The 54,955-nt window shown below is 60.9% G+C and carries 61 protein-coding genes and 1 riboswitch (1 of these 62 cut by a window edge); of the genes, 28 read left to right on the top strand and 33 right to left on the bottom strand.

From position 1 onward, the window contains the following. The 5 genes from lepA to C5748_RS11225 all read left to right on the top strand — a co-directional run. On the top strand, nt 1–555 hold the 3' portion of the coding sequence (gene lepA / locus C5748_RS11240) for a translation elongation factor 4 (RefSeq protein WP_105742034.1). It extends 1,254 nt beyond the left edge of the window; 555 of the gene's 1,809 nt are visible here — the last part of the coding sequence; its start codon lies off the left edge, out of view; it ends in the stop codon at nt 553–555. A gap of 131 nt (nt 556–686) precedes the next feature. After that, entirely contained in the window at nt 687–866 is a 180-nt protein-coding gene (locus C5748_RS11235) for a hypothetical protein (RefSeq protein WP_105742205.1), read from the top strand. 19 nt (nt 867–885) lie between these two features. Continuing rightward, nucleotides 886–1,542: a Fic family protein gene (locus C5748_RS11230; RefSeq protein WP_105742033.1), complete on the top strand. Its 657-nt coding sequence runs from the start codon at nt 886–888 to the stop codon at nt 1,540–1,542. A gap of 28 nt (nt 1,543–1,570) precedes the next feature. Then, on the top strand, nt 1,571–1,789 hold the full coding sequence (locus C5748_RS27860; RefSeq protein ID WP_146119509.1) for a hypothetical protein: 219 nt from the start codon (nt 1,571–1,573) through the stop codon (nt 1,787–1,789). 437 nt (nt 1,790–2,226) lie between these two features. Continuing rightward, on the top strand, nt 2,227–2,517 hold the full coding sequence (locus C5748_RS11225) for an Rdx family protein (RefSeq protein ID WP_105742204.1): 291 nt from the start codon (nt 2,227–2,229) through the stop codon (nt 2,515–2,517). 193 nt (nt 2,518–2,710) lie between these two features. Here C5748_RS11225 and C5748_RS11220 read toward each other — a convergent pair whose 3' ends face one another. Further along, nucleotides 2,711–3,955 carry a DNA recombination protein RmuC gene (locus tag C5748_RS11220; protein WP_105742032.1) on the bottom strand — a complete coding sequence of 415 codons (1,245 nt, stop codon included), beginning with the start codon at nt 3,953–3,955 and terminating at the stop codon, nt 2,711–2,713. A gap of 203 nt (nt 3,956–4,158) precedes the next feature. Here C5748_RS11220 and def point away from each other — a divergent pair, with 203 nt between their 5' ends. The 3 genes from def (at nt 4,159) to truA (ending at nt 6,639) form a co-directional block, all read left to right on the top strand. Continuing rightward, nucleotides 4,159–4,689 carry a peptide deformylase gene (gene def / locus C5748_RS11215; RefSeq protein WP_105742031.1) on the top strand — a complete coding sequence of 177 codons (531 nt, stop codon included), beginning with the start codon at nt 4,159–4,161 and terminating at the stop codon, nt 4,687–4,689. A 3-nt stretch (nt 4,690–4,692) separates the two neighbouring features. Beyond that, nucleotides 4,693–5,664 carry a methionyl-tRNA formyltransferase gene (gene fmt, locus C5748_RS11210; protein WP_105742030.1) on the top strand — a complete coding sequence of 324 codons (972 nt, stop codon included), beginning with the start codon at nt 4,693–4,695 and terminating at the stop codon, nt 5,662–5,664. Nucleotides 5,665–5,886: 222 nt separating this feature from the next. Then, the gene (truA, locus tag C5748_RS11200; protein WP_105742028.1) at nt 5,887–6,639 is read left to right on the top strand and encodes a tRNA pseudouridine(38-40) synthase TruA; all 753 of its coding nucleotides are present in this window, start codon (nt 5,887–5,889) and stop codon (nt 6,637–6,639) included. Nucleotides 6,640–6,842: 203 nt separating this feature from the next. On the opposite strand, the gene C5748_RS11195 is transcribed toward truA, so the two are convergent. Continuing rightward, entirely contained in the window at nt 6,843–7,463 is a 621-nt protein-coding gene (locus C5748_RS11195) for a hypothetical protein (RefSeq protein ID WP_105742027.1), read from the bottom strand. 8 nt (nt 7,464–7,471) lie between these two features. Then, nucleotides 7,472–8,683: a succinyl-diaminopimelate desuccinylase gene (gene dapE / locus C5748_RS11190; RefSeq protein ID WP_105742026.1), complete on the bottom strand. Its 1,212-nt coding sequence runs from the start codon at nt 8,681–8,683 to the stop codon at nt 7,472–7,474. 231 nt (nt 8,684–8,914) lie between these two features. Between dapE and C5748_RS11185 the strand changes: the two genes are divergently transcribed. The 3 genes from C5748_RS11185 to C5748_RS11175 all read left to right on the top strand — a co-directional run bounded on the left by C5748_RS11185 (nt 8,915) and on the right by C5748_RS11175 (nt 10,646). Continuing rightward, the gene (locus C5748_RS11185; protein ID WP_245429008.1) at nt 8,915–9,499 is read left to right on the top strand and encodes a transglutaminase-like cysteine peptidase; all 585 of its coding nucleotides are present in this window, start codon (nt 8,915–8,917) and stop codon (nt 9,497–9,499) included. Between the two features lie 559 nt (nt 9,500–10,058). After that, nucleotides 10,059–10,289 (top strand): hypothetical protein, encoded by a 231-nt coding sequence (locus tag C5748_RS11180; RefSeq protein ID WP_105742025.1) that lies wholly within the window; start codon nt 10,059–10,061, stop codon nt 10,287–10,289. Nucleotides 10,290–10,403: 114 nt separating this feature from the next. After that, complete coding sequence (locus tag C5748_RS11175) at nt 10,404–10,646, top strand: hypothetical protein (RefSeq protein WP_105742024.1); 243 nt, start codon at nt 10,404–10,406, stop codon at nt 10,644–10,646. Nucleotides 10,647–10,993: 347 nt separating this feature from the next. Here C5748_RS11175 and dapD read toward each other — a convergent pair whose 3' ends face one another. Next, nucleotides 10,994–11,848 (bottom strand): 2,3,4,5-tetrahydropyridine-2,6-dicarboxylate N-succinyltransferase, encoded by an 855-nt coding sequence (dapD, locus tag C5748_RS11170; protein WP_105742023.1) that lies wholly within the window; start codon nt 11,846–11,848, stop codon nt 10,994–10,996. Nucleotides 11,849–12,005: 157 nt separating this feature from the next. Between dapD and C5748_RS11165 the strand changes: the two genes are divergently transcribed. Beyond that, on the top strand, nt 12,006–12,845 hold the full coding sequence (locus C5748_RS11165) for an LOG family protein (protein ID WP_105742022.1): 840 nt from the start codon (nt 12,006–12,008) through the stop codon (nt 12,843–12,845). Here the strand turns inward: C5748_RS11165 and C5748_RS11160 are convergent. Next, entirely contained in the window at nt 12,823–13,746 is a 924-nt protein-coding gene (locus C5748_RS11160) for a DUF817 domain-containing protein (RefSeq protein WP_245429005.1), read from the bottom strand. The genes C5748_RS11165 and C5748_RS11160 overlap by 23 nt on opposite strands. Continuing rightward, nucleotides 13,747–14,457, bottom strand: coding sequence for a pyrimidine 5'-nucleotidase (locus C5748_RS11155; RefSeq protein WP_105742201.1), 711 nt, complete (start codon nt 14,455–14,457; stop codon nt 13,747–13,749). It abuts the gene before it with no gap. 114 nt (nt 14,458–14,571) lie between these two features. Here C5748_RS11155 and C5748_RS11150 point away from each other — a divergent pair, with 114 nt between their 5' ends. Continuing rightward, the gene (locus C5748_RS11150; protein WP_105742021.1) at nt 14,572–15,477 is read left to right on the top strand and encodes a DMT family transporter; all 906 of its coding nucleotides are present in this window, start codon (nt 14,572–14,574) and stop codon (nt 15,475–15,477) included. Between the two features lie 154 nt (nt 15,478–15,631). Here the strand turns inward: C5748_RS11150 and argB are convergent, their stop codons facing one another. Then, the gene (argB, locus tag C5748_RS11145) at nt 15,632–16,525 is read right to left on the bottom strand and encodes an acetylglutamate kinase (RefSeq protein ID WP_105742020.1); all 894 of its coding nucleotides are present in this window, start codon (nt 16,523–16,525) and stop codon (nt 15,632–15,634) included. Nucleotides 16,526–16,763: 238 nt separating this feature from the next. Here argB and C5748_RS11140 point away from each other — a divergent pair, with 238 nt between their 5' ends. Together C5748_RS11140 and C5748_RS11135 are read left to right on the top strand one after the other, a co-directional pair. Further along, nucleotides 16,764–17,258: a sigma-70 family RNA polymerase sigma factor gene (locus C5748_RS11140; protein ID WP_245429043.1), complete on the top strand. Its 495-nt coding sequence runs from the start codon at nt 16,764–16,766 to the stop codon at nt 17,256–17,258. Beyond that, nucleotides 17,255–17,971, top strand: a complete 717-nt coding sequence (locus tag C5748_RS11135) for an anti-sigma factor (RefSeq protein ID WP_158259846.1) — start codon at nt 17,255–17,257, stop codon at nt 17,969–17,971. The genes C5748_RS11140 and C5748_RS11135 overlap by 4 nt, the downstream gene beginning before the upstream one ends. A 71-nt stretch (nt 17,972–18,042) precedes the next feature. Here the strand turns inward: C5748_RS11135 and yihA are convergent, their stop codons facing one another. From yihA to rpmH, 5 genes are all read right to left on the bottom strand, one after another. After that, nucleotides 18,043–18,666 (bottom strand): ribosome biogenesis GTP-binding protein YihA/YsxC, encoded by a 624-nt coding sequence (gene yihA / locus C5748_RS11130; RefSeq protein ID WP_245429040.1) that lies wholly within the window; start codon nt 18,664–18,666, stop codon nt 18,043–18,045. 44 nt (nt 18,667–18,710) lie between these two features. Beyond that, the gene (locus C5748_RS11125; protein ID WP_199194771.1) at nt 18,711–18,926 is read right to left on the bottom strand and encodes a hypothetical protein; all 216 of its coding nucleotides are present in this window, start codon (nt 18,924–18,926) and stop codon (nt 18,711–18,713) included. A 202-nt stretch (nt 18,927–19,128) separates the two neighbouring features. Then, the gene (gene yidC, locus C5748_RS11120; protein WP_105742016.1) at nt 19,129–21,018 is read right to left on the bottom strand and encodes a membrane protein insertase YidC; all 1,890 of its coding nucleotides are present in this window, start codon (nt 21,016–21,018) and stop codon (nt 19,129–19,131) included. 28 nt (nt 21,019–21,046) lie between these two features. Then, complete coding sequence (rnpA, locus tag C5748_RS11115) at nt 21,047–21,418, bottom strand: ribonuclease P protein component (protein WP_105742015.1); 372 nt, start codon at nt 21,416–21,418, stop codon at nt 21,047–21,049. A gap of 37 nt (nt 21,419–21,455) precedes the next feature. Then, a complete protein-coding gene (gene rpmH, locus C5748_RS11110) occupies nt 21,456–21,590 on the bottom strand; it encodes a 50S ribosomal protein L34 (RefSeq protein ID WP_068880068.1) in 135 nt (44 codons plus the stop codon). Between the two features lie 506 nt (nt 21,591–22,096). Here rpmH and C5748_RS11105 point away from each other — a divergent pair. Beyond that, complete coding sequence (locus C5748_RS11105; protein WP_146119508.1) at nt 22,097–22,366, top strand: hypothetical protein; 270 nt, start codon at nt 22,097–22,099, stop codon at nt 22,364–22,366. A gap of 175 nt (nt 22,367–22,541) precedes the next feature. Beyond that, entirely contained in the window at nt 22,542–22,889 is a 348-nt protein-coding gene (locus C5748_RS11100; protein ID WP_105742013.1) for a RidA family protein, read from the top strand. A gap of 9 nt (nt 22,890–22,898) precedes the next feature. Here C5748_RS11100 and C5748_RS11095 read toward each other — a convergent pair whose 3' ends face one another. Beyond that, nucleotides 22,899–23,891, bottom strand: a complete 993-nt coding sequence (locus tag C5748_RS11095; RefSeq protein WP_105742012.1) for an Lnb N-terminal periplasmic domain-containing protein — start codon at nt 23,889–23,891, stop codon at nt 22,899–22,901. Between the two features lie 117 nt (nt 23,892–24,008). Here C5748_RS11095 and C5748_RS11090 point away from each other — a divergent pair, with 117 nt between their 5' ends. Then, nucleotides 24,009–24,230 carry a hypothetical protein gene (locus tag C5748_RS11090; protein ID WP_105742011.1) on the top strand — a complete coding sequence of 74 codons (222 nt, stop codon included), beginning with the start codon at nt 24,009–24,011 and terminating at the stop codon, nt 24,228–24,230. 72 nt (nt 24,231–24,302) lie between these two features. Here the strand turns inward: C5748_RS11090 and msrQ are convergent, their stop codons facing one another. Further along, on the bottom strand, nt 24,303–24,980 hold the full coding sequence (msrQ, locus tag C5748_RS11085) for a protein-methionine-sulfoxide reductase heme-binding subunit MsrQ (protein WP_105742010.1): 678 nt from the start codon (nt 24,978–24,980) through the stop codon (nt 24,303–24,305). Nucleotide 24,981: 1 nt separating this feature from the next. Next, nucleotides 24,982–25,929, bottom strand: coding sequence for a protein-methionine-sulfoxide reductase catalytic subunit MsrP (gene msrP / locus C5748_RS11080; RefSeq protein WP_105742009.1), 948 nt, complete (start codon nt 25,927–25,929; stop codon nt 24,982–24,984). Between the two features lie 395 nt (nt 25,930–26,324). On the opposite strand from msrP, the gene C5748_RS11075 reads away from it, so the two are divergent. Both C5748_RS11075 and C5748_RS11070 read left to right on the top strand, forming a co-directional pair. Next, nucleotides 26,325–27,206, top strand: a complete 882-nt coding sequence (locus C5748_RS11075) for an alpha/beta hydrolase (RefSeq protein WP_105742008.1) — start codon at nt 26,325–26,327, stop codon at nt 27,204–27,206. 182 nt (nt 27,207–27,388) lie between these two features. Then, entirely contained in the window at nt 27,389–28,822 is a 1,434-nt protein-coding gene (locus C5748_RS11070; protein WP_105742007.1) for an aldehyde dehydrogenase family protein, read from the top strand. Nucleotides 28,823–28,992: 170 nt separating this feature from the next. On the opposite strand, the gene C5748_RS11065 is transcribed toward C5748_RS11070, so the two are convergent. The 16 genes from C5748_RS11065 to thiD form a co-directional block, all read right to left on the bottom strand. Continuing rightward, nucleotides 28,993–29,805 carry an IclR family transcriptional regulator gene (locus tag C5748_RS11065; protein WP_105742200.1) on the bottom strand — a complete coding sequence of 271 codons (813 nt, stop codon included), beginning with the start codon at nt 29,803–29,805 and terminating at the stop codon, nt 28,993–28,995. Nucleotides 29,806–29,867: 62 nt separating this feature from the next. Then, a complete protein-coding gene (locus tag C5748_RS11060) occupies nt 29,868–30,251 on the bottom strand; it encodes a RidA family protein (RefSeq protein ID WP_105742006.1) in 384 nt (127 codons plus the stop codon). Nucleotides 30,252–30,270: 19 nt separating this feature from the next. After that, on the bottom strand, nt 30,271–31,041 hold the full coding sequence (locus C5748_RS11055; protein WP_105742005.1) for an amino acid ABC transporter ATP-binding protein: 771 nt from the start codon (nt 31,039–31,041) through the stop codon (nt 30,271–30,273). Nucleotides 31,042–31,053: 12 nt separating this feature from the next. Beyond that, on the bottom strand, nt 31,054–31,716 hold the full coding sequence (locus tag C5748_RS11050) for an amino acid ABC transporter permease (RefSeq protein WP_105742004.1): 663 nt from the start codon (nt 31,714–31,716) through the stop codon (nt 31,054–31,056). Between the two features lie 4 nt (nt 31,717–31,720). Further along, the gene (locus C5748_RS11045; protein ID WP_105742003.1) at nt 31,721–32,383 is read right to left on the bottom strand and encodes an amino acid ABC transporter permease; all 663 of its coding nucleotides are present in this window, start codon (nt 32,381–32,383) and stop codon (nt 31,721–31,723) included. An 81-nt stretch (nt 32,384–32,464) separates the two neighbouring features. Beyond that, nucleotides 32,465–33,298 (bottom strand): transporter substrate-binding protein, encoded by an 834-nt coding sequence (locus tag C5748_RS11040; RefSeq protein WP_105742002.1) that lies wholly within the window; start codon nt 33,296–33,298, stop codon nt 32,465–32,467. A 405-nt stretch (nt 33,299–33,703) separates the two neighbouring features. Continuing rightward, nucleotides 33,704–34,465, bottom strand: coding sequence for an ABC transporter permease (locus C5748_RS11035; RefSeq protein ID WP_105742001.1), 762 nt, complete (start codon nt 34,463–34,465; stop codon nt 33,704–33,706). Continuing rightward, nucleotides 34,462–35,193, bottom strand: coding sequence for an ABC transporter ATP-binding protein (locus tag C5748_RS11030; protein ID WP_105742000.1), 732 nt, complete (start codon nt 35,191–35,193; stop codon nt 34,462–34,464). The genes C5748_RS11035 and C5748_RS11030 overlap by 4 nt, the downstream gene beginning before the upstream one ends. Next, the gene (tenA, locus tag C5748_RS11025; RefSeq protein ID WP_425350241.1) at nt 35,186–35,884 is read right to left on the bottom strand and encodes a thiaminase II; all 699 of its coding nucleotides are present in this window, start codon (nt 35,882–35,884) and stop codon (nt 35,186–35,188) included. Before tenA ends, C5748_RS11030 begins: the two co-directional genes overlap by 8 nt. A 2-nt stretch (nt 35,885–35,886) precedes the next feature. Beyond that, a complete protein-coding gene (locus C5748_RS11020) occupies nt 35,887–36,831 on the bottom strand; it encodes an ABC transporter substrate-binding protein (protein ID WP_425350240.1) in 945 nt (314 codons plus the stop codon). A 52-nt stretch (nt 36,832–36,883) separates the two neighbouring features. Next, on the bottom strand, nt 36,884–37,861 hold the full coding sequence (locus tag C5748_RS11015; RefSeq protein WP_105742199.1) for a HesA/MoeB/ThiF family protein: 978 nt from the start codon (nt 37,859–37,861) through the stop codon (nt 36,884–36,886). Beyond that, complete coding sequence (locus tag C5748_RS11010) at nt 37,858–38,469, bottom strand: thiamine phosphate synthase (protein WP_199194777.1); 612 nt, start codon at nt 38,467–38,469, stop codon at nt 37,858–37,860. The genes C5748_RS11015 and C5748_RS11010 overlap by 4 nt, the downstream gene beginning before the upstream one ends. Then, nucleotides 38,466–39,236, bottom strand: coding sequence for a thiazole synthase (locus C5748_RS11005; RefSeq protein WP_105741996.1), 771 nt, complete (start codon nt 39,234–39,236; stop codon nt 38,466–38,468). Before C5748_RS11005 ends, C5748_RS11010 begins: the two co-directional genes overlap by 4 nt. Nucleotide 39,237: 1 nt before the next feature. Next, nucleotides 39,238–39,435 carry a sulfur carrier protein ThiS gene (gene thiS, locus C5748_RS11000; RefSeq protein WP_105741995.1) on the bottom strand — a complete coding sequence of 66 codons (198 nt, stop codon included), beginning with the start codon at nt 39,433–39,435 and terminating at the stop codon, nt 39,238–39,240. After that, entirely contained in the window at nt 39,404–40,414 is a 1,011-nt protein-coding gene (thiO, locus tag C5748_RS10995; protein ID WP_105741994.1) for a glycine oxidase ThiO, read from the bottom strand. Before thiO ends, thiS begins: the two co-directional genes overlap by 32 nt. Nucleotides 40,415–40,419: 5 nt before the next feature. Next, nucleotides 40,420–41,259 (bottom strand): bifunctional hydroxymethylpyrimidine kinase/phosphomethylpyrimidine kinase, encoded by an 840-nt coding sequence (gene thiD / locus C5748_RS10990; RefSeq protein WP_105741993.1) that lies wholly within the window; start codon nt 41,257–41,259, stop codon nt 40,420–40,422. A gap of 83 nt (nt 41,260–41,342) precedes the next feature. Beyond that, nucleotides 41,343–41,444: riboswitch (TPP riboswitch) on the bottom strand. 293 nt (nt 41,445–41,737) lie between these two features. Here thiD and C5748_RS10985 point away from each other — a divergent pair. Next, entirely contained in the window at nt 41,738–43,873 is a 2,136-nt protein-coding gene (locus C5748_RS10985) for a putative bifunctional diguanylate cyclase/phosphodiesterase (protein WP_105741992.1), read from the top strand. 30 nt (nt 43,874–43,903) lie between these two features. Further along, nucleotides 43,904–45,064, top strand: a complete 1,161-nt coding sequence (locus C5748_RS10980) for a fumarylacetoacetate hydrolase family protein (RefSeq protein WP_105741991.1) — start codon at nt 43,904–43,906, stop codon at nt 45,062–45,064. Nucleotides 45,065–45,148: 84 nt separating this feature from the next. Here the strand turns inward: C5748_RS10980 and C5748_RS10975 are convergent, their stop codons facing one another. Further along, complete coding sequence (locus tag C5748_RS10975) at nt 45,149–47,461, bottom strand: glucose/quinate/shikimate family membrane-bound PQQ-dependent dehydrogenase (RefSeq protein WP_105741990.1); 2,313 nt, start codon at nt 47,459–47,461, stop codon at nt 45,149–45,151. A gap of 333 nt (nt 47,462–47,794) precedes the next feature. Continuing rightward, nucleotides 47,795–48,529, bottom strand: coding sequence for a histidine utilization transcriptional repressor HutC (hutC, locus tag C5748_RS10970; protein WP_105741989.1), 735 nt, complete (start codon nt 48,527–48,529; stop codon nt 47,795–47,797). 347 nt (nt 48,530–48,876) lie between these two features. Here hutC and C5748_RS10965 point away from each other — a divergent pair, with 347 nt between their 5' ends. From C5748_RS10965 to solA, 6 genes are all read left to right on the top strand, one after another. Continuing rightward, nucleotides 48,877–49,719, top strand: a complete 843-nt coding sequence (locus C5748_RS10965; protein ID WP_105741988.1) for a transporter substrate-binding domain-containing protein — start codon at nt 48,877–48,879, stop codon at nt 49,717–49,719. 117 nt (nt 49,720–49,836) lie between these two features. Further along, nucleotides 49,837–50,559, top strand: coding sequence for an ABC transporter permease (locus C5748_RS10960; RefSeq protein ID WP_105741987.1), 723 nt, complete (start codon nt 49,837–49,839; stop codon nt 50,557–50,559). Nucleotides 50,560–50,571: 12 nt separating this feature from the next. After that, nucleotides 50,572–51,294 carry an ABC transporter permease gene (locus tag C5748_RS10955; RefSeq protein WP_105741986.1) on the top strand — a complete coding sequence of 241 codons (723 nt, stop codon included), beginning with the start codon at nt 50,572–50,574 and terminating at the stop codon, nt 51,292–51,294. A gap of 29 nt (nt 51,295–51,323) precedes the next feature. After that, on the top strand, nt 51,324–52,094 hold the full coding sequence (locus tag C5748_RS10950; RefSeq protein ID WP_105741985.1) for an ABC transporter ATP-binding protein: 771 nt from the start codon (nt 51,324–51,326) through the stop codon (nt 52,092–52,094). Between the two features lie 14 nt (nt 52,095–52,108). Further along, on the top strand, nt 52,109–53,593 hold the full coding sequence (locus C5748_RS10945) for an HAL/PAL/TAL family ammonia-lyase (protein WP_105741984.1): 1,485 nt from the start codon (nt 52,109–52,111) through the stop codon (nt 53,591–53,593). A gap of 31 nt (nt 53,594–53,624) precedes the next feature. Then, complete coding sequence (gene solA / locus C5748_RS10940; RefSeq protein ID WP_105742198.1) at nt 53,625–54,782, top strand: N-methyl-L-tryptophan oxidase; 1,158 nt, start codon at nt 53,625–53,627, stop codon at nt 54,780–54,782. The last annotated feature ends 173 nt before the right edge of the window (nt 54,783–54,955 follow it).

Here is a 54,955-nt window from a genome sequence, read left to right as displayed (position 1 = left end):
TACCTCGGCTCGATCCTCAAGCTCTGCCAGGAGCGCCGCGGCATTCAGGTCGACCTCTCCTATGTCGGCCCGCGCGCCATGGTCACCTATGATCTGCCGCTCAACGAGGTGGTGTTCGATTTCTACGACCGGCTGAAATCGATCTCCAAGGGCTACGCCTCCTTCGACTACAACCTGTCGGATTATCGCGAGGGCGATCTGGTCAAGCTGTCGATCCTCGTCAATGACGAGCCGGTCGATGCCCTGTCGATGCTGGTCCACCGCACGGTGGCGGAAAAGCGCGGCCGCGTGCTCTGCGAGAAGCTGAAGGAACTGATCCCGCAGCACATGTTCAAGATCCCCATCCAGGCGGCAATAGGCGGCCGCATCGTCGCCCGCGAGACGATCTCGGCGCTGCGCAAGGACGTGACCGCCAAATGCTACGGCGGCGACGTCTCCCGCAAGCGCAAGCTTCTGGAAAAGCAGAAGGAAGGCAAGAAGAAGATGCGCCAGTTCGGCAAGGTGGAAATCCCGCAGGAGGCGTTTATCCAGGCGCTGAAGATGGGGGATAATTGAGGGCGCGCAATCAGCGAGCGCGGTCCTCGAACTTATGAGTGGAATTTAACGCCTTTTTCGCCCATCTATATATAGGGTGTGATTTGGGGGCGGGATGCAGATGCTGTCGCAAAGACATGCAGGAGGTGATTATGACCGACGCTTTGAAACAGCTGATAGAGGCTGCCAAAACGATTGAGCAGACGAAGCAGGATTTGGAGCAGCAGCGCCGTAGCTTTGCGTATGGGAATACCAAATTCGAAAATGAAATGATCACTCGCGCAATGATTGATGATCAGGCGGAGAAGCTGCGGTCAGTGAATCTGAAGTAAATTCGTTAGAGAAAGTGCTATGACGGACGAAGCACAGCGCCATAGCGTAGCATTTGAAGCCGAGATCATTAAAGATCCGCTGAAAAAAGCAGAGGCTGAGGCGAGAAATGGTCTCAAGCAGTATGACTATGGGATGCAGGTCGTTCAGCAGGCTTTGGATCGTGGCACATTCAAGCTACGAGTCTCGGTCGTCTTGGCGTTACAGCGGGAAGCCTTGGCAGGCATAAGCGCATATGCGGGAAATTTCAGGCCCGCTGGTGTTGAAATATTAGGAAGCAAACATAAGCCGGTTGAGGCACATCTTGTCGCTGAACGCGTTGAGGAGATGTGTGATTACGTCAACGACAACTGGAGTGATGCCACAGCAATTCATTTAGCATCATACATAATGTGGCGACTGAATTGGATTCACCCCTTCTCGGATGGGAATGGTCGAACCTCCCGAATCTTGTCTTATGTGGTTTTGTGCATAAAGACAGGGAGTATTCTACCGGGAACGCCCGCAATTCCGGAACAAATCGTTGAAAATAGAAATCCTTATTTTGCCGCATTGGATGCAGCCGATGCCGCATTCGCCAACGGAAAGATTGATTTGTCAGTAATGGAAGAGTTGCTTTCCGGTATGCTGGCTGTCCAGCTTCGAAACGCTTATGAAAAGGCGGGAGGCAGATTATAGCCGACCCCGATATGGCCTGGATGCCCGCGTGGCCGGCATACTCTTTTCTATTGCCGCGATTGTGCCACATCGTCTTCCTGTCGCCCCGGTGATGAAACTCCTCTCCACGCTGATTCTTGTCTCCCTTCTCTCCGCCTGTGCGTTATCTCGGCCGGTGAAGCCTACCGCCCCATATCCAGTCGCAGAACCATTGCCGCCTGAGATCAAACCTTTGACGCAGGAGCAGGAAGAGCAGATCGCGCAATAGGCAGCAGGCAGCGGAGGCAGTCTCTACGGCTCACTCCAGAAACTTATCCCCCATCTCCACTCTGCCATTACTCTGATCGACAGTTCTTCCTGGCGGGAACGCGGCTCGCGACGGCGGGTCTCGCGGGAGGAACCGGCGCCTCCGCCTCGCCGCTGACGTAGCGGCGGGCCCGGGGAGGCTCGCGTCCTGGTTCACCCTGCCGAGACTACGCTCGGTATGTGCCGAAAGAGCACTTAAGGCAACGGACGGAGACAGAAATCGCCGGACGGGCGGTCTTGTGATCGCAGTCAAATTATTTCATACGAGCGTTCGCAAGACCGCCCGTCTTCCCACTCCCGGATCGGGGCGTTCTTTCTCAATGGCCAGACGCGACAAGCGGGCGTGGCAACCACCTTCCATTGCGATAAGGATGTGATATCAGGTGGCGCATGATCGATATGACCGACAAACCCCGCATCACCATCACCTATTGCACCCAATGCAGCTGGCTTCTGCGTGCCGCATGGATGGCGCAGGAGCTGCTCTCGACCTTCGGCCAGGATATCGGCGAAGTGGCGCTCATCCCCGGTACCGGCGGGATATTCGAGATACGCGTCGGCGAAGAGCTGATCTGGGAACGCAAGCGCGACGGCGGCTTTCCCGAGGCGAAGGTCTTGAAGCAGCTGGTGCGCAATATCGTCTGGCCGGAGCGCGATCTCGGCCATTCCGACCGGAAGAAGGACGACTAAAACCGTTCTTTGCTGGATGGGATTCGCCAAGCGCCCTCGTCCTTCGAGGCTTCGTTCCGCTTCGCTCTACTCCGCACCTCAGGATGAGGGCTATTGCAGCATTACCGACCCTTCACCCTCATGGTGAGGTGCGAGCGGAGCGAGCCTCGAACCACGAGGGGGAAGGACCGTGCCTCTGTTTCCATTCACCTGTCTACTCGTCCTCGACGACGCGCAGCCGCAATTGTCCGGTTGCGCTGCTGGCCGGCGTGCCATCGGCGGGTTTGGCCGGTGCGTGCGGTGCATCCTCTTCCGGCTTTTCGCCGAATTCCAGCGCCTCGATCTTCTCGCCGCGCTTGGTCACCTTGTTCGACGAGACGAGAATGTCGTCGATATCCTTGTTGGCCTGCAGGAAATGGCCCTGCAGTTTGCGCACCCGCTCGTCGAGGCGCGAGACGTCCTCCATCAGCCGGATCACCTCGCCCTGGATCAGATGCGCCTGCTCGCGCATCCGCGCATCCTTCAGCACCGCCTGGATCACCTGGATCGACAGCATCAGGAGCGACGGCGAGACGATGACGATGCGCGCGCGGTGCGCCTTTTGCACCAGCCCCTCGAAATTCTCGTGGATCTCGGCGAAGATCGATTCCGACGGCACGAACAGGAAGGCGGTCTCCTGCGTTTCGCCCTGGATCAGATATTTCTCCGATATGTCGCGGATATGCACCTCGATATCCCGGCGGAACTGGGCGATGGCGAGCTTTTTCGCCTCCGGCGTTTCCGCGTCGCGGATCGCGCTCCAGGCTTCGAGCGGAAACTTGGCGTCGACGACCAGCGACGGCATGCCGTTGGGCATCCGCACCACGCAGTCGGGCCGGTTGCCGTTGGAAAGCGTCGCCTGGAATTCATAAGCGCCCTGCGGCAGGCCGTCGGCAATGATCGCTTCCATGCGCGACTGGCCGAAGGCGCCGCGCGTCTGCTTGTTGGCAAGGATCGCCTGCAACTGCACCACCTGGCCGGCCAGCGCCTGGATGTTGTTCTGCGCCGTATCGATCACCGCCAGCCGCTCCTGCAGCCTGGCGAGGTTCTCGTGGGTGGATTTGCTCTGCTCGGTCATCGTCTGGCCGATGCGGCTGGTCATGCCGTCGAGGCGCTCGCGGATCGACTGGTTGAGTTCGGCCTGCCTGGCGCCGAAAACCTCGGCCATGGTCTGCATCCGGCCCTGCATCTCGGCCTGGCTCTTGAGAATTTCCGCCATCCGCATCTCCGCGTCGCGGGCGCGCTCCGCCGCCTGCGCCTCGGCAATGGCGCGCGAACGCGCCGAGCGCCATGCCGCGATGAGAAAGAACAGCGCGAAGAACACGACGACGCCCAAGCCGGAAAGCAGCGCTTCGCCGACGGAAATCACATGTACGCCGAGCTGGAACAGCGGCGCTGCAAGAAGATTGGCGGTGTCCATGGCCGGAGCCTAGCCGATTCGCGTGGGAGATGTGAGATCAAAAGGAGAACGGGAATATGGGAATAGGGCAGTAGGGGAATAGGGGAATAGGGATGGAAACCGGCCAGACTGGATGGACTGTATTTTTCTTCTGCCCTACTCCCCTATCCCTTACTCCCCTCTCTTCCATTGACGCCCGCCATCCGAGCGATTAGGTGAAAACCATGTCTATAAAGCCGCTTGTCATCCTTCCCGATCCCATCCTGCGCCAGGTGTCGAAGCCTGTGGAGCGCATCGACGACCAGTTGCGCTCACTTGCCGACGACATGCTGGAAACGATGTATGACGCGCCGGGCATCGGCCTTGCCGCCATCCAGGTGGGCGAGCCCTTGCGCATGCTCGTCATCGACCTGTCGAAGGAAGATGAGGAAAAGGCGCCGCATGTCTTCATCAATCCCGAGATCGTCTCGTCCGCCGACGAGCGTAGCGTCTATGAGGAAGGCTGCCTGTCGATCCCCGATTATTATGCCGAGGTCGAACGGCCGGCGAGCGCGCGCGTGACTTATCTCGACCGCGAAGGCAAGCACCAGGAAATCGCCGCGGAGGGATTGATGGCGACCTGCCTGCAGCACGAGATCGATCATCTGAACGGTGTGCTCTTCATCGACCACATCTCCAAGCTCAAGCGCGACATGGTGGTGAAGCGGTTCAAGAAGCTCGCCAGGGACCGTCCGCCAAGCCGGCTTGCGGTCTGAGCCATGTCGCTTCGCATCATTTTCATGGGCACCCCGGAATTCTCCGTTCCGGTGCTGACTGCATTGATCGGCCAGGGCCACGAGATCGCCGCGGTCTATAGCCAGCCGCCGCGCCCCGCCGGACGTCGCGGGCTGGAACTGACGAAATCGCCGGTACATGAGAAGGCCGAGCAGTTCGGCTTCGAGGTGCGCACGCCGAAAAGCCTGAAAAGTGCTGAGGAGCAGGAGAGGTTCCGCGCGCTTGAAGCCGATGTGGCGGTGGTGGTTGCCTATGGCCTGCTGTTGCCGCGACCGATCCTCGAAGGCACCAGGCTCGGCTGTTATAATGGCCACGCATCGCTTCTGCCGCGCTGGCGCGGCGCCGCCCCGATCCAGCGCGCGATCATGGCCGGCGACCGCGAAACCGGCATGATGATCATGAAGATGGACGAGGGGCTCGATACCGGGCCGGTCGCCATGGTCGAGAAAGTGGCGATCACGCCTGACATGACGTCGGGCGAATTGCATGACCGCCTGAGCATGATCGGCGCCGACCTGATGGTCCGGGCTGTGGCCGCACTTGAGCGTGACAGCCTGACGCTGAAGCCCCAGGCGGAAGAGGGCGTCACCTATGCCGCCAAGATCGACAAGGCGGAAACCCGCATCGACTGGTCGCATGATGCGCGCGACATTCACAATCGCATTCGCGGCCTTTCGCCTTTCCCGGGCGCATGGTGCGAAATGGAGATCGGTGGGGTCCCCGCCAGCGACCGAAGAGAGCTTAAGGGCGGGGCAGACAAACCGGAGCGGGTCAAGCTGCTGAAATCGATGCTGGCGGAAGGAAATAGTGCACCGGGCACGATCCTCCCCAGCGACGGGCTGACGATCGCCTGCGGCGAAGGCGCGGTGCGGCTCACGCTCTTGCAAAAGGCTGGCGGCAAGCCGCTTGGCGCCGCGGAGTTCCTGCGCGGAGCGCCGATCACGCGGGTTTTCTGATGCTCGCGGCTTTCCGACGTGTCACCCCCCTCTGCCCTGCCGGGCATCTCCCCCACAAGGGGGGAGATTACACCTTCATGGGCGTTCGGCACCAATCGCCGACGTTGCAGAACGAGCGCCGTGCACCATGTCAGCCAATCTCCCCCCTTGTGGGGGAGATGGCCGGCAGGCCAGAGGGGGGTGTGAGCGCGGCGTTCCCGTTAAAACCGGGACGGCTTTAACATGCCGCGCTACAAGCTCACCATCGAATATGACGGAACGCCCTATGCCGGCTGGCAGCGGCAGGAGAACGGCCACGCGGTTCAGGCCGCGATCGAACAGGCTACGGCCAAATTCTGCGGCGAGGCCGTGACGCTCGGCGCCGCCGGGCGGACGGACGCCGGCGTGCATGCCTTAGCGCAGGTGGCGCATGCCGACCTGAGCAAGGATTGGGGCGCGGCGAAGGTGCGCGATGCGCTGAATGCGCATCTGGTAGCAGCCGACGAGCGCGTCGTCATCTTGAATGTCGAGCGTGTGCCGGAGAGTTTCGACGCGCGGTTCTCGGCCACTGCCCGTCATTACCTCTACCGCATCGTCAATCGCCGCCCGCCCATTGCCGTCGAGGTCAATCGCGCCTGGTGGGTGTCGAAGCCGCTCGATGCCGATGCGATGCATAGGGCCGCCCAGCGTCTTCTCGGCAATCATGATTTCACCACCTTCCGCGCCGCGCAATGCCAGGCGAAGAGCCCGGTCAAGACGCTCGACCGGCTGGATGTCGTGCGCAGGGGCGAACTTATCGAAATTCGCGCTTCGGCCCGTTCCTTCTTGCACAATCAGGTGCGCTCGCTCGCCGGCAGCCTGATGGAGGTCGGCGTCGGCCGCTGGACGGACGATGATCTGGTCGCAGCGCTCGAAGCGCGCGACCGCAGCGCCTGCGGACAGGTCGCGCCGCCTTATGGGCTCTATCTTATCAAGGTCGATTACGAACGGGTCTGATAGAGGGTGTCATGGTTTAAATTGAAACACTGGCAGGATAGGGCCCCTTGTTCTGCCGTCATTCTCGGGCTTGTCCCGAGAATCTGCCATAAGAAGAAGAAGAAAAGTGATTACCGTCCTGACAGGCCATAGGTCGTAGATTCTCGGGACAAGCCCGAGAATGACGGCGAGGGGGAGGCTATTTTCAAGCTAGCCCTGACAGACTAATGCAACAATGTACTGTCGGCGGCGGCGGGATAATCGATGCCGAGCAGGTGCTGGAGCATGATGGTGATGAAGATCGATCCGATGAAAAGCACGGCATAGAAGGGCAGCGCGAAGGCATGCGGCCTTTGCAGTGCCACCTGCGTCAGGCGGTAGGAAAAAACGATCGACACGCCGAACAGCATGATCGAGATCAGCGCCATGATTTCGTTCGACATCGGGAAGAACAGCCGCAGCAGCGTCACGGGAACGAACAGCCAGGCGATCAGTGCCGTTCCCCAGTTGGACGCGATGACGTAGGGCGCGAAGCGCCGCGAGATGCCGATGCGCTTGGCGAGAAGGCCGATCGCCACGATCGGCAGCACCCAGGAGATCATATCGACGGTCGCGGTGCGCAGCACGATGCTGAGCCGCAGGGCGGCCTCGTCATCGCCCCTGGCGAGATCGGCGGCATAGGCGACCCATCCGGCGAAAAGCGGCGGTACCGCGACCAGCATCGCATAAAAGGACTGCCAGAATCCCTCCGCCGATATGTCGAGATGGACAAGACCATCCGGCCGGCCGCGCATCATGCGCCAGCTTCCGTAGAGATAGCGATGGATATCGTCGAGCGTCGGCATGGAATGGCTCACGCAAAGAAATCCGCTAGGAAACGTTGATAGATTCTGGTCAGCATTTCCAGATCGGACAATGCAGCACGTTCGTCGATCATGTGCATGGTCTGTCCGACCAGGCCGAATTCCACGACCGGACAGTAATTCTTGATGAAGCGGGCGTCGGATGTACCGCCGGAGGTGGAAAGCTGCGGCTTGCGCCCGGTAACGGCCTCGATCGACGCGCTGAGGGTGCCGATCAGCCTGTCGTCGCGTGTCAGAAACACCGGGCTCGGCCGGTCGCGCCATAAAAGCTCGTAGGCGATCGGCGTTTCGCGTCCGGGCCGCAGCCTGTTGCTCGCCGCCGCGTGATCGAGACGGTTATGGATCTCGGCCATGATCGTCTCCCCCGTCCAACTGTCGTTGAAGCGGATGTTGAACGACGCCGTCGCCTTCCCTGGAATGACATTGGTCGCCGGATTGCCGACATCGATGGTCGTGACCTCGAGATTGCTCGGCTGGAAATCCCGGGTGCCTTCGTCCAGAACCGGATCGAGCAATGCTTCGACCAAAGTGACGAGGCCGCGCACCGGATTTTCGGCGAGATGCGGATAGGCGGCGTGCCCCTGCACCCCTCGGACGACGATGGTGCCGGAGACCGAGCCGCGCCGGCCGATCTTGATCATGTCGCCCAGTCGGTCCGGATTGGTCGGCTCGCCGACAACAGCGGCATCCCAGCGCTCGCCCCTGGCCTTGGCCCAATCGAGCAGTTTCGCCGTCCCGTTGATCGCCGGGCCTTCCTCGTCGCCGGTGATGAGGAAGGAGATGCTGCCCTTCAACGGGCCGTTTTCCTCCACATGGCGGGCGACGGCCGCGGCAAAGCAGGCGATGCCGCCCTTCATGTCGACGGCGCCGCGCCCGTAGATTTCGCCATTGTCGATCGCCGCCGAGAAAGGCGGATGCTTCCAGGCGCTCTCGTCGCCCGGAGGCACGACATCCGTATGGCCGGCAAACATTAGATGCGGCCCATTGCCGGGCCCGTCACCGGCCCCATCGCCGGAAAGCCGGGCATAGAGATTGTCGATATCAGGCGTGCCGCTTTCCGAGAACACCGGTTGGTCTATGGAAAAGCCGAGCGGTTTCAGCATGTTGGCGAGCGCAGTCAGCGCGCCGCCTTCGGCTGGCGTTACCGAGGGACAGCGGATGAGGACCGCGAGGTTTTCGACGGGATCAACAGGCAATGTCATGGTCCGATTGTCATTACAGGAGTCGTGGCAAGGCTGCACCAGCTATTTTCATCGGGCCGCGCCATTGCCGCTCGATAGGCCGTTTGCCGGGTTGTATGGGCCATTATGATATGAACTGACATATAAATTTAACTTGACCTCACTGTGACAGCCATCGTTAGTTAACGGAACTTTACCAAAGAAGCCCGGCAAACGGGCCACGTTGTAACGACGATAAAAGGGGAACGATCGATGCGCAAATATGCGGTCGTGGTGTGTACGGCAGCAATGCTTGCCGGTTCAGTGGGAATTGTCGAAGCGGCACAGCGGCTTTCCGCCGGCGGCGCGACCAGCATCCCCTACGGTCATATGGAGTTCTGTCAGCGCAACCCCGGCCAGTGCGGAGCGCACCGCGTTCTGCACCCCGTCGCGATGACGAGCGCGCGCTGGAAGAAGCTTCAGCGGGTCAACCGGTCGGTCAATGCCGCAATCAAGCCGAAATCGGATTTCGACATCTACGGAAAACGCGATTACTGGACGCTGCCGACCAAAGGAATGGGTGATTGCGAGGATTATGTGTTGCTGAAGCGGGCGAAGCTGCTGGCCTCCGGCTTTAGCGCATCGCAATTGCTGATCACCATGGTCCGAAACGGTGGCGAGGCCCATATCGTCCTCACCGTCAGGACGGCCAATGGCGATTTCATCCTCGACAATTTGCGCAATGAAATCCTCCCGGTCGAGAAGACCGGCTATCACTATGTGAAGATGCAGGCGGAGAACAATTCCGGCCGGTGGGTCGCCATATCAGGCCGCGCCGCCAAGATCGCGTCGAACTAAAGCAAGTCCAGGAAAAGTGCAAAGCGGTTTTCCGTCCGGACCTTGCGTCGGCAAAAAGGTCAAGTCCAGGAAAAGTGCAAAGCGGTTTTCCGTCCGGACCTTGCGTCGGCAAAAAGGTCAAGTCCAGGAAAAGTGCAAAGCGGTTTTCCGTTGCTTGTCACAGGATCCATGCCTCAGCGCTGCCGCTGCCACTACAATTGTCATGCTGCTGTCATGGAAATGGGGCATGTCGGCGCATCGTTTCCAACTGGATTCGCCCAGCGCAAGGCGATCGTTCTCGATTATTGAACGCTCCATTAGAACACACTGTTCAGAACATCTGAACAATGATAGCCGAGTAACGATCCTGTGAGAGCTGAACTATTCAGTAACTAATTGATTTCATACATGAAAATTTATGATTAGTAAGCCGGTAGCGGAATTTCAAGCGCACAAAAGCGTGAGCGATTGAACATTTTCGTTATTGGAATTCCCAACCATTGTCTCCCATCTGCGCTTTATCGGAACGGCGTCCTCCCCAACGCAGCCGTTTTCGAGAAAAGTTCAATGGAGATAGAATATGAAGAAGATTGCTTTTGCTGCTGCTGCCCTCGTTCTGAGCGCCGGCGCCGCCTTTGCCGAAAATCCTGCCGTCAGCACGCCTGCCGATCTCTATGCCAATGACAGCACGCCTGCCGTTACGCAGAAGGTCGATTATGCCGCTCCGGCTTCGATCGGCAAGTCCGTCGTCGATCAGACCAATCCGGCCGCAAATCGTTTCGGCGATGCGTCCCCTGCCAACCAGCAGTAATCCACACCGATAACCGATCTCCCCGGCGGATGGCGGGTAACGCCTCCGGCGCGTCAGGTTTGCCTGGATGCGGCCCGCCATCCAATGGGGCGATACGTCGAAAGGAAGACTAAAATGAAGAAGATCGTTCTTGCCGCTGCCGCCCTCGCTCTGAGCGCCGGTGCAGCTTTTGCAGAAAACCCGAATTTCGGCATCCCTGCCGACCTCTATGCCAATGACCATACGCCGTCAGCGCATAGCCGCGTCGACTACACGCCGACCGCGAGCATCCACAGGAAGGCTCCGGAGACCACGGTCAACGCGACCAATCCCGCAGCCAACCGTTTCAGCGACGCGTCTCCCGCAGTCGGTGAATAAGGAACTGAGACGGTAGGCATGTCGTCCTCCAGTCCGGCTGCCTGATAACCGTCTTGGGGCTGGTATTGAAAAGCGGCGAAGCCTGGCTTCGCCGCTTTGTTTTTGTCGGGAGCCTAGAGTTTGGATCGTTCCGGAATGGTCCTCGGGTCAAGCCCGAGGATGACGATTGCAGGGATGTTTTCCGCCAATCGCCAACGTTGGAGACAGGCGGAAACCTCTCCGGTTCGTCATCCTCGGGCTTGACCCGAGGACCCATTCCGGAACATCGCCATCCCGCCAGCGGTCAGACACTAATGCCATTGCTATCTAAAGCGACCCGATTCCATCAAAACAGGAACTGCTCTAAATCAGTCCCGCAGCAATTCGTTGATCGAAGTCTTGGAGCGGGTCTTTTGATCGACGCGCTTGACGATGACGGCGCAATAGAGGCTCGGGCCCGGCTCGCCATTCGGCAGGTTCTTGCCGGGCATCGTGCCTGCGACGACGACGGAATAGGGCGGCACCTCGCCATAGAAGATTTCACCCGTGGCGCGGTCGACGATCTTGGTCGATTTGCCGATGAACACGCCCATGCCGAGGACGGCGCCTTCGCGCACGATGCAGCCCTCGACCACTTCCGAACGCGCGCCGATGAAGCAATTGTCCTCGATGATCGTCGGTCCGGCCTGCATCGGCTCCAGCACACCGCCGATGCCGACGCCGCCGGAGAGATGCACATGCTTGCCGATCTGGGCGCAGGAGCCGACGGTTGCCCAGGTGTCGACCATGGTGCCTTCTCCGACATAGGCGCCGAGATTGACGAAAGAGGGCATCAGGATGGCGGAGGGGGCGATATAGGCCGAGCGGCGCACCACGCAACTGGGCACGGCGCGGAAGCCGGCCTTTTCGAATTCATGCGCGCTCCAGCCGTCGAATTTCGAGGGAACCTTGTCCCACCATACGGATTGACCCGGACCACCTCCGATGATCTCCATCGGATTGAGGCGGAAGGAGAGGAGCACGGCCTTCTTCAGCCATTGCTGGACGTGCCAGTTACCGTCCGCGCCTTTTTCTGCAACACGGGCTTCGCCGCGGTCGAGTGCGGTCAACGCATGTTCGACGGCATCGCGGACTTCGCCGCGGGTATGGGTGTTGATACCGTCGCGTTCTTCGAAGGCCTTGTCGATGATCTTTTCAAGGCTGGCAAGGTCTGGCTTGGACATTGGGAAGTCGCTCCTAAACGGACTGTTGACGATCCGCGGGCTAGGCTCCGTATCTTGGGCCGGCAGCCGGGCTTTCGCAGAAAATAGCTTAAGGCTGATAAGCGAAGGCGGCATGGGGGTCAATCGCCGGAGCGATTGCAATGGAGAAAGAAAAAGCATGAATCCGATGGAAAAGAACGGCTGGACGCCATTCACGCATTCAGGCGATGACGTCCGACATGCCGAGACGGTGCCCGATACGCCGCAGACCCGTGCGCCCGCCTACAAGCTTGCCTATGCCGACCAGGATTTTCTCACCCGCCGCGAACTGCGCCCGGTGCGGCTGCAGCTCGAGCTTCTGAAGCCGGAGATGATCTTCGAGGAGCGCGGCATCAAATCGACCGTCGTGCTCTTCGGCGGCGCCCGCATCCCGGAGCCGGGCGGCGAGGCATGGGCCGCCAAGAACGAGACGCAGAAGAAGAATCTCGAGGCCAATTCACGCTATTACGAGGAAGCGCGCAGCTTCGCGCGCCTGTGCTCGCAATATTCAGCCTCGACCTATTATCGCGAATTCGTCATCGTCACTGGCGGTGGTCCGGGCGTCATGGAGGCGGGAAACCGTGGCGCGACGGATGTCGGCGCGCCGACCATCGGCCTCAACATCGTCCTGCCGCATGAGCAGGCGCCCAACCAATATGTGACGCCGGATCTCTGTTTCAACTTCCACTATTTCGCCATCCGCAAGATGCATTTCCTGATGCGTGCCAAGGCTTTCGCGGTTTTCCCCGGCGGCTTCGGCACCATGGACGAACTCTTCGAAACGATGACGCTGATCCAGACCGGCCGCATGGAGCGCGTGCCGCTCCTGCTTTTCGGCAAGGAATTCTGGTCGAAGGCGATCAATATCGAATATCTGGCCGAGCAGGGCACGATCTCGCCCGCCGATGTCGAGCTGCTCACCTTTGTCGATACCGCCGAAGAGGCATGGGGCAAGATCAAGACGTTTTACGAACTTTGACCTTTCCCGCCCTGGGCCGGATATCCGCGCCGGCCTCGTCTTCGAGCGGACGCGGCGGGTGCACCCATGTCACCAGCACGACGGAGATGATCATCAGGAGATACCAGGAGCCGAGTTTCGACAGCGAGACCGGCACCCATTGCGCCTTCTGTCCGGGATAGAGCCAGGCCTGGGACCAGGTGCCGATATTCTCGGCAAACCAGATGAACAGCGCCACCAGCAGGAACGCCAGCAGCAGCGGCATGCGGTGGCGGAAGCGGAAGACGCGGTAGTGCATCACCGTCGGCCAATAGAGCAGCGCGGTGAAGGCGAACAGCGCCAGCCGCACATCCGGCAGATAGTGATGCGCAAAGAAATTGACGTAGATCGCTACGGCGAGGAGCGCGGTCGCCGCGAAGGGCGGATAGCGGTTGAGGCGGATGTCGAAGATGCGGTTGATCCGCGCCATATAGGAGCCGATCGCCGCATACATGAAGCCTGAAAACAGCGGCACCCCGCCTATGCGCAACAGATTGTGCTCGGGATAGACCCATGATCCGGCATGGGTCTTGAAGATTTCCATGATGGTGCCGACGACATGGAAGATCAGGATGACCTTGGCTTCCCCGATCGTTTCGAGCTTGAAGATCAGCATGCCGAGCTGGATGACCAGTGCCGCGATGAACAGGAAGTCGTAGCGCGACAGAAGCATATTGTCGGCATCGCTCCAGATGAATTTCGTCGCGATGATGAGGCCCAGCATCGCGCCGCCGAAGAGGCATGCCCATGCCTGCTTGAGCCCGAACACCAGAAACTCGACCAGCGCCCCGGAAATCCCGTGGCGCGGCATCCGGTCGAGCAATAGGTGCGCCGCCGCATCGATGCGCGCTTCGACCGATGTAAACCGTTTTGCGGCCTGCAATTACGCCGCCTTTTCCGACAGGATGTTTTCCAGGAATTCCGCCAGACTGTCTGTGACGTAGTCCACCTGGTCGGTATATTCAGGGTCGCTTTCCCATATTTCCGAGAAGGTCGGCTCGAAATTCTTCGGCACGATCAGCACGGTCTTCATACCGAGCGCCTTCGGCACGACGAGGTTGCGCGCGAGGTCTTCGAACATCACCGCGTGGCGGCTGTCGACACGGTGCAGGCCGAGGAACTTGTCATAGGTCTCGCGTGCCGGCTTCGGCGTCAGGTCCGCCGCGACGATATCGAAAATATCGTCGAAATCGTCGAGGATGCCCAATTGCCGCGCCGAGCGTTCGGCGTGCCCGCGATTGCCGTTGGTGAAGATGAATTTGCGGCCGGGGAGTTGCCGGATCGCAGCACCCAGCGCCGGGTCGGGCGCAAGCCAGGAATAATCGATATCGTGCACCTTCTCCAGGAAATCGTCCGTATCGATTTCGTAGCGCTCCATCAGGCCTTTCAGTGTCGTGCCATACTCATGATAGAACTGCTTCTGCACCATGCGCGCTTCCTCGCGCGGCAATTGCAGAAGCTGCGCGACATAGCTCGTCATCTTCACGTCGATCTGCGAGAACAGGTTCGAGGCGTGCGGATAAAGCGTATTGTCGAGATCGAAAACCCAGTCTGTGATGTGGGCGAATGTGTGGGCATCGGGTGTGTTGATCATGATATCCTTATGCCATGAATCGCTGGAAATGCCAGCCGTCCCACTCTTGCCTTCGCCGGCGTGGGGGTGCACAAGGTGGCGGCTTTTCCCTCCATTCTTTCGACTGTAAATCCCATGGAACTCTGGATTCCCGTCACCATCGCGGCGGCTTTTCTGCAAAATCTGCGCTCCGCCCTGCAAAAGCACCTGCGCACCTCGCTTGGGCTCACAGGCGCGAGTTTCGTGCGCTTCGGTTACGGCTTTCCTGTGGCGCTCGCCTATGTCTTCGCGCTCAATCATTTCGCAGGCTACGCCTTTCCCTCGTTCAACCGGACATTCCTCATCTGGTCGGTGATCGGCGGGCTGGCGCAGATCTTCGCGACGATCCTGCTCGTCCACCTCTTCTCGCTGCGCAATTTCGCGGTCGGCACGGCCTATTCCAAGACCGAACCGGTACAGGCGGCGGTGTTCGGGCTGATCATTCTCGGTGAGCGGATCACGGCAGGCGCCGTCGCGGCCATCATCGTCGGCATTACGGGTGTAATGATGATATCCGTGGCGCGCGTGCCGCTCTCCTGGCATAATCTCGGTGCGGCGTTGGTCAGCCGGACAGCGCTGATCGGCATCGCGTCAGGCGCGATCTTCGGCATTTCCGCCGTCGCCTACCGCACCGCATCCCTTGCTCTCGACAGCCCGCATCCGGTCATGCAGGCGGCGGCGACGCTTGCCTTCGTCACGGTGTTCCAGACGGTGTTCATGCTGATCTGGATGGCCGTCAAGGATCCGGCGGAAATCGGCCGCGTCATCCGTTCATGGCGCTCGTCGTCGCTGGTCGGGCTTGCCGGCGTGCTCGGTTCCGCCTGCTGGTTCACCGCCATGACGCTCCAGCCGGTCGCCTATGTGCGCGGGCTTGGCCAGATCGAGCTGGTTTTCACCTTCATGGCGTCGGTGTTCTTCTTCCACGAGCGCATCAACCGCATGGAGATGGCCGGTTGCCTGCTGATCGTCACAGGCATCCTGCTGCTATTGATGTGGTATTAGCAGTGTCAGAACTAACTTGAAACAACGTCCCCTGGCCGTCATTCTCGGGCTTGTCCCGAGAATCTACGACGCATGGTCTGTCAGAACGGTAATCACCTAATCTTCTTCTTATGGCAGATTCTCGGGACAAGCCCGAGAATGACGACCGGGGAAGTTAAGGCACGATCAGCGTACCCGCGCCATGCTCGGTGAAGAGTTCGAGCAGCACCGCGTGCGGGGTCTTGCCGTTGAGGATGACCACGCCCTCGACGCCGCGTTTGATGGCGTCGATGCAGGTTTCGACCTTGGGGATCATGCCGCCTGAAATCGTGCCGTCGCGGATCAGCGCCTGCGCATCGGTAACCGACAATTTCTTGATCAGTTGCTTGTTCTTGTCGAGCACGCCGGGCACATCGGTCAGGAAGAGCAGGCGCGAGGCGGCGAGTGCGCCGGCGATCGCGCCGGCGAAGGTATCGGCGTTGATGTTGTAGGTATGCCCGTCGCGGCCCGGCGCCACGGGTGCGATGACCGGGATCATCTCGGAACGCGCCAGAAGGTCGAGCAGCGTGCGGTCCACCTCGACCGGCTCGCCGACGAAGCCCAGATCAAGCACTTTCTCGATATTGGAATCGGGATCGATGATCGTCTTTTTGGCCTTTTCGGCAAACACCATGTTGCCGTCCTTGCCGCAAAGGCCGATGGCCCATTCGCCCTCGGCATTGATGAGGGCTACGATCTCCTTGTTGATCGAACCGGCCAGCACCATCTCGACCACTTCCACCGTCTTTTCATCGGTGACGCGCAAGCCGCCCTCGAAACGGGATTCGATACCGAGCTTGGCGAGCATGGCCGCGATCTGCGGTCCGCCGCCATGCACGACGATCGGGTTGATGCCGGATTGCTTCAGGAGCGCGATATCCCTGGCAAAGGCTTTCCCGAGTTCCGGATTGCCCATCGCGTGGCCGCCATATTTCACCACGACCGTCTTGTTCTCGTAGCGCTGCATGAAAGGCAGAGCGGCGGAAAGCAGTTGCGCCTGGATTTCCGCAGTTTCGGAAGCGTTGGCCATGGTGATCGCGGGCTCCGCAGGAAGAGAGGGGCGAGTATGGAGTTGCGCGGTCTCATAGCGCATGTTGCCGCCGGGGGAAACATCTGATTGAACCCCCGGTAGGCAATTGCAAATATTTTAAATTCCGGAGGGGAGTTGTACTCCGCTCGATGCGCGATATCGTGATGCACGAATCTAGGGAGGCAAAATCCTGGAGAGGACGCCAGAAGACCTGTCCAAGCTGATTTCCCGTGTGGCCATGCGCGACCGGGCGGCTTTCGATGCACTTTATCGTGCCACGAGCGCGAAACTTTTTGGCGTCTGCCTGCGTGTCTTGAAGGATCGCGGTGAGGCGGAAGATGCGCTTCAGGATATCTATGTGAAGATCTGGAACAGGGCCGACCGTTTCGCGATCACGGATTCGAGCCCGATTTCATGGCTGGTGGCGATCGCCAGGAACCATGCGATCGACCTGTTGCGCGCCCGGCGCCCGGTGGGTGATCTCGAGACGGCCGGTGAGATAGCCGAGCCGTCGCCTGGGCCGGAACGCAATGCGGTGGCGGCGAGCGAAGCCCGCCAGATCGATCGCTGCCTGGGAGAACTCGATCCGCCACGGGCGGATGCGGTGCGCGGTGCCTATATGAATGGAGAAACTTACGAGGAACTGGCGAAACGGCATGGCGTGCCGCTCAATACCATGCGCACCTGGCTGCGCCGCAGCCTCATCAAACTGAGAGAATGCCTGCAGAGATGACGACGAAACCAGAAGGACAGGAAGGCATGCCGGAAGGCGACGATCTCGTCGCCGCCGAATATGTGCTCGGCGTTCTGGCGCATCGCGAACGTCTGCTGGCCGGCAACCGGATCGAGACCGAGAAGGCTTTCGCCGTTCAGGTGGCCCGATGGCAGGAGCATTTCGATTGCCTGTCCGACGATTATCAGGCCGTCGAACCGCCGGTAGCGCTGAAATCGGCTATCGACCGGCGCTTGTTCGGCGAAGCTCGGGCGGTATCCATGCTATCGCTGTGGTCGAGCCTCGGCTTCTGGCGTGGATTGGCCGCAGCCTCGGTTCTTCTAGCGGCGATCGCAATTGGGCGCGAATTCATTCCCCTTTCGCCGCAATCATCATCCGGCCAGATGGTGGCGTCGATGGAAGCCGCGGGCAGTCCGTACAAGACCATGGCCGTTTTCGATCCCAGCACCGACATGTTGCGGCTGAAGATGATGGAGGGTGACATGCCCACTGATCATTCGATGGAGATCTGGCTGATCGCCGACAATGGCGAACCGGTTTCGCTCGGGCTGATGAAGCGGGATGGTCCGACCGAGATGCCGGTGAAGCCCGCCATGGCCACCAGGATACGCGACGGCATCCGCCTCGCCATCACCGCCGAGCCGATGGGCGGCTCGCCGACCGGCAAGGCGACCGGCCCGGTCATCGCCTCAGGCGTCGTGCGGGCGATTTAGCGCGGTTTCCATTTGACGGATTGGCGCTTCTTCACCTGAAATGGAACTGCTCTGGCACCGCCCTCCCACCCTCACTCCCGCGTCAGAAGCACGATCGCCGCACGCAACTCGTCAAGCCCGACGCCTTTTTCCGACGAGGTCGCCATAATCACAGGGAAGGCGGCGGCCCGCTTGGCGATCGCCTTGGCGGTCTCCTCCATCAGGCGCGGCACGCCGGCGGCCTTGATCTTGTCGATCTTGGTCAGCACGATCTGGTAGGAGACGGCGGCCTTGTCGAGAAGGTCCAGAACCTCGGCGTCGTTCTTCTTGATGCCGTGGCGCGCATCGATCAGCACGTAGACGCGTTTCAGCGTCGAGCGGCCGCGCAGATAATCGAAGACGAGCCTGGTCCACGCGTCGACCTGGGCTTTCGGCGCTTCCGCGAAGCCGTAGCCCGGCATATCCACCAGCGCCAGCGGCGGCAGGTCGCCCTTTTCGCCGGAATAGCCCTCGGGCACGAAATAATTCAGCTCCTGCGTGCGGCCCGGCGTGTTCGAGGTGCGCGCTAAGGCCTTCTGCCCGACGATCGCATTGATCAGCGATGACTTGCCGACATTGGAACGCCCCGCGAAAGCGATTTCCGGCGGGCCCTCCGGCGGCAGGAATTTCATCGCCGGCACGCCGCGAATGAATATCCAGCCCTTGGCGAACAGCATCCGCCCCGCCTCGATCAGTTCCGCCTGCTTCTCGTCCGCTTTGCTCACGTCGCCTGTTCCAGTCTTGTTATGTCGGCTCCGCCGATGAAGTCATAGTGATAAGGGACGCAATGCTCCTCGAAACGCTCCGGGCCTTCCGGGTCGTCATAATAGCTGTAATCGCCGACGATGATCGTCGGCCGCGTCACGATGTTCTTGATGAAGGCGCAGCGCGTATGGCCGGGCATCGGATGGATGGCATCGGGATCTGGGGCGTGCATGAGGGGCTCCGGCAAGTTTGAAGCGGCTTTCGGATGAAGCGGAAAGCGGTCTGTTCGTCATCGGGACATGACGTTGCGGACCGGCTTACTTGCGCATTGGAGTTCTCCCGTTTCAAAGAGGCCTTTTAGCGTGCTTGCGCGCATAAAAAAAGCCCCCGCCAGTGTGTGAACTGACGGGGGCTTTCAGATCAGACAGGCAGGCCTATTTCGCCGGTTTGGGTTTCGACTTGAAGAGCCCCCTCAGATTGTCCCAAAGCTCGACCTTGGCGCCCTGCCGCTTCATGATGACGCCCTGCTGGATGATCGAAAGCGTGTTGTTCCAGGCCCAGTAGATGACGAGACCGGCCGGGAATGTCGCCAGCATGAAGGTGAAGATGATGGGCATCCAGGTGAAGATCATGGCCTGCGTCGGATCGGGCGGCGTCGGGTTCATGCGCATCTGCAGGAACATGGTGATGCCCATGATGATCGGCCATACACCGATCATCAGGAATGGCGGCACCGCATAGGGCAGGAGCCCGAACAGGTTGAACAGCGATGTCGGATCCGGCGCGGCAAGATCGTGAATCCAGCCGAAGAATGGCGCATGGCGCATTTCAATGGTGACGTAGAGTACCTTGTAGAGCGCGAAGAACACCGGAATCTGCACCAGCACCGGCCAGCAGCCCGCGAGCGGGTTGATCTTCTCGGTCTTGTACAACTCCATCATCGCCTGTTGCTGCTTGACCTTGTCATCCGCAAATTTCTCGCGGATTTCCAGCATCTTCGGCTGCACCATCTTCATCCGCGCCATGGAGGCGTAGGACTTGTTGGCGAGCGGGAAGAACAGCCCCTTCAGGAGGACGGTGACGAGCAGGATCGCCACGCCGAAATTGCCGGAGAATTTGTAGAGCCAGTCGATGACGTAGAACATCGGCTTGGTGATGAAATAGAACCAGCCCCAGTCGATCAGAAGCTCGAACTGGCGGATGCCGAGATCCTTTTCATAGGCGTTGATCTTGGCCACTTCCTTGGCGCCGGCGAAGATATGGTTCTCGATCGTGGTCGACTGGCCAGGCGCAATGGTCACCGGATCAGCGAGGAAATCGGACTGGAAGCGGGTACGGTTGTCGGTGAAATAGGAGAAGCGCGCCTGATAGGTCTCGTTCTGCGGAGGGATCAGCGTCGCCGCCCAATATTTGTCGGTGATGCCGAGCCAGCCGCCCGTCGATTTCGGCGGCGCGATTTCCTTGTCATCCTCAATCGTGGAATATTTGATCTCCTGCAGGCCATCGTCGCCGATGACGCCGATCAGGCCTTCATGCAGGACATAGGTCGCACTCGGATGTTCCGGCGGCGAAAAGCGTGTCACGCGGCCATAGGAGGCAAGCGAGATCGGCGCTCCGGTGGTGTTGGTCACCGTGTCGTCGACCTTGAACATATAGTCGTTGTCGACGGAAATGACGCGCTTGAAGGTGAGGCCCTTCTCGTTGGTGTAGGTCAGCGTCACCGGTGTCGAGGGCGTCAATGTGTCATTGCCCTCGACCGTCCACACCGTCGAGGGACCGGGCACCGCGCCCGTCTGGGCGTTGCCGGTGAAGCCGAGCTCGACGAAATAGCCCTGCTTGAGCTGGGACGGCGCCAGAAGCTCGATGCTGGGCGAGCTGTCGTCGACCGTCTCGTGATAATCCTTGAGATAGAGATCGTCGAGCCGCGCGCCGGTCAGGTTGATCGAGCCCCTGAGACTCGGCGTGTCGATCTTGATACGGCCGGACTGCGCAAGTGCTGCCTCCCGTGTCAGCGTGCCGTTTGCCGGGCTGGCCGCCGTCTGGCCGGGGATGCCGTCCTGTCCGGTGGTGCCGGGCGAGGGGATATTGTCCGCATGGCCTTCGCCGCTCGGCGCGGTCTGGGACTGACCCGTAGCCTGGCCCGTAGCTTGGCCTTGTCCGGCTGGAGCCTGCGTCTGTTGCTGGCTTTGCCCCTGGCGTTGCGCCTCGATCCGAGCCTGTTCCTTTTGCGCTTCGACCTTGGGGTTCATGTAGAACACCTGCCAGAGCGTCAGGATCAGAATGGACAGGGCAATGGTGATGAAGAAATTACGGTTGTTTTCCATTGACGGTCCCAGGTCCGGTCAGACCGGATCAACGTTTCAGTTCAGCTTTTTTGGCAACCCGCTTCGCGAGTTCTCTACCAAGTTCGGTAAACGGCGCGTCCAGCGCGTCACGTCGTGCAACGATCACATAGTCGGTCCCGTCCGCCATGTCACCTGCGGCGTGGGTGCGCACCGCTTCGCGCAGGCGTCTGCGGATGCGGTTGCGGATGACGGCATTGCCGTTCTTCTTGGTGACGGTGATGCCGACGCGCGGCCTGTTGCCGGCCTTGGCCGCGGCGAATCCCGCCTCACTGCGCGTCTTGACTTCAAGCAGGAAGAACGGCCCGCGCCGCTTTTCTCCTGTCCGCACAGTCAAAAACTCCGCTCTCTTGCGAAGGCGGAGTGGCTTTTGATCATTCATCGTATCTTTGTCACCGCGCCGATCGCGCGGAGCCAGCTTAAGCGGAAAGCCGCTTGCGGCCGCGTGCGCGGCGTGCTGCGATGACTTTGCGTCCGCCTGGCGTCGCCATGCGGGAGCGGAAACCGTGGCGGCGCTTGCGGACAAGCTTGGACGGCTGATAGGTGCGCTTCATTTTTTTAAATACCGCGGCGTGCGGCCCTTCTTAATTCTGCTTTTGACAGGAGCTGGTTCGGCTGGCTTTCAGGCAACGCAAACTGCCGTCTGACCAATAGGGTCCGAACGTGGGGCGGCTTATAGATGCAACCCTCGAATAAGTCAATTCCGATGCACCCGAAAACCGCGCAGAATGGCGATTTCGAAAAAATACGAATGATCGGTTTAACACGATATGATTGTATTCCTCTCTCTATAGTTGTGTATTTAGACTTTACAACCATGTTTAAGAATGAGTTAATTGACCAATCAAAGGTTGATTCGTCTGCCAGTCACTGAGGAACCGCCTTTGAATGTTTGGCCAATTCCGAAGGACCTCCCATGCCGGAGGAGTGGTCCGAACAGACAGATAGAGCTTGCAGGGCACTCGTCCCCGTGTGGTTAACCCATCCCTCCATGCGGCATGGTGTTTTCTGCAACGCTTGCCACGGCCTGGCTCTGCGGAGCCAGGCCGTGGGGGCATAAATGATCCTTGGGATCTTTGTTGTTTTGTCATTCAGTCAAGCGTCTCAGGTCAGTTTCTATCCAACGAGCTTTGGGAGAAATCGGATGAAGGACGGAATGCCTTTTCAGTCCATCACGTGGACCCGGCAGCCGGGCAACGACAATCATGGAATTGCATCCAACGCCGTTGCTGGCGTCTGCACGAAAAAATCTTCGCGCGGGAGAGAGCTTCCGGCTCTCGTGCTGGTCGAACTGGGGCTTGTCGTTCTCGCGTTGGTCTGGTGGTTCTGACACACGGCACGATGCGCGGATGCGGAAATGGGCATCTCGTTCATACGGCTCGCGCGCACTTCCCGTGGATATATCCTCTCAAATTTTGGCACGGCCATTGTCATCGTCCGGCGTCGGGCTATTAAGGAGCCGCCGGTCGATCCGATCGGGCCAAACCAGGAAGAGGAATTCGCCAATGACCATCCGCCGCATCGAACCGGGCCCGCGCATGAGCCAGGCCGTCATTCACGGCAATACCGTTTATCTCGCCGGACAGGTCGGTGCGCCGGGCGAAAGCGTCGCCGCTCAGACGAAAGCCATTCTGGCTTCCGTCGACAAGCTCTTGCAGGATGTCGGCAGCAGCAAGTCGAAGCTGCTCCAGGTGATCATCTGGCTCGACGACATGGCTGATTTCGCCGAGATGAATTCCGTCTGGGACGCATGGGTCGATCCGGCGAACACGCCTGCGCGCGCCGCCGGTGAAGCCAAGCTCGCCGGCCCGGAATACAAGGTGGAGATCATCGTCACCGCCGCTCTTGATTGATCGAATGCCTCACCGGCCGCGGATGCGTGCGGAATAACCGTCCGCGCCGCCAAGCGCCCGGGCGCCGATGGCCGCTTGCCTTTCCACCTCGGCAAGCGGCGAGCCATTGGCGATCAGCCCTTCATCATAGAGATATCCCGGCAGATAACCCGATAGCAGGACACGGTAATCCAGGGGAAAGCCTGGATTGATCGTGCGCGCCATGTCGAACACGACCGTGGTGCAATTGGCGGTGATGGTGTTGTAGAAGGCGGGTTTTTTCGCCAGTCTGTTGGCGGTGTCGAGATAAAGCAGGAAAAGTTGCCTGCGCGGGGCGGCATCGATCTTGATCGGATAGCGGTAGACGTGCTCCCCGCGGATATTGCTGCGCACACGGATGATGTCGCTTTCATCGGCGGCGATCATCGCCAGTTCGAATTCCTTGAAAAAGCCGCCGATCTCCGAAAATGCCTCATTGCGCGTCTTGCGGATTTCAGCCGAGAAGACGAGGTGCCGCCCATCGGCAAAGCCGAAGCTGACGAGCGTATGGGCGATGGCCGGGCCCGCCCAATAGGACAGGAAAAGATCGACCGTTTCGATTGTATCGAGATCGTAGGTATCGGTTTCCCAACGCGGCGTGAAATCGCTGGCTGTGCGCCAGTCGAAATGCCGTACATTATGGAGTGTGGCGCGATTGCCGTCGACTGTGCCCGTCACCGTGTGTTCCACATCCGGCGCCCAGTCGCGCGTCAGCGATGGCTTGATTGTCGACCACCAGCCGAACAGGGTTAGCATCGCCAGGCCGACCGCAAACAGCGACAGCCGCCGCCTCGACGTGAATTGCGCCGCCAGGATGACCAGCGACAATCCACCCCAGACGATAAGCGCGGCGATGCGCCCGCTTTCGCCGAACGGCAATTGATACCACAGGGCGAAGCCACCCCAGAGAAAGCAGCAGGCGATCAGCAGAAAGAGGAGGGCGCGGCCGGCAAGGCGCAGCGCCGAGGCGAATATGGTCGTCATGGTTCTCCGGTATTATCCCCTCTTGACGAGCCGATGGCCCCGTTTCGGTTGCAAATGCATTATTGGACTCCTACCTCAAAAGGTGCGAAGATTTCATTTCAAAGGAGGATGACGCCGATGACCGCTATGGTTCATACGCATGCCTCGAAAGCGATAGTCAACGAGGTCAAGGACTACCTCAAGGCGATAAGTCCCGAGCAGGATGTCGTTTCCACATCGGCGGTTCGGTCGCGCTTGCGAAAGAAATTCCCGCATTGCGGCCTGTCGGATTCAGGACTGGCCGAAGTGATCGGCCGCGAAGCGGTCGAACAGGGCTTCAGCATTCACTTCGACAGCTAGAGCAAGTCCAGGAAAAGTGGGAGCCGGTTTTCCCGGGAAAAAGCAGGAACTGCTTTTTTCATCGGACTTGCGTCAAAACAAAGATCGACTTGACGAAGCGCTGCCGGCTGGGCGGGGGGCGTTCGTTCGTGTCGACCGGCGCCATCTGAGGAAGAACGGGCGCACGACCCTCCATGCAAGGAGGACGGCCACGATCGAGGCATAGATGATCGGTTCGGCTGGCCAGCTTTTCACCGACAAGATGAAATGGATCGCGCCGCCGGCGGCCGCCACATAGATCAGGCGATGCAGCTTGGTCCAGTTGGCGCCTAAGCGCCGGATCGACCAGGAATTGGAGGTGACGGCGAGCGGAACCAGAATGAGGAGGCTCGCCATCCCGATGGTGATGAATGGCCGTTTGATGATATCGGCGATGACGGTGTTGAGATCGAGCGCCTGGTCGAGGATCATATAGACGCTGAAATGCATCAGGCCATAGTAGAAGGCGAGCAAGCCGAGCGCTCTGCGGTAGCGCAGCAGATTGATCGAGAAGATCTCGCGCAGCGGCGAAACCATAAGTGTCAGGATCAGGAAACGCAGCGTCCATAGCCCGAGACGATGCTCGAATTCCTTGACCGGGTCGGCGCCGAGCCCGCCGGTGCTGCCGAGATAGAAGCTCCATAGCGCCGGCAGAAGCCCCACACCATAAAGCGCCCATATCAGTGCATCGCTGCGCCGTTTGACGCGCCGCGCAATATCGATGACGGCCATGTCAGTAATAGACCTTCAGATCCATATCTTTATAGAGCGATGCCACCTGTTCGCCATAGCCGTTGAAGGGCAGGGTCTTGCGCCGCCCGGAGCCGAAAAAGCCGTCTTCGCCGATCCGGCGTTCCGTCGCCTGGCTCCAGCGTGGATGATCGACCTCCGGATTGACGTTGGCGTAGAAGCCATATTCCCGCGCGTTCTGCAGGTTCCACGAAGTCGGCGGCTGCTTGTCGACAAGGCTGATGCGCACGATCGACTTGATCCCCTTGAAGCCGTATTTCCACGGCACGACCAGCCGGATCGGCGCGCCGTTCTGGTTTGGCAGCGTCTCGCCGTAAAGCCCGACCGCCAGGATGGTCAGCGGATGCATCGCCTCGTCGAGGCGCAGCCCCTCGACATAGGGCCAGTCCAGCGGCTGGAACAAGCCCTGCTGCCCCGGCATTTCGTCCGGCCGCGTGACGGTTTCGAAGGCGACATATTTTGCCGATGAAAGCGGTTCGACCTTTTTCAGAAGCTCGGAAAGCTGGAAGCCGGTCCACGGGATGACCATCGACCAGGCCTCGACGCAGCGCATCCGGTAGATCCGTTCTTCCAGCGGCATCGTTGCGATCAGATCGTCGATATCGAACTCGGCCGGTTTCGAAACGAGGCCGTCCACTTTCACAACCCAGGGCTTGGGCTTGAAATTGCCGGAATTGGCGGCCGGATCGGCCTTGTCGGTGCCGAATTCATAAAAATTATTGTAGGTCGTCACATCCTTGAGCGGCGTCAGTTCCTCGTCCGTGGCGTATGGGCCCGGCTTTGCCTTGAGAGGCTCCGCTTGTGCCGCGGTTTCTGAAACGCCGATCAGGCCCGCCGCGACCGCGCCGGTAAGAAACTCCCGGCGGCGCAGATAGACGCCCTTTGGCGTGATCTCCGAAGCCGGAACGAATGGGGTGCGGTAGCTGGTCATGACGTTTTTCTCCAATTCGCCGTTTCTGCATGGAAACCGGTATCCTGCATAGGAACGAAACGACCGCGCCAAAGAGTTTCAATTTCACGAAACTGTGAAGCCTGTGAAAACGCGTCCTGACGGACGCGCGGCGCTGCGAATATCCGGTGGAGCATAGTCCCGTTGTGGCCGAGATGCATCAGTTCTCTTTCAAAAGGCATCGCTGAAGCATGCGCGCTGGAGATACACGATGTGTTACACTAGATTATATTCCGTGATGAGAATTTCGCAGACGGGCCAACGAACAAAGGCTTGGCATGGGCCCCGGGGGGGTGGGGCTTGGGAATACGGATTTGGAAAGTGGCTGGGCACAAGGTCCTAAAGCTTAGTTAACCTCTCACTGTCAGGATATGCTCATGGTGAAGAACTATCTTACCGGCGTATTGTCTGCCCTTGTTTTTCTGGCCGCCGCGCTGCCTGCTGTCGCGTTCGAGTCCACGAAGCCTGCGCCGATAGAGGTGGCCGCTAATGAAATTTCCGGTATTAATTCCGACATGAAGAAGAGTCTTGCCGGCGTCAGGCTCGGCAAAGGTGTGACGATGAGAAAGAAGAACGAAGCGGCTGAGCCGGATGCCGGCCACAAGGTCATTCGAAATCCGCAATTCCTCTATCGCTTCTATCGCACCGAAAACCCGAGCGGCAAGACGGTGGTTCTCCTGCACGGCTCGGGCGGCGATGAAGCGAGCCTCGTGCCGCTTGCCTCGAAGATATGGCCGAATGCCGTGCTGCTCGGCGTGCGTGGGCGGGTGCTTCAGGAGGGCCGCACGCGTTGGTACCGCAGCATCACGCCCGTCAAATTCGATCAGAAGGATGTGCGCGCCGAGGCCAATGCCTTCGTCGGCTTCCTGACGAGACTGGCGAATAGCCATGATCTCGACCTGAGCCGCGCCACCTTCGTCGGTTATTCCAACGGCGCCAACCTTCTCGCCGCGACCATGCTGTTGCACCCGGATCTGGTCAAGCGCGCGGTGCTGATGCGCCCAATGCCCGTGCTCGACGAAACGCCGGCCGCCAATTTGAAGGCCAATGTGCTGACGGTCGCCGGTGCACAGGATGAACTCTACGCGCCCTATGCGCCGGCGCTTTCGGCGATACTGCGTTCAAATGGCGCGCGCGTCGACGCTCGCACCGTCGAGACCGGGCATCTTCTCGGCGACGAGGACGTGCGCATCGTCAGCCGGTGGCTGGCGGGGCAGGCGCCGGACGGCGCCCCTGCCGTGTCGATGCAGACAGAATAGAAGCAGCTCTCTTATATCATCAAAACGTGAAGTGCGCTCTGAACGCCGATGGAGCGCTGCCGCATGCTTTCTTCTATTCTGCCCTATGGTCTTGAAAGGACGCCTGCCTGCGCGTAGGAAACAGCAGCAATTTGCATGGGCCGCCCATTACGGGAATCGGCCGTGAACGGAAGGATAGGGATATGACACTTCACAAGAACCTGATTGGCGGAGAATGGATCGGTGAGAGCGGCGTGCCCAACATCAATCCGTCCGATACCAACGATGTCGTCGGCGAATATGCGCGTGCCGGCCTAGAAGAGGCCAAGTCCGCCATCGCGGCCGCCAAGGCTGCGGCTCCCGCGTGGTCGCGTTCGGGCATCCTGGAGCGCCACACCATCCTGCGCAAGACGGCGGACGAGATCATGGCGCGCAAGGAGGAACTGGGCAGGCTCCTGTCGCGTGAGGAAGGCAAGACGCTTGCCGAGGGCATCGGCGAGACCATCCGCGCCGGCCAGATCTTCGATTTCTTCGCCGGCGAGGCGCTGCGCCTTGCAGGCGAGGTCATCCCTTCGGTGCGTCCGGGCATCGGTGTCGAGATCACCCGCGAGCCGGTCGGCGTCGTCGGCATCATCACGCCGTGGAATTTCCCCATCGCCATCCCCGCCTGGAAGATCGCGCCGGCGCTCTGCTACGGCAACACCATTGTGTTCAAGCCGGCCGAACTGGTGCCGGGCTGCTCATGGGCGATCGTCGATATTCTCTATCGCGCCGGCCTGCCGAAGGGCGTGCTCAACCTCGTCATGGGCAAGGGCTCGGTGGTCGGCCAGGCGATGCTCGACAGTCCCGATATCGATGCCATCACCTTTACCGGGTCGGTGGCGACGGGCAAGCGGGTCGCGACGGCTTCGGTCGAGCATGGCCGCAAGTTCCAGCTCGAGATGGGCGGCAAGAACCCCTTCGTCGTGCTCGATGACGCCGATCTCTCGGTCGCCGTCGAAGCCGCCGTCAATTCGGCCTTCTTCTCGACCGGCCAGCGCTGCACGGCCTCCTCGCGCATCATCGTCACCGAGGGCATCCACGACAAATTCGTCGCCGCCACGACGGAGCGGCTGAAGAGTCTCGTCGTCGACAATGCGCTCAACCCCGGCACCCATATCGGCCCGGTGGTCGACGAGACGCAGTTGAAGCAGGATATCGACTATATCGAGATCGGCAGGAGCGAGGGCGCCAAGCTCGCCTTCGGCGGCGAACGGCTCAACCGCGAGACGCCGGGCTTCTACCTGCAGCCGGCGCTCTTCACCGAGGCGACCAACGACATGCGCATCAGCCGCGAGGAGATCTTCGGCCCGGTGGCGTCGGTCATCCGCGTCAAGGATTACGAGGAAGCGCTTGATGTCGCCAACGATACGCCGTTCGGCCTGTCGTCGGGCATCGCCACGACGAGCCTGAAGCACGCCACGCATTTCAAGCGTAACGCCGAAGCCGGCATGGTGATGGTCAATCTGCCGACCGCCGGCGTCGATTTCCACGTCCCGTTCGGCGGCTGCAAGGGCTCTTCATACGGCCCCAAGGAACAGGGCACATATGCCGCCGAGTTCTACACCACCGTCAAAACGGCCTATACGCTGGCTTGATCTCCAGCGATTGCGGTAATTTCCGAAGGGGTCCGGTTTTCCGGACCCTTTTTTCGTAGACTGCGCTAAAGCGGTTCTTGTTTTGACGGAATCGTTTGCGATCTCACCCCCCTCTGGCTTGCCAGAGGGGGGTGAGATCGCAGCGCGCTTCCATCTGAAAGTGAAACGCTCTAAAGCCGCTTGCGGGCGCGTTCCATACCCTCGGTGCCGGCAAAGCCGAGCGTGGCGGACAGATCCTCGGCCGCCGCCGTGAGGCTCTTCAGGTAATCCGCATGGTTCTTCAGCCCGTCTTCCTTCGGCGCCACCAGGCAGAGCGTGGCGACGCAGATCTTGCCGCTCTGGTAGACCGGCACGGCAAAGCAATGGGTGAAGGTCTCGATTGTGCTGTTGAAGGTGAAATAGCCGACCCGCGCCGCCTCTCTCACCTGTGCGATGAATTGGGCGGGATCGAGCCGGGCGCCATCAGGCAGGCGGAAATCCTCCTGCGGGATGAAGTCCAGGATTTCCGCGTCGCTCATATGCGAAACCAGGAGACGCCCCGACGCCGTCCACGGTATCGGCACCGGCTCGCCGATGCTCGATGAGATGCGGAACGGCCTTATACCCTCGCGCATCAGCGCCACGGTATATTTGTTGCCTTCGAGCATACACATCTGCGCGGTTTCGCGGGTCTCCTCGGTGATCTTGGTGAGGAGCCGGTCGCATTCGCGCATCAGGTCGAACTGTTCCGCATAGGCGGTCCCGAGGAAATAGAGCTTGCGGCCGAGAAACACCCGGCCGTCCTCACCTTGATATTCGAGCACGCCCTGCCGCATCAGGAGATTGACCAGCTCATAGACCGACGAGCGCGGCGCGCCGATATGCTGCGCGATCTCGTTGGGTCGCATCGGCTGACGGCGATGCCGCAGGAAATCGAGGATCTCGAACGCACGGTCGAGCCCTCTTGCCCTGCGATTGATCGTGTCCACCGTCATATCGTCCATATCAGTCTTTCCCGATGCGAGGCGGGTTTCGTCCCGCCTCCATTCGTCCATTACCTGGGCCTTTATCCGGCCTTATAGGCCACGCAATCCACTTCCACCTTGCAATCGACCATCATCCGCGACTGGACACAAGCGCGCGCCGGCGGGTTCTCGCCGAAATATTCCGCATAGACGCCGTTGAATGTCCAGAAGTCGCGCGGATCATCGAGCCAGACGCCGATCCTTACCACATCTTCGACTCCATATCCGGCCTCATGAAGAATGGCGATCATGTTTTCGATGGCCTTGCGGGTCTCGGCGATGATGCCGCCGCCGACGATTTCGCCGTTCTCCATGGCGACCTGGCCCGAAACATAGAGCCAGCCATTGGCCTCGACCGCGCGGGCAAAGGGGAGAGCCTGCTTACCTGCTCCGGTCTCGCCGGCGCCATAACGCTTGATGGTCACGATATCATTCTCCGATTTTTCAGTTGAAAGTGGATGATTTGAGGAATTCCGCGAGGCGTTCCGTCCCGGGTTTGTGGAACATTTCGCGTGGATTGCCTTCCTCGCCGATGCGTCCCTGGTTCATGAAGATCACACGGTTCGAAACCTCATAGGCGAACCGCATCTCATGCGTGACGAGCAGCATGCTCATGCCGTCCTGCGCCAGGTTCTTGATGACCTGCAGCACCTCGTTGACGAGTTCGGGATCGAGCGCCGACGTCACCTCGTCGAACAGCATCAGCTTCGGGTTCATGGCGATGGCCCTGGCGATGGCGACGCGCTGCTGCTGCCCGCCGGAAAGCTGGCCCGGATAATGTTCGGCCCGCTCGCGCAAGCCGACACGGTCGAGCCATGTCTCGGCGACTGCGCGTGCCTCGTCGCGGCCGATCTTCTTCACCTTGACGAGCCCCAGCATGACATTGCCGACCGCCGACATATGCGGAAACAGATTGAATTGCTGGAACGCCATGCCGGTCAGCGCCCGCTGCCGGGCAATTTCCCTTTCGCTCTTGCGGCGGCGCTGGCCGTTGACGATCTCATAGCCGATCGCCTGGCCGTCGATGCTGATCGTGCCGCCTTCGAATTCCTCCAGCATGTTGATGCAGCGCAGCATCGTCGTCTTGCCGGAGCCGCTGGAGCCGATGATACTGACGACATCGCCCTGCCGCATGGTGCAGTCGACGCCCTTGAGCACCTCGACCGCGCCATAGCTTTTGTGCAGGTCGCGGATTTCGAGAAGATTGTTCGTCATCCCCAGAGCCTTTTATGTTGGAACGGCGGTCTTGCGTTCGACATAGCGGCCGAAACGCTCGATGGCGTAATTGATGGTGAAATAGAGGAAGCCCGCGAAGAAATAGAATTCGAGGCTCATGAAGCTGCGCGAGATGAGTTCCTGCGTGCGCAGCAGCAGTTCCGCGACGCCGATGATCGAAAGCAGCGTCGACGCCTTGACCATTTCCGCCGCCGTGTTGACCCAGGCCGGCAGCACCTGGCGCAGCGCCTGCGGCCCCAGCACATAGGCGAATGTCTGCGGGAAGGTGAGGCCGATCGCCTTGGCGGCTTCCGTTTGCCCCCTGGGGATCGATTGCAGCGCGCCGCGCACGATCTCGCCGACATGCGACGAGCAGAAGACGGCAAGCGCCAGGACGCCGGCCTGGAACGGCCCGAGATCGAGCCCCACCGTGCTCAGCACGTAATAGCTCGCCAGCACCAGCACGAGGACCGGCGTGCCGCGGATGAAATCCGTATAGCCGCGCACGATCCAGCGCAGCGGCCGCACACCATAGGTGAGCGCCAGCCCGACGAACACGCCGAGGACCGTACCGGCGCAGATCGCCAGAAACGAAATCGAAATGGTGACGCCGAGGCCCTTGAGGATCGGCATCCGCGCCAGCCACACCACATCGAGGAAATGCATGATATCCATGGGACTACCTCGCTATGGCCAGACGGCGCTCGACCGCGCGCATCAGGGCGGCGAGGATCGAGCAGGTGGCGACATAAAGACAGCTGGCGACCATCCATGTCTCGATGACGCGGAACGTCTCGACATTGATCTTGCGCGCTTCGAAGGTGAGTTCGGGCACGGCGATCGCCGCGGCGAGCGATGTGTCCTTGAAGAGCGAGATGATGGTGCTGCCGAGCGACGGCAGGACGTTGCGCAGCATCAGCGGCGTGATGATCGACGTGCGGATCTGCATGTTCGTCAGGCCGATGGCGAGACCGGCCTCGCGCAGCCCCGGCGGAATGGCGAGCAATCCGCCGCGGAAGACCTCGGCGAGATAGGCGCCGGAATAGATGGCAAGCGTGAAGACGAAGCTTTCGATCTTGCCGAGCCGCACGCCCAGCTGCGGGAGCGCGAAATAGGTGAAGAGGATGAGGACGAGGATCGGCGTGTTGCGGATGATCGTGACGTAGATGCCGGCGGGGCGCCTGAGGAAGCCGCTTTTGGAGATCAGTCCGAAGGCCGTGCAAAGGCCGATCACGCAGCCGATCAGGATCGCGCCGAAGGCAAGCGCAAGACTGAGCGCCAGCCCCTCCAGCAGCAGATCGAAGCTGCGCCAGACCGCCGAGAAATTCAGCGTATAGTTCATGGTCGATAGCTCATGGTTCACCGCCACGCGCAGGATAGGGAGAAGGCGGCTCCGGGCATCCCCGGAACCGCGTGAGCCGGCTTACTTGTATTCCACCGGGAAGCCGATCTGCGGCGGCGTCAGATCCTTGCCGAACCAGGTCTTGAACGATTTGGCGTAGAAATCGAACTCCACGCCGGTCATCGCCTCATGCAGGGCGGTGTTGACGAAGTTCAGCCAATCCTGGTCGCCGCGCTTGACGCCGCAGGCATAGGTCTGCGGGTTCCAGCCATAGCCTGCATCCTTGTAGCGATCTGGGTTCTGCGTCATGTACCAGGCGAGCGACGACTGGTCGGTCGCCGCCGCATCGGAGCGGCCCGACTCCAGCGCCTGATAGATCAGGTCGACCGAGTCATACTGGTCGACCTTGGCGTCGGGCAGGGCGGCATGCACCATATCCTCGGCATAGACGTTCTGCAGGACCGAGATGGTCACGGACGAACCGGCGTCCTTCAGCGCGGCATAATCGGCATATTGGCTGTCCGCCTTCAGCATCAGCCCGACGCCTTCGCGGTAATAGGGGATGGTGAAGGCGATCTGCTGCGCGCGCTCGCCGGTCACCGTCATGAACTGGCAGGTGATGTCCACCTTGTTGGTGGTGATGTTTGGAATGCGGGCGTCCGAGGACTGGTTGACGAATTCGATCTTGTCAGGGTCGCTGAAAAGCGCCTTGGCGACGATGCGGCCCATATCGACGTCGAAGCCCTGCAGCTTGTCGTCCACGCTCTTGAAATGCCACGGCGCATTGGTGCTGCCGGTCCCCATGATGAGATGTCCGCGTGCGAGTACCTCGTCGATCTTGCTTCTGGTTTCCTGAGCCTCGGCCGTCATCGGCAGCACGGCGATCATCGCCGCAATGAATAGTTTGCTGGTCATGACATCATCCCTTTCGCTTAGCGAATGTTCCCTTTTTGTAATCCAATATACAGGACATCGGTCTTTAATACCGGATTACCTATAGAATGCCTGAGACCATGGCTTGTCAAGACCGCGGGGTGGATTTGAGGGCGCGTCAGCTTGTCAGGGGGGAAATAGAATGATGCGGATTGAAAATGGAGTGCAGTTCAGTTCAGGTGGAGCGATCCGCTGGAACACCCCCCCTCTGGCCTGCCGGCCATCTCCCCCACAAGGGTGGAGATTGGCTGTCATTGAAGTTGGCCACTAACCATTTACGGTGAAGAATAAATACTGCCGCCTATGTCAGCTAATCTCCCTCCTTGTGGGGGAGATGGCCGGCAGGCCAGAGGGGGGTGTGACGGAACGCCAACCCGTCAGATCTGCCTAAACGCCGCTCCCATCCGTCTCTTTCGACCAGTCCGCCATGCGCCGTGCGGCGATTGAGATGACGGCGTGCAGGATGACGGTGAAGGCCGCCAGCACGAAGAGCGCGGCGAACATCAGATCGACCTTCGACCGGCCGTTGGCGAGAAGCATGAGATAGCCGAGCCCTTTCGATGCGCCGACCCATTCGCCGATAACGGCGCCGATCGGTGCATAGACGGCGGCAAGCCTGAGGCCGGAGCCGAAGGCGGGGAGGGCTGCCGGAAGGCGCAGCCGCAGAAGCGTGCTCATCGGCGTTGCCCCCATGGTCCTGGCCAGATCGAGCAGCCCCGGATCGGTGCGCCGCAGGCCGTCATAGAAGGTGGAAACCACGGGAAAGAAGATCATCAGAACAGTCACCGCGATCTTCGATATTATGCCGTAGCCGAGCCACAGCGTCAGGATTGGCGCAAGCGCGAAGATCGGGATCGCCTGGCTGAATACCATCAGCGGTAAAAGCAGCCGCCGCGCCATTGGCGAAATCATCAGATGCAGCGCCGTCGCGCCGCCTATGGCCGCGCCGAGAACGAGGCCGATCAGCACCTCGATGATGGTCGTCCCGGCGTTCTCCGCGATCAGCGCGCGATTATCGATGAGCGCGCGCAGCACGCCACCCGGACCGGGCAGGATGAAGGGCGGAACGCCGGTCAGCCAGACGATGGCCTGCCATAGCGCCAGCGCCGCGCATGCGGAAAGAAGCCCATCGATGAAGCGGCTTTTCACTGAGGTAACTCCCGCAGCCGGCGTAAGAGATCGGATTGCATGGCAAGCGTTTCAGCCGCCTCGGCAGCGCGGATCGGCTGGCCCTCCAGATTTTCATAGCGGCTGAGCCCGGCGGCGCTGACGATGATGATCTCATCGGCAAGCCGCACCGCTTCCGCCGGATCGTGCGTCACCAGCACGACGGTGCGCCCTCCAAGCATTTCATGGGCGAGTTCCTGCATTTCGCTGCGGGTGCGGGCGTCGAGCGCCGCGAAAGGCTCGTCGAGCAGCGCTAACGGGCGGTCCTCCATCAGCATGCGGGCGAGTGCTGCGCGCTGCCGCATACCGCCGGAAAGGCTCGCCGGGCGCTTGTGCCGGTGCGGCTCGAGGCCGACACGGGCAATGAGCCGCTCGGCACGCGCCCGGTCCGGCGTCTCGCCGCGCAGCCTCGCGCCGAGGACGACATTCTCATAGACATCGAGCCATGGCGCCAGGAGATCCGTCTGCGCCATATAGGCGACGCGCGCCGTAACCGGCCTTTCGTCGCCTGCGACTATCGTGCCCGAAAATTCCCCGCCGGTATCGAGATCGGCGATCAGCCGTAAAAGCGTCGATTTGCCGACGCCCGACGGGCCGACGAGGCAGGTCCATTTACCGGCCTCGATGCCGAGCCGGATACCGTCAAAAAGCGGTTGGCCGGCATGGTGGAAATCGCCCTGCAACAGAAGTCCGGGCGGTGCTTCATGCATGTCCGCGCAGCCCCATCTGCCAGAACGCGGCTTCAAGCCTGGTGGCGGTGCGGAACTGTCGGCCGAGATGCTGCCAGCGTGCGGTCTCTCGCGGCACGGAGCCGAGCCGGTCCCGCGCCGCTCGTTCGATCAGCCTGCCCACCCTGTGGCAGACATCCTGATAGCGCTGTCCGGCATAGGTATCGATCCATGGGCGATAGGGCGTATCGGCCGCCGCCGTGGCGGCAAGCCGCGTGCCGATTTCGCCATAGCCCATCACGCAAGGCGACAGCACGGCCATCAGGTCGAGGAAATCGCCGGAATGGCCGGCATCGAGCACGAAGCGCGTATAGGCGAGATTTTCCGGCGCTTCCTCGGCTGCAAAAAGCGCATCCTCCGATATGCCCTCTTCGGCGCATATGCCGACATGCAACGGCAGTTCATGATTGACCAGCGCATCGACGGTTAAGGCCGCGATGCGCATTTCCTCGCGGCTGTTGGCCTTGACTACGGCAAGAGCCCAGGCGCGGGCGAAATGGCGCAGGAACACATAATCCTGCACGAGATAATGGACGAATGAGGCGCGCGGTAGCGAGCCGTCGCCGATGCCTCTCACGAACTCGTGGCCGATATAGGCCGTCCAGTCATCGCCCGCTGCATCGCGCCAGGCGGCAAAAACAGGTGATGAGAAATCGGTTCTGGTGGATATCATGTTCATTGTGCCGGCTCCTCTGCATTCACGTCGATGGCGATCTTGTTGACGGGCAGGAGGGCCGGCACGAGACCGTGTTCCCTAAGGAAGGCTTCGTAGCGCCGGTAGCGCCCGATATCGAGGGCGGCGGGCCTGAGCGCGAAGCGCGGCAGCGTGTCGAACCAGGCGCGCTTGTTGGCCTCGTCCTGCAGCTCCTTGGCCGTAGAGGCATAGATCTCGTAGCTCTCCTGCGGATGGTTCAGGATGAACTGCGTCGCCTTCTCCGTGGCGGCGAGGAAGCGCGAGATCTTGCCCTTGTCCATGGTCTTGGCATTGGCGACATAGATCAATTCGTCATAGGGCGGCACGCCTTCCTCCTCGACGAAGAAGCAGCGGCCCTTCACGCCCTCGACCGCCATCTGGTTCAGTTCGACATTGCGGTAGGCGCCGATGACGGCATCGACCTGCTTCGACATCAGCGAAGGCGCGAGCGACCAGTTGACGTTGATGAGTTCCACGTCGCTCATCTTCAGGCCGTTCTTGGTGAGAATGGTCTGGAGGATCGATTCCTCGACGCCTGCGACCGAAAAGCCGACCTTCTTGCCCTTGAGGTCGGCGATCGATTTCACCGGCCCGTCGGCAAGCGTCAGCAGGCAGTTGAGCGGCGAGCTGATCAGCGTGCCGACCCGCAGCAAGGGCAGGCCCTCATGCGCCTGAAGATGGATCTGCTGCTGATAGGAGACGGCGATATCCGCCTGTCCTGCCGCCACAAGCTTCGGCGGCGCGGAAGGATCGGCCGGCGCGATGATGTCCACGTCAAGGCCTTCGTCACGGAAAAAGCCCTTCTCTTTGGCGATGACGATCGGCCCGTGGTCCGGGTTCACATACCAGTCGAGAATGAGCGAAAGCTTGTCGGCGGCCAGTGCCGGTGTTGCCGCCAATGGCAAGGTCGCCAGGAGCGCGAGCAGGAAACGTCGGAATTTCACGGGGTATCTCCTCCGGTTGGAAAAAGGAAAATGGTCAATTGGAATCGCCGGCGGCGATCAGGGCGATGTCGCCCGGCCAGTAGCGTTGCAGGGCGGAGGCGGCCCGCCATGCGCGAAGTCCGCTGCGGCAGCACATCACCACGCGGCGGCCCTCGGGCGGGACGATGCTTGCGGCCTGAAATTCATCGACTATGGCGCGCATCGCGTCGGTGCGAAGCGCTTGCGGCGCTTCGTCGGCCCCGCGCAGCTCGACCAGAAGATCATCCTCTCTAAGCCCGGCGGGCGCGATGAACGGGAAGGGGATGCGCTCAGGCTCCGGCGCATGATCGAAGCGGAAGCTGCGGAACGAAAAGCGCTTGAGATCGACGGACACCATATTGCCGAGCGGCGACGGCTCGAAGCCGAGTAGGACACCGAGCACCATCTGCGCCTGCAACACGCCAAGTGTCCCAACGACAGGGCCGAGCACCCCGGCGGTCGCGCAGGTGGCAAGCGTCTTCGGCAAATCCGGGAAGACCGCCCGCAGCGACGGCGCACCGCCGCAAAAGCCGCCGACATAGCCGGAAAGACCGAGGGCCGAGGCCGAGATCAAAGGCTTGCCGAGCCCATGGCAGATATCGGACAGGATATAGCTCGCGGCGAAGCTGTCGGCGCAGTCCATCGCAATATCGGCTTGCCCGACCGGCGTTGTCGCATTGGCCGGATCGAGCGCGGCGACGACGGGTATGATCTCCGTTTCCGGATTGAGATCGCGCAAGGCATCGCGCGCGGCCAACACCTTCGGCTGGCCGAGGCTCCTTTCGCCATAGAGCGGCTGGCGATGCAGATTGCTGCGATCGACGCTGTCAGGATCGATGAGCGTGATCCTGCCGATGCCGGCGCCGACCAGATATTGCAGCGCCGGACAGCCGAGACCGCCAGCGCCGACGATGAGCACATGCGCCCGCCGCAGCTTTTCCTGACCCTGCCCGCCGACTTCGGGAAGGATTTCCTGACGCGCATAACGGTTCATCGCATATGACCTCGCGTCGCCGCGATCCATTCCGTCACCCGGGCTTCCGGATCGGCGTTGAGCGTGATGTCGGTCACCACGGAAACGATATCGGCGCCGGCAGCAAACGCGCCGGGCGCACGCTCGACGCTCATTCCGCCGATCGCGACGAGCGGGATGTCGCCGATCCGCGCCTTCCATGCGGTGAGCCGCTCCAGCCCCTGCTGCTCCCATTTCATCTTCTTGAGGATGGTCGGATAGATCGGCCCGAGCGCGATATAATCAGGGTTGGCGGCCAAGGCGCGGTCGAGTTCCGCTTCGTCATGGCTGCTGATGCCGAGCTTCAACCCCGCCTCGGCGATGGCTTTGAGATCGGCCACGTCCAGATCCTCCTGGCCGAGATGGATGAAGTCGCAGCCTTCCTCGATGGCGAGCCGCCAATAGTCGTTGACGATCAGCTGGCATCGATACCGCGCGCAGAGATCGCGGGCGCGGCGGATTTCCGCGCGCAACGCCTGCTCGTCACTGTCCTTGATGCGCAGCTGCACCAGCTTGATGCCAAGCGGCAGAAGCCGTTCCAGCCAGTCGGCGGAATCGAAGATCGGGTAGAACGGATCGAGCGCCATCAGACAAACGCCTTTCCCATGAGGGGCGTCGATGGCGCGGCCATGTCGCGCGCCTCGATCGGATCGGCCTCGTATGCGAGGCGCCCGGCCTCCACCGCCTTGGCAAAGGCCTGCGCCATCATTACCGGATCACCCGCCTTGGCGACGCCCGTGTTGAGCAGCACCGCGTCATAGCCGAGTTCCATCGCCTCCGCCGCATGGGATGGCAGGCCGATACCCGCATCGATCACCAGCGGAATGTCGGGAAAATGCGCCCGAAGCGTCTTCAGCCCATAGGCATTGTTGAGCCCACGGCCCGAGCCGATCGGCGCACCCCACGGCATCAGCACCTTGCATCCTGCCTCGACCAGCCGCTCGGCGACGACCAAATCCTCCGTCATATAGGGAAACACCTCAAAACCATCATTCGAGAGGATGCGCGCGGCCTCCACCAGCCCGAACATGTCGGGCTGTAGTGTGTCCTGCTCGCCGATCACCTCCAGCTTGATCCACGGCGTGCCGAACACTTCGCGCGCCATATGCGCCGTGGTGACGGCCTCGCGCACCGAATGGCAGCCGGCGGTATTGGGCAGGACGCGAAGCCCAAGCGCCTTGATCAGCGCCCAGAAATCCTGGCCCGCCCGATCCCGCCCGGATTCGCGCCGCAGCGATACCGTGACGATCGCCGTCCCGGAGGCGCGCACCGCATCGGCAAGAATGGCGGGCGAGGGGTATTGCGCGGTACCGAGCAGCAATCTGCTCGATATCGGCGTGCTGTAGAATTCCAGCATGTCAGCCTCCCTGCATGGGCGCGAGAATTTCCACCTGATCGCCGTCCCGAAGCGGGGTTTCGGCGCGCTCAGGTGCGCTCACGAATGTGCCGTTGACGGCGGTGGCGATCACGGCGTCGGCGAAATCGAGTTCGGCGAGAATTGCGGCGAGCGTGGCGGCATGGGTTTCATGCGGATTGCCGTTCAGGATAATTTTCATCCATCAACTCCGGTGTTTTGGTGGGATCGATCACGGCTTCGATCGCCATGCGGGCGAGCGCTGGCGCAAGCAGGAAGCCGTGACGGTAGAGCCCGTTGACATAGAGGGTTTGGCCGCGCCTGCGGATGCGCGGCAGATTGTCGGGAAAGGCCGGGCGGGCATCGACGCCCGTTTCCAGGATTTCCGCCTCGCCGAAGGCCGGATCGAGCGCAAAGGCCGCGCCCAGCAGTTCCAGCACCGAGCGCACGGAGATGCGGCGGCCGGCATCGCTCTCGATCATCGTCGCGCCGACCATGTAGACGCCATCGCCGCGCGGCACGACATAGAGCGGGATGCGCGGATGCAGGAGGCGGACCGGGCGACTAAGGTTCACCTCGTTCGAGCGAATGATAATCATCTCGCCCTTGACGCCGCGCAAATCGGTGAGCGCATCCTTTGCTGCACGGCCACGGCAATCGACGGTGAAGTCGCTCTGGATAGCTGCCTTGTCCATGTCCGTGCCGAGTTGCAGGCGTACGCCGCGGCGGCGAAGCGTTTCGGCAAGCTGCTCAAGCGCCTTGCGCGGATCGAGATGGCCTTCGCCGGGAAAGAAAAGACCTTGCCGGAAGCGGCCGGCCAAATCGGGTTCGAGCGCTTCGATCCGGCCGGCATCGACGGTTTCATAGGCGCTGCTGCGGCGGGAAAAGCGCATGAGCTCGGATGCGTCGCGCGTGTGCGAGAGGACGAGCGTGCCCTCCCGCTCGACGCAATCGACATGGCTCTCCCACCAGTCGAGGGCCTGTTGCCCGAGCCTAACCACCGGCTCCTCGGCGCTCTCGCCCTCGCACCACGGCGCCAGCATGCCGCCCGCATACCAGGAGCAGCTGTCGGCGCCGATGCGCTCGCTCCGCGCGACGACGGTGACGTCGAAGCCTCGTTCGGAAAATGCGATAGCGCATGTCAGCCCCGCGACGCCCGCGCCGATGATGGTGATGCGCATCGGCTCTAGCTCCACATCGCGTGAAAGTGATGCACGGGACCATTGCCCGATCCGACGCTGAGACGGTCGGCGGCGAGGATCGCACTCTGTAGATAGGCATGGGCTGCGGCGAAGGCTTCCTCCAGTGACAGCCCTTTCGCCAGCCCGGCGGCAATGGCCGATGAAAGCGTACAGCCGGTGCCATGCGTGTTGCGGGTGGCGATGCGCGGCGCCGTCAGCTTGAACGGCGGCATGCCGTCGCGGATCAGGAGATCGACGCATTCCCCGCCATCTGCATGCCCGCCCTTCATCAGCACCGCGCCGGCGCCCAGCGCCAGGAGCGCCTTGCCCTGTTCCACCGCTTGCGCTTCAGTCCGCGCGACATCGCTATCGAGCAGGGAGGCGGCTTCAGGCAGGTTCGGCGTCAGAAGCGTCACCCCGGGCAAAAGCTTTTCGCGCAAGGCGGATACGGCATCCAGGCTGAGCAACCTGTCGCCGGATTTCGCCACCATGACAGGGTCGAGCACGATGGGTTTGCCGAAGGCGGCAAGCCCGGCTGCCACGGCCTCGATCGTTTCCGGCATCGAGAGCATGCCGATCTTGACGGCATCGACGGCGAGATCGTTGAACACGGCGTCGATCTGCGCCGCGACGATATCGGCCGGAATGTCGTGGACGGCGGTCACCGCCTTCGTGTTCTGCGCGGTGATCGCGGTGATGATGCTCGCGCCATAGACACCGAGCGCGGAGAAGGTCTTGAGGTCGGCCTGGATGCCGGCGCCGCCGCCGCTGTCCGATCCGGCGATGGTGACGCAGATCGGTATCGCCGATATGGAAAAGGAGCGTGCGGTCTGTGTTCTCGTCATGACGTTTCCATTCCGAACGGAACTGGAAACGTCTCGACCAGGATGGAATATGCTTCCAAAAAGGGGAATCACCCCCGGTCCGCGACGTGCCAAACTCCGTTCCCTACGCAGGTATTATCCCGGATCAGGTTCAATGGGTTGGCGCGTTAGCACCTCTCAGCCTTTCGGCACCCCAACGAATTTTGCTGCTGTCGAGATAGGCCCAAAATCGGCCAACGTCAAGGCTATCCGGAGGCGCTTCCGCCGCTCGACCCATGCGCTGATACCCGCCCAAAAGAGTGTGGTCCGGCATTGCGGCAATTCAGGATTGCATCGTGCCCAGTAAATGCCACCGATGCATAAAGATAAGCAAAATCAAAGTTTAACATTGTTTATTTAGAATTTGATGCTTTGCTTGGCAGGGGTTTCGCAGACACATATCGCAGGGGGCAGTAGATGTTGTTTTCAACAATGGGGATGTATGTGAGGTCGCAATCTGATGGCGAATTCTGAGCCTCGAGGCATCGTTGGCGGGCCGGCGGAAGCAGCGGAGACCGACGAGGATTTCCGCGTCCTTTTTACCACCCACCCGACGCCCATGTGGGTCTATGATCCCCAAACTCTGAAATTCCTCATCATCAATCAGGCCGCCGTCGAACTCTATGGCTATGATCGCGAACAGTTCCGGCAACTGACCGTTCTCGACATACGTCCTCCCGCTGAGCGCGAGCGCATGCTGGATGCGATAAGCGAGAGAACCGATCTCGACCGGCCCCAGCGCTGGCAGCATCTGAAGGCGGATGGCGAGATCATCGAGGTTCTGACCTATGGTCGGCAGGTGCGCTTCAGGGGGCTCGATGCCGTTTTGGCCATCGTGCAGGACCGCACCGAGGTCAACCAGGCCTACAAGCAGGTGCACCACACCCGGTCGCTCCTCGACAATCTGGTGAGCAATCTCCCCTTGGGGGTTTTCGTCAAGGATATGGAGAGTGACGGGCGCTACGTGCTGTTCAACGAGGCGGCCGGTTCGATCAGCGGCCGCACGCCGGCGGAGGTCCTGGGCAAAACCGACAGCGCCCTGTATCCCCGCCGCGATGTCATTCGTCTCAGCCGGCAGGATAAGGTGGCGATGCGCCGCAGCGAGGTTCTGTCCCTGGAACAGAACATGGTGCGGCCCGATGGTCAGGTGCGCATCGTGCGCACCATCAAGCGCCGGATTCCCGCCAGCGACGGTTCGCGCCCGCGCTATCTCATCGGGCTTGCGGAGGATGTTACGGAAAGGCGGGAAATCCTGTCGCGGATCGAGCATGTCGCCATGCATGACGCGCTCACCGGCCTGCCCAACCGCGCCTATTTCACCGACCATGTTGGAAAGCTTTTGAAAAACGAGCATGAAGCGGAGCCATTCGCTCTGCTCTACCTCGATGTCGATCATTTCAAGCAGGTCAATGACAGCATGGGGCACCCGGCTGGAGATATGCTGTTGCGCGAGGTTGCATCGCGGCTGCGCAAGCTTGTCTCGCCTGATGATTTCATTGCACGCATCGATGGCGATGAGTTCGCCCTCGCATTCATGGGCGGTGATACCGGGGATATAAGCCTGTTTGCCGAAAAGCTGATGGCCGCTTTCGCCGAGCCCTTCCGCCTGGACCACAATGAGGAATATGTCTGCTGCAGCATCGGCATAGCGCTGGCGCCGAAACATGGCGATGAGGTCGACCTGCTTTTGCGCAATGCCGATCTGGCGCTCCACGCCGCAAAGGCCGATGGCCGCTCGACCTTCCGCTTCTATGAGCAATCCATGCGGCTGGCAGCAGAAAAGCGCCATCTTCTGACGCTCGAACTGAGGCAGGCGTTGAACGAGGGCCAGTTCGAACTCTATTACCAGCCGATCTTCACGCTGGCCGACGATAGCATTTCGGGCTTCGAGGCGCTTATCCGCTGGCATCATCCGCAGCGCGGCATGGTATCGCCCGCCGAATTCATCCCTGTGGCGGAGGAAACGGGGCTGATTTCCGGTATCGGCCAGTGGGTGCTTCGCAAGGCTTGCATGACTGCGGCGCGCTGGCCGAAATCGATCAAGATCTCGGTCAATCTTTCAGCGGCGCAGTTCGATCAGGCCGGATTGCTCGATACCGTGGTCATGGCTCTTGAGGAGGCCGACCTGGAGCCGCATCGTCTGGAGCTGGAGATCACCGAATCGATCTTCCTGTCCAACAGCCGGCAGAACATCCAGCTGCTTTATGGCTTGCGCGACCTTGGCGTCCGCATAGCGATGGACGATTTCGGCACCGGCTATTCCTCGCTCAGCTATCTCAGCTCCTTTCCCTTCGACAAGATCAAGATCGATCGCAGCTTCGTCTCCGGCATAGAGGTCGACACCAGGAACCTCGCCATCATCCAGGCGGTGGCGGTCCTTGGCGCGGGCTTCAACATAATTACGACGGCCGAAGGCGTGGAAACGGCGCAACAACTGACCCGGCTGAGGCACGAGCAATTCGGTGAGGTGCAGGGCTTTCTCACCGGCAGGCCGATGCCGGCGAGCGAAATCGATACATTCATCTCAAGCAAAAGTGCTTCTTCCAGCCGGGTATTGAATGAACCGGCATCCTCTGCGATGACAGGCCGAAATTAAGCACCAGGATTACGGGAGGAGATATCGGCTATGGCATTCGAGGAGCTTGAAACATTCAGGAGCGGAACCTTTGTCGGGCGCGTCTGGCGGCCGGACGTCGAGGGGCCGGCCCTCGTCATGCTGCGCGACGGCGTGCTTTTCGACATCACCTCAAAAGCGGCGCCGACCATGCGCGATCTCCTTGAGCGGGATGACCCGGCAGCATTCGCCCGTGCGCGGAAAGGCGAACGTCTCCTGCCGCTTCAAGAGCTCGCCGAGCAATCGGTCGAGGCTGCGGGCGACCTGACTCAGGTCCATTTCCTGGCGCCCTGCGACCTGCAGGCGGTCAAGGCCTGCGGCGTCACCTTCGCCCGTTCGATGATCGAGCGTGTGATCGAGGAAAAGGCCGCCGGAAATCCGGCGCTGGCGCTGAAGATCCGCGAGCGGGTAACGGCGATCATCGGCAACAGCTTGCGCAATCTGAAAGCCGGGTCTCCGGAAGCGGCCAGGGTCAAGGCCGCGCTGATCGAGGAAAATGTCTGGTCGCAATATCTCGAAGTCGGTATCGGGCCGGATGCCGAGGTTTTCTCCAAGGCGCAAATTCTCTCTTCCGTCGGCTGGGGTGCGTCGGTCGGCCTGCACCCGATCTCAAGCTGGAACAACCCCGAACCGGAAATCGTGCTGGCGGTCGACAGCACAGGCCATGTGAAGGGCGCGACGCTCGGCAACGACGTCAATCTGCGCGATGTCGAGGGCCGTTCCGCCCTGCTCCTCGGCAAGGCGAAGGACAACAACGCCTCCGCTGCCATCGGTCCTTTCATCCGGCTGTTCGACGAGACCTATTCCATCGATGATGTGCGCAACGCCGATCTCGATCTGCTGATCGAAGGTGAGGACGGTTTCGTGCTCAAGGGGCACAGCACCATGAAGGAGATCAGCCGCGATCCACTCGATCTCGTTTCCCAGACCGTCGGCGCCCATCATCAATACCCCGATGGATTCCTGCTTTTCATGGGAACGCTGTTCGCGCCGGTCGAGGACCGCGACACCCCGGGAGAAGGCTTTACGCACAAGATGGGCGATGTCGTCACCATCTCCAATCCTAAGCTCGGCAGTCTGACCAATACGGTCCGGCTTTCGACGCAATGCCCGCCCTGGACTTTCGGCGCTGCCGCCCTGATGCGCAATCTTGCTAGGCGTGGGCTGCTATAAACCGGACTTGAGAACAGTGGCCGTCGAGGCTTCATAAGCATAAATCACATGCCCCCGGAAGATTTCCTCCGAGGGCATGGCTTGTCAGCTGTCCGGCAACGTATACGCGATGACATAGTCACCCGGCTTGGTGCCGACGGAGCCATGGCCGCCTGCCACGATGAGGACGAATTGGCGACCGTCTTCCGTTGTATAGCTCATTGGCGTGGCCTGTCCGCCTGCCGGCAGGCGTGCTTCCCATAGCTGTTTGCCGGTCGTCAGATCATAGGCGCGGAAGTAATCGTCCACTGCAGCCCCCAGGAAGGCGACGCCGCCTGCCGTGATCATCGGACCGCCGATGCCGGGCACGCCGACCTCGAACGGCAACGGTATCGGGGATATATCCCGGATAGTGCCGTTCTTGTGCTTGTAGACGATCTTGCCCGTCCGCAGATTCGCCCCGGCGACGTAGCCCCACGGCGGCGCCTGGCAGGGAATGCCGAGCGGCGACAGGAAGGGATTGAGGAGCACGGCATAGGGCGCGCCTTCATTGCGGTTCAGCCCCTGTTCGCTTCCTTTCGTGCCTTCGCCGGGAGGCGGAACCTCGGCGCGCGGCACCAGCTTGGAGGTAAAGGCAAGATAGGTCGGCATGGCGAACATCACCTGCCGCACCGGATCGACCGCAACGCTGCCCCAGTTGAAGGTGCCGAAATTGCCGGGATAGACGATCGTTCCCTGCAGCGAGGGCGGCGTATAGCGGCCTTCATATTTCAGCTTGTGGAATTCGATCCGGCATATCAGCTGGTCGAACATGGTAACGCCCCACATGTCCTTTTCGGTCAGTGGCGGCGGCGAGAAGGTCAGGCCGGAGGTGGGCTGCGTCGGAGAGGTGAAATCCTCCGGTATCGCTCCGCTGGGAGCCGGCACCTCCTCGACCGGGATAATCGGTTCGCCGGTTCGCCGGTCGAGCACATAGATGTCGCCCTGCTTGGTCGGGCCGACCAGCGCTGGAACAACGGCGCCGTCCTCCTTGGTGATGTCAACGAGAACCGGCTGCGCTGGAACATCCATGTCCCAGAGGTCATGATGCACCGTCTGGTGAACCCAGCGCACCTGTCCGGTATTGAGATCTAGCGCCACGATGGAGGAGGAATATTTCTCGACATGCTCGCTACGGCCCATGCCAAGCTGGTCGGGCACCCTGTTGCCGAGCGGCACATAGATCAGCCCGAGATTTTCATCCACGCTCGAGACCGACCAGCTGTTGGGCGAGTTGACGGTGTATTTCTGGCCATCCGGAAGCGGCGTCGTCTCGTCCGGATTGCCCGAATCCCAGTTCCAGATCAGCGCGCCTGTATGGATGTCGAAAGCGCGGATGACCCCGGATTGCTGATGAATGGAATAATTGTCGTTGACGGCTCCGCCAACGATGATCTTGCCCTCTGCCACCACCGGCGGCGAGGTCGAGTAATAGTAGCCCGCCGGATTGTACGGCATCCCCTGTTCGAGATGCAGCGTGCCATTGTCGGCGAAGGATGAGCAGATCTGGCCGTTCGCCGCATCGAGCGCGATCAGCCGCGCATCGGAAGTCGGCAGATAGACGCGCTCGGCGCAGGCCTGGCCGGGAGGCGCCGCCGGATCGGCGTAATAGGAAACGCCACGGCAGGTCTGGTGCTGGCGGTCCGGGTTGAAGCCGACATTCGGATCGTATTTCCATTTCTCCTTGCCGGTCGTCGCATCGACGGCGATCGCCCAATTGTGCGGCGTACAGAGATAGAGCGTGTCGTGCACCTTGAGAGGTGTAACCTGGTAGGTGGTTTCGCCGATATCCTCCGGCTGCTTGATATCGCCGGTCTGGTAGGTCCATGCCACCCGCAGGCTGCCGACATTCTCCGGCGTGATCTGATCAAGCGGCGAATAGCGCTGGCCATATGGCGTGCGGCCATATTGGCGCCAGTCGCCGGGCGGCATATTGCCTCCCAGATCCGGGTTTGCGGTCACCTGTTCCGTCGGGAGTGAACCGGCGATATCGTGCGGGTCCTGGAGCATGGAATATCCGGCAACGGCCAGCGAGGCCAGCACGGCGACGGCAAGGGGCAAGGCGCCGCCCGTCCTCCTCGATATCCACGGGGCCAGAAGCCACAGGCCGAGAAGCACGATGACGCCGCCACGCGTCCCCAACTGCCACCAGTCGAAGCCGATTTCATAAACCGCCCAGCCAAGCGAGCCGAGGATGACGAGGGCATAGATCCATAGTGCGGCGGGGCGCCGCTTGAAGAGGAATATCGCAGTCAGAAGAAAGCCGAGAGCCGCGATGATATAATACCAGCTTCCGCCAAGCGCAGCGAGCCATGCACCGCCGACACCGAGGGCGATTGCAATGGCTGCAAACAGAAGCGCAGTAATAGATATCAGCAAATCCAGCCTCCTCGAAAGTTTCGCATCAACAATTCTTCAAGTCATCGTTCGTATACAGAATCTTTGTACTGAAAAAATACTTTTGACAACCGGTGTTTTTGTATTCCGTAGAATCTCACGAGTTTTCAATTGGTTAGCTAGATTTCCTATAGTGGTCGCATCAACCTAAACTAGGGCGTCGGACGTTCTCGAAAGCAAATAGAGGCGAATCATCTGGAGAAATGGCCGGGGCATTGCTTTTTTCATTTCCTAAAAAAGGATTCCTAAAAAATAGGGATGCCCAGCGGTGTCGTTCCCGATGCTGGGTTACATATACAACCTGGGAGCGCGTGCTCACTCTTCCACGGCCTTGCCGCTGCGTGTTTCCAGCCGATAGCGATTGCCGGGATAGATGAGGCGGGCGAACGAAACCACCTGTTTCGAAGACCATGTGCGCCGGCGGATCGTCAGGCATGGCTCGTTGCGCAGGATGACCAGCAGCTTGCATTCCCAGGGTTCCGGCATGGTGGCTTCGACGATGTGCTCCGACCCGCTCAAGGGTGCCTCGCGCGTCAGATAGGCATTGGGTGTAATGGTGGTGAAATCCTGTTCGAGATAGGCAGGCGCGGCCGCGGGATTGACGTGGCGATCCTCGATCTGCACGGGAACGCCGTTCTCGCTATGGACGATCAGCGAGTGAAAGACCCTTGCGCCGATCGGCAGATCCAGCGCGTCCGCAATGGCAGGGGAGGCGTCCTCTTCCCTGAGAAAAACCACCAAAGCCAGGTGAATATGGCCTCTTTCCGCGATTTCGTCTGCAATATTCCTGACCTCGAAAAGCGCCGAAGTGCCCTTGCGCTCGGCAACGAACGAACCGACGCCCTGGATGCGCACGAGTTCGCCCTCGCTCGCCAGTTCGCGCAGCGCCCGGTTGGCGGTCATCTTGCTGACGCCCAGCTCCGCGACGAGCTCGTTTTCCGAGGGGACGCGATGTTTCGGAGGCCATTCGCCGCTGTGAATGCGGTCGAGGATCATCTGTTTCACGCCGGCATAAAGCGGGGCGCTTTCGCTTGCCCGTTCATTTGACATTGAAGATATCCTCCTCCTGATCGCATTGAAATCGCCTAAACCACTTGGCTACCCGGCAGTCTTTGAAGCCGAACAATGTGCGTCCGCCCTCTCCGCCTTAATTTTAAGCAGCGGTAGGAACTGCACGTAATCGACACTTTATGCTTGCATGCCATAGTAATTGACATATGGTCCCATATACAACATCAATAGGGAAATGATCCGGATTTGGCTTCTTGGTCTAGCCGATAGCTCACGATCCAGCCCGATATCGATCCGCGTTAATCATGGCCATGCCATGCTCTCGCCAAGCCGACACAGATCGGCACGTCAATAACAGTTTCCGACACCACCAGAGGAGAATATCGATGAAAGCTTATAAGATTCTGCTGGCCGGCGCTGTCGCGCTTGCTGCCGGTGCATGGTCTCCGGCTCAGGCCAAGGAATGGAAGAGCGTGACGATCACGCTGGAAGGCGCCTATGCCCCGTGGAACATGACCAATCCGGACGGCTCGCTCGGCGGTTTCGAGCCGGAACTGGCGAAATATCTCTGCGACCACATGAAGGTGGAATGCAAGCTGGTCGCCTCCGACTGGGACGGCATGATCACCAGCCTCAACGCCGGCAAGTTCGATGTCATCATGGACGCGCTGTCGATCACCGAGGAACGCAAGCAGATCATCGACTTCTCGGTCCCTTACGCCCATACCCATGCGGTCTTCGCCGCATCGAAGGAAAGCTCCTACGCCAATGCGCCTGGCACGGGCAGCGTCGTCAAGATGGAGCCGGATCTGAATGGCGGCAAGGATGCCGTCGAAGCCATGCGCACCGCCTTCAAGGGCGCCACCATCGGCATCCAGGCGGCGACTGTCTATTCCAAGTTCATCTATGACAATTTCGGCGATATCGCCACGGTGCGTGAATACAAGACCGGCGCCGAACGCGACCTCGATCTGGAAACGGGACGCATCGATCTCGCCTTCGACGACGCGGTCTATCTGAATTCGGCCTTCGAAAAGGCCGATGGCGAACTCGCCTTCAGCGGCCCCGAAATCGGCGGCACCATTTTCGGCATCGGCGAGGGGCTGGGCGTGCGCAAGTCCGATCCCGAACTCAAGGCGATGCTCGACGATGCCATCAAGGCCGCACTTGCCGACGGAATCGTCAAGGATCTGTCGATGAAATGGTTCAAGACGGACGTTACGCCTTGACCGGATTTGCCTTGGAGCGGTTTTGCCGCTCCAAGGCGCGTTTTCGACGTGCGGAATTTTCGCGTCCCGCTCCGGTCTGCTGAGACCGGCCCCAATCGATAGTGTGGGAACATTGATATGCAGATAGTGGAGACACTCGGTTTCGGGCAGACCGGCTGGGGCGGGCTGCTCCTCATGGCTGCCTTGATGACGCTGTGCGTCACCCTCACGGCGCTCCTGATCGGCGCCGTGCTCGGGGCTGTCGTCGCCGCGGCCAAGCTTTCGCAGAGCCGGGCGATCAGAACCGCCGGCGGCGTCTACACCACCATCTTTCGCGGCGTGCCTGAGCTTCTGATCATCTATCTCGTCTATTTCGGCGGCTCCAGCGCCGTCACCATGATCGGCGCTTATTTCGGCTATGACGGGTTTCTCGGGCTTCCGACCTTCATCGCCGGCGCCCTTGCCGTAGGTCTGATCTGCGGCGCCTATCAGGCCGAGGTCTATCGCGGTGCCTTCCTGGCGATTCCCAGGGGCGAGCTCGAAGCCGCCGAGGCGATCGGCATGAACCGTCTGTTGCGGTTCCGGCGCATCATCGCGCCGCAGGTTCTGCGCTTCGCCCTTCCCGGCATCGGCAATGTCTGGCAGCTGAGCCTCAAGGATTCCGCACTCGTCTCCGTCACAGGCCTCGCCGATCTGATGCGCACCAGCCAGGTCGCCGCCGGCTCGACACGGCAATATTTCCTGTTCTTCATCGTCGGCGGCTGTCTCTATCTGGTCCTGACCAGCATGTCCGACCGCCTGTTTGCCAGCGCCGAGAGGCGCGCCAGCCGCAGCATGCCGGCCGGCATCGGCCAGATATAAGGAGGAATGGCGATGGATTTCCCTTTCCTGTTCCAGACCATGAAGACGCTGCTCGCCGCCTTGCCGATGACGCTTGCCTTGTTTTCCCTCTCGGTGCTGTTCGGCGGTCTGCTCGCCCTGTTGATCGTCTGGATGCGGGTCGGCGGCAATCCCGTCCTCAGCCGGTTTGCGCGGGGCTATATCTTCATCTTCCGCGGCTCGCCGCTGCTCATCCAGATGTTTCTCGTCTTCTACGGCCTCGGCCAGTTCGGCTTCATCCGCCACTCTTTCGTTTGGCCGGCGTTGCGCGAGCCCTTCGTCTGCGCCGTCCTGTCGCTGGCGCTCTGCACGGCGGGATATACGGCTGAGATCTTCCGCTTCGGCCTGCGCGCCGTTCAGCCGCGCGAAATCGAGGCGGCGCGCGCCATCGGCATGTCCGGCTTTCTCCTGGTGCGCCGCATCATCGCCCCCATCGCCTTCCGCCATGCCCTGCCGGCTTATTCGACGGAGATCGTGATGATGGTCAAATCCACGGCGCTGGCGAGCCTCGTCACTGTCTGGGAGGTGACCGGCGTTGCGCAGCGGCTGATCGCGCAGACCTACCGTACGATGGAGGTGTTTCTCTGCGCGGCGATCATCTATCTCGTGCTCAATTTCCTGATCCTGCAGGCGATGGCACTTATCGAACATCGCCTTTCACCGCACCGGCGTGCTGCGGTATCTCTGGTCCCCGGCGGCCTTCCGGTATCCCGATGACGACGCCAGAAACCACAATGGAGGGGAACATGGCTGCGGCCACCCGGCTATCCGTCCGCAACATCCACAAGAGCTTCGGCGCGCATGAGGTTCTGCGCGGCATTTCGCTCGATGCCCATGATGGCGACGTCATTTCGCTGCTCGGCGCCAGCGGTTCGGGAAAATCGACATTCCTGCGCTGCATCAATCTTCTCGAAACCGCCGATCAGGGCGAGATCGTCGTCGACGGCGAGCGCATCGAGATGACGGTGCGCAACGGCCGCAACATGCCGGTCAGCCGAAAGCAGATCGATCGCATCCGGGCCGAGCTCGGCATGGTCTTCCAGTCCTTCAATCTCTGGTCCCACATGACCATCCTCGACAATGCCATCGAAGGTCCGGTGCATGTGCTGAAAAGGCCGCGCGCCGAGTGCATCGCCGAAGCAGAAGCGCTTCTTGAAAAGGTCGGGATCGCCGAAAAGCGCCATGCCTATCCAGCCCACCTCTCCGGCGGCCAGCAGCAGCGCGCCGCGATTGCCCGCGCCCTGGCGATGAAACCGAAGGTGATGCTGTTCGACGAGCCGACCTCCGCGCTCGATCCCGAGCTCGTCGGCGAGGTTCTGCGCGTCATGCGCAGTCTGGCGGAAGAGGGCATGACGATGCTGGTGGTTACGCATGAGATGAGCTTTGCCCGCAATGTCTCCAACCGCGTCATCTTCATGCGCTCCGGCGAGATCGACAGCGACGGCGCGCCGGAAGAGCTTTTCGGTAAAGGCGGTTCACCCGCCTTCCGGCAATTCATCGGCACGTTCGGGAGCTGACAGTGCGCACCATAATGCTTGAAACGACGCTCGATTGGCATTCAGCCGCCGGCATCGCCGAGGGTGCCCGGCTGGAGCTTGGCGACAATGCCTGGAACAGGATAGGTCACGCCGCGCGCATCGTCGCCGCGCTGGTGAATAGCGGCGTCCGCGCCTATGGAATAACCACAGGCGTCGGCGCGCTTGCCGATACGGTCGTCGACCGCGCGTCGCAGCGCCGCCTGTCGCGCAATATCCTGATGAGCCATGCCTGCGGCGTCGGTCCCCTTCTTGCGCCGCGCGAGGTGCGCGCCATCATCGCCGCCCAGATCAACAATTTCGCCCATGGCCATTCCGGCGTCCGGCCCGAAATCGTACAAGCGATGCTGGCGCTGCTCGACCATGATTGCATTCCCGATGTCCCCTCGAAAGGCTCCGCCGGCTATCTCACGCATATGGCGCATATCGCGCTGGTGCTGATCGGCGAGGGGACGGTGCATCTGGCGGGCCGCAAGGTGACCGGCGCCGAAGCCCTGGCGCAGATCGGCATTGCGCCGGTCGTGCTGGAGGCGAAGGAAGGCTTGAGCCTTGTCAACGGCACGTCCTGTTCCACAGGCCTTGGCTGTGTCGCGCTTCACCGTGTTGAGCGTCTGCTCGAATGGGCCGATGCCATCGCCGCGCTGACGCTTGAAGCGCTCGGCGCGCAGATGCAGGCATTCGATGAGAGCGTGCTTGCACTCCGGCGCTCGAAGGGCATCGAAACCGTCGGCCGCGCATTGCGGGAAAGGCTCGAAGGAAGCCGGCTCATATCAGCCAATGCCGGGGCGCGGACGCAGGATGCATTGAGCCTGCGCGCCATTCCGCATGCCCACGGCGCCGCACGTGACGGCTTCGATTTCGTAGCCGATGTCGTCAATCGCGAGCTTGCCTCCGTCACCGACAATCCAGCCGTTTCAGGCTCGCCGGAGGAGCCGCTGGTCTGGTCTGAGGCTCACGCCGTTGGGCCCGCCCTCGCGCAGGGGCTCGACATGCTGGCGGTCGCTATCGCGCAGATCGCTGCCATGAGCGAGCGCCGCATCGACCGTCTGGTCAATCCGCTGGTGAGCGGCCTGCCGGCCTTCCTCGCCGATGATCCAGGCGCGGGCTCCGGTTTCATGATCGCGCAATATACGGCCGCCGCACTCAGCAACGAAAACCGCCGCCTTGGCGCGCCCGCCAGTCTCGATGGCGACGTCACCTCCGCCTTGCAGGAGGATTTCCTGGCGCATCCGACGGCCGCGGCGATGAAGCTTCTGGCCGTGCTCGACAATGCCGAGCAGATCTTCGCGATCGAGCTTCTGGCGGCGGCGCAGGCGCTGGATATTCAATCCGCGAAAGCCGCCCGCGCTGAAGGGACCGATGTGGTGTATCGGGCATTGCGCGACATCCTGCCCCGCTATGCCGATGATCGGCCCCTGGCTAAGGATATGGCGGCGGCGCGTGGCCTTCTGGCCAGTACTACGGCGCCCCGCATTGATTGACTGCCTTAGCCGACGAAACTGGGGGATGAACATGTCCACGCAATATGATGTCGCCGTCATCGGTCTTGGCGCCATGGGCAGCGCGGCGGTCGCGCATCTCGCCGCCCGCGGCGTCAAAGTGATCGGCATCGAGGCGGCGTTTCCCGCTCATGCGCTGGGCTCCTCGCATGGTGATTCCAGGCTGATCCGGCTCGGCTATTTCGAGGATCCGTCCTATGTGCCGCTTCTGCAGAGCGCCTACGCCAATTGGCGCTCGATGGAGCAACGGCTGCGCGAGCAGGTGCTGACGATATCAGGCGTGCTGCAGATCGGCCGCCCCGACGACAAGATCGTCAAGGGAACGCGCGCCTCAGCGAAACTGCATGGGCTTGCCTCCGAGGTGCTCGACCGGGAAATGATGCTGAGGCGCTTTCCCGCCTTTGCGCTGGATGCCGATGACATTGCGGTTCTCGATCCCGAGGGCGGGTTCCTGAAGCCGGAGGCTGCGGTCTTCGGCTATCTGAGACTTGCGGCGGCGGACGGCGCCGTTCTGCATTTCGGCGAGAAGGTGACGGCGATCGAACCCGGCGATAGCGATGTCGAGATCGTCACCGATACGGCGCGCTACCGCGCCGGCAAGGTGGTGGTGGCCACTGGGCCATGGATTGCCGAGCTGGTGCCGCAATTGCGCGGGCTCGCCGTGCCGATCCGCCAGGTCGTGGCGTGGTATCAGCCGCGCGACGGTTTTTCCACGGCACTTGGCCGCATGCCGGCCTTCATCCGCGATGAGGGCGATGCCGGTTCCTTCTTCGGCTTTCCCGTCATCGGGCCGGATGGCGTCAAGATCGGAAAACACGCGCATTTCCGCGAGGAGATCGATCCTGATAGCCCCAATCCGCCGGTGAACGACACCGATCTGGCGCTGCTCGATGATTTCATCGCCCGCCGTGTTCCTGATGCAGCAGGCCTGCGCGTCAATGCCATCACCTGCCGCTATACGATGCTGCCGAGTGAGGATTTCCTCATCGACCTCCTGCCGTCCGACCCGCGCATCGTGGTGGCGTCGCCCTGTTCGGGGCACGGCTTCAAATTTACCAGCGTCGTCGGTGAAATCCTCGCCGATCTGGTATTGGAGGGCGCAACGCCCCTGCCGATCAGCGCCTTCTCCTTCGCCGCCATGGACCGCTTCGCGAAGACGCGGCGGGAATAGAACACGGCCACGCGCTTTGTCGGAATCCCAGTCGATATGTCGTAATTGACCTACCCGAGACATGGGTCACAGTTCATTGCGGACACATAGGTTACACAATTGGCGCTTTGCGGAGGATCGCGGAGTGCCGTGGAAGGAGTGTAGCCTTATGGATGAACGGCTGAAGTTCATCG

The sequence above is a fragment of the Phyllobacterium phragmitis genome (genome assembly GCF_002980495.1).
Lineage (GTDB): Bacteria > Pseudomonadota > Alphaproteobacteria > Rhizobiales > Rhizobiaceae > Paramesorhizobium > Paramesorhizobium phragmitis.
This window is presented reverse-complemented; position numbering and strand designations above follow the sequence as displayed.

What these genes read in the sequence shown, in the direction of transcription:
- argB (WP_105742020.1), bottom strand. Translation starts at nt 16,525, where the DNA reads ATGGCCAACGCTTCCGAAACTGCGGAAATCCAGGCGCAACTGCTTTCC.
- C5748_RS11220 (WP_105742032.1), bottom strand. Translation starts at nt 3,955, where the DNA reads ATGGACACCGCCAATCTTCTTGCAGCGCCGCTGTTCCAGCTCGGCGTA.
- C5748_RS10985 (WP_105741992.1), top strand. Translation starts at nt 41,738, where the DNA reads ATGGCGAATTCTGAGCCTCGAGGCATCGTTGGCGGGCCGGCGGAAGCA.
- C5748_RS11015 (WP_105742199.1), bottom strand. Translation starts at nt 37,861, where the DNA reads ATGAACCGTTATGCGCGTCAGGAAATCCTTCCCGAAGTCGGCGGGCAG.
- C5748_RS11155 (WP_105742201.1), bottom strand. Translation starts at nt 14,457, where the DNA reads ATGATCAACACACCCGATGCCCACACATTCGCCCACATCACAGACTGG.
- C5748_RS10955 (WP_105741986.1), top strand. Translation starts at nt 50,572, where the DNA reads ATGGATTTCCCTTTCCTGTTCCAGACCATGAAGACGCTGCTCGCCGCC.
- C5748_RS11140 (WP_245429043.1), top strand. Translation starts at nt 16,764, where the DNA reads ATGCGCGACCGGGCGGCTTTCGATGCACTTTATCGTGCCACGAGCGCG.
- C5748_RS11100 (WP_105742013.1), top strand. Translation starts at nt 22,542, where the DNA reads ATGACCATCCGCCGCATCGAACCGGGCCCGCGCATGAGCCAGGCCGTC.
- msrQ (WP_105742010.1), bottom strand. Translation starts at nt 24,980, where the DNA reads ATGGCCGTCATCGATATTGCGCGGCGCGTCAAACGGCGCAGCGATGCA.
- C5748_RS11090 (WP_105742011.1), top strand. Translation starts at nt 24,009, where the DNA reads ATGACCGCTATGGTTCATACGCATGCCTCGAAAGCGATAGTCAACGAG.
- C5748_RS11065 (WP_105742200.1), bottom strand. Translation starts at nt 29,805, where the DNA reads ATGGACGATATGACGGTGGACACGATCAATCGCAGGGCAAGAGGGCTC.
- rnpA (WP_105742015.1), bottom strand. Translation starts at nt 21,418, where the DNA reads ATGAATGATCAAAAGCCACTCCGCCTTCGCAAGAGAGCGGAGTTTTTG.
- C5748_RS10945 (WP_105741984.1), top strand. Translation starts at nt 52,109, where the DNA reads ATGCTTGAAACGACGCTCGATTGGCATTCAGCCGCCGGCATCGCCGAG.
- C5748_RS10965 (WP_105741988.1), top strand. Translation starts at nt 48,877, where the DNA reads ATGAAAGCTTATAAGATTCTGCTGGCCGGCGCTGTCGCGCTTGCTGCC.
- C5748_RS11230 (WP_105742033.1), top strand. Translation starts at nt 886, where the DNA reads ATGACGGACGAAGCACAGCGCCATAGCGTAGCATTTGAAGCCGAGATC.
- C5748_RS10950 (WP_105741985.1), top strand. Translation starts at nt 51,324, where the DNA reads ATGGCTGCGGCCACCCGGCTATCCGTCCGCAACATCCACAAGAGCTTC.
- def (WP_105742031.1), top strand. Translation starts at nt 4,159, where the DNA reads ATGTCTATAAAGCCGCTTGTCATCCTTCCCGATCCCATCCTGCGCCAG.
- truA (WP_105742028.1), top strand. Translation starts at nt 5,887, where the DNA reads ATGCCGCGCTACAAGCTCACCATCGAATATGACGGAACGCCCTATGCC.
- C5748_RS11095 (WP_105742012.1), bottom strand. Translation starts at nt 23,891, where the DNA reads ATGACGACCATATTCGCCTCGGCGCTGCGCCTTGCCGGCCGCGCCCTC.
- C5748_RS10960 (WP_105741987.1), top strand. Translation starts at nt 49,837, where the DNA reads ATGCAGATAGTGGAGACACTCGGTTTCGGGCAGACCGGCTGGGGCGGG.
- C5748_RS11175 (WP_105742024.1), top strand. Translation starts at nt 10,404, where the DNA reads ATGAAGAAGATCGTTCTTGCCGCTGCCGCCCTCGCTCTGAGCGCCGGT.
- yihA (WP_245429040.1), bottom strand. Translation starts at nt 18,666, where the DNA reads ATGCTGTTCGCCAAGGGCTGGATATTCATTCGCGGCGTGCCGGCGATG.
- C5748_RS11075 (WP_105742008.1), top strand. Translation starts at nt 26,325, where the DNA reads ATGGTGAAGAACTATCTTACCGGCGTATTGTCTGCCCTTGTTTTTCTG.
- C5748_RS11045 (WP_105742003.1), bottom strand. Translation starts at nt 32,383, where the DNA reads ATGAACTATACGCTGAATTTCTCGGCGGTCTGGCGCAGCTTCGATCTG.
- C5748_RS11165 (WP_105742022.1), top strand. Translation starts at nt 12,006, where the DNA reads ATGAATCCGATGGAAAAGAACGGCTGGACGCCATTCACGCATTCAGGC.
- hutC (WP_105741989.1), bottom strand. Translation starts at nt 48,529, where the DNA reads ATGTCAAATGAACGGGCAAGCGAAAGCGCCCCGCTTTATGCCGGCGTG.
- C5748_RS11040 (WP_105742002.1), bottom strand. Translation starts at nt 33,298, where the DNA reads ATGACCAGCAAACTATTCATTGCGGCGATGATCGCCGTGCTGCCGATG.
- fmt (WP_105742030.1), top strand. Translation starts at nt 4,693, where the DNA reads ATGTCGCTTCGCATCATTTTCATGGGCACCCCGGAATTCTCCGTTCCG.
- C5748_RS11225 (WP_105742204.1), top strand. Translation starts at nt 2,227, where the DNA reads ATGACCGACAAACCCCGCATCACCATCACCTATTGCACCCAATGCAGC.
- solA (WP_105742198.1), top strand. Translation starts at nt 53,625, where the DNA reads ATGTCCACGCAATATGATGTCGCCGTCATCGGTCTTGGCGCCATGGGC.
- C5748_RS11105 (WP_146119508.1), top strand. Translation starts at nt 22,097, where the DNA reads ATGATCCTTGGGATCTTTGTTGTTTTGTCATTCAGTCAAGCGTCTCAG.
- tenA (WP_425350241.1), bottom strand. Translation starts at nt 35,884, where the DNA reads ATGATATCCACCAGAACCGATTTCTCATCACCTGTTTTTGCCGCCTGG.
- C5748_RS11030 (WP_105742000.1), bottom strand. Translation starts at nt 35,193, where the DNA reads ATGCATGAAGCACCGCCCGGACTTCTGTTGCAGGGCGATTTCCACCAT.
- dapE (WP_105742026.1), bottom strand. Translation starts at nt 8,683, where the DNA reads ATGACATTGCCTGTTGATCCCGTCGAAAACCTCGCGGTCCTCATCCGC.
- yidC (WP_105742016.1), bottom strand. Translation starts at nt 21,018, where the DNA reads ATGGAAAACAACCGTAATTTCTTCATCACCATTGCCCTGTCCATTCTG.
- C5748_RS11055 (WP_105742005.1), bottom strand. Translation starts at nt 31,041, where the DNA reads ATGACGAACAATCTTCTCGAAATCCGCGACCTGCACAAAAGCTATGGC.
- C5748_RS11195 (WP_105742027.1), bottom strand. Translation starts at nt 7,463, where the DNA reads ATGCCGACGCTCGACGATATCCATCGCTATCTCTACGGAAGCTGGCGC.
- thiS (WP_105741995.1), bottom strand. Translation starts at nt 39,435, where the DNA reads ATGAAAATTATCCTGAACGGCAATCCGCATGAAACCCATGCCGCCACG.
- C5748_RS11005 (WP_105741996.1), bottom strand. Translation starts at nt 39,236, where the DNA reads ATGCTGGAATTCTACAGCACGCCGATATCGAGCAGATTGCTGCTCGGT.
- thiD (WP_105741993.1), bottom strand. Translation starts at nt 41,259, where the DNA reads ATGACGAGAACACAGACCGCACGCTCCTTTTCCATATCGGCGATACCG.
- C5748_RS11125 (WP_199194771.1), bottom strand. Translation starts at nt 18,926, where the DNA reads ATGCACGCCCCAGATCCCGATGCCATCCATCCGATGCCCGGCCATACG.
- thiO (WP_105741994.1), bottom strand. Translation starts at nt 40,414, where the DNA reads ATGCGCATCACCATCATCGGCGCGGGCGTCGCGGGGCTGACATGCGCT.
- msrP (WP_105742009.1), bottom strand. Translation starts at nt 25,929, where the DNA reads ATGACCAGCTACCGCACCCCATTCGTTCCGGCTTCGGAGATCACGCCA.
- C5748_RS11150 (WP_105742021.1), top strand. Translation starts at nt 14,572, where the DNA reads ATGGAACTCTGGATTCCCGTCACCATCGCGGCGGCTTTTCTGCAAAAT.
- C5748_RS11235 (WP_105742205.1), top strand. Translation starts at nt 687, where the DNA reads ATGACCGACGCTTTGAAACAGCTGATAGAGGCTGCCAAAACGATTGAG.
- C5748_RS11070 (WP_105742007.1), top strand. Translation starts at nt 27,389, where the DNA reads ATGACACTTCACAAGAACCTGATTGGCGGAGAATGGATCGGTGAGAGC.
- C5748_RS11050 (WP_105742004.1), bottom strand. Translation starts at nt 31,716, where the DNA reads ATGGATATCATGCATTTCCTCGATGTGGTGTGGCTGGCGCGGATGCCG.
- rpmH (WP_068880068.1), bottom strand. Translation starts at nt 21,590, where the DNA reads ATGAAGCGCACCTATCAGCCGTCCAAGCTTGTCCGCAAGCGCCGCCAC.
- dapD (WP_105742023.1), bottom strand. Translation starts at nt 11,848, where the DNA reads ATGTCCAAGCCAGACCTTGCCAGCCTTGAAAAGATCATCGACAAGGCC.
- C5748_RS11180 (WP_105742025.1), top strand. Translation starts at nt 10,059, where the DNA reads ATGAAGAAGATTGCTTTTGCTGCTGCTGCCCTCGTTCTGAGCGCCGGC.
- C5748_RS11135 (WP_158259846.1), top strand. Translation starts at nt 17,255, where the DNA reads ATGACGACGAAACCAGAAGGACAGGAAGGCATGCCGGAAGGCGACGAT.
- C5748_RS10980 (WP_105741991.1), top strand. Translation starts at nt 43,904, where the DNA reads ATGGCATTCGAGGAGCTTGAAACATTCAGGAGCGGAACCTTTGTCGGG.
- C5748_RS11185 (WP_245429008.1), top strand. Translation starts at nt 8,915, where the DNA reads ATGCGCAAATATGCGGTCGTGGTGTGTACGGCAGCAATGCTTGCCGGT.